Source organism: Lentzea kristufekii (assembly GCF_033949925.1).
GTDB lineage: Bacteria > Actinomycetota > Actinomycetes > Mycobacteriales > Pseudonocardiaceae > Lentzea > Lentzea kristufekii.
Map to the genome: position 1 here is coordinate 1 of NZ_JAXAVV010000002.1, position 54929 is coordinate 54929.

Consider the following 54929-nt stretch of genomic DNA (forward strand, 5'->3'; position numbering starts at 1 on the left):
TGTCCTGGCAGCGGTCTACCCGGCCGTGTGGGGTCTGGGGCAGCTGGTCACTGGTCCGCTGTCGGATCGCTGGGGCCGCAAACATCTGATCACTGCGGGCATGCTCCTTCAGGCCGCTGCGCTCGCACTCGTGGCGGTCGCGGACACCTTCACGGTGTGGCTGGTCGCGGCCGTGCTGCTGGGCGCGGGCACCGCGATGGTCTACCCGACCCTGCTCGCGACGATCGGCGACGTCGCACATCCGGCGTGGCGCGCAAGGGCCGTCGGCGTCTACCGGCTCTGGCGCGACGGCGGCTTCGCCGTGGGCGCCCTGCTCGGCGGCATCGTCGCCGACCTCTGGGGCCTGCGCGCAGCGGTGTGGGTGGTCGCCGTACTCACCGCGCTGTCCGGAATCGTGGTCGCCGTACGCATGTACGAAACCCACTCCAACAGGAAGGTCGGCGCGTGACCGTCCCCCGTGGACTTCTCGACGGACCGATTTACCTCGACTACAACGCCACCACGCCGATCGACCCGGCCGTGACCGAGTCGATGCTGCCGTATCTGACCGCGGAGTTCGGCAACCCGTCCAGCACCCACCATTACGGCCGCGAGTCCCGCATCGCGCTGGACCACGCCCGCGATCAGGTCGCTGCGCTGCTCGGCACATCAGCTGAACGGATCGTGTTCACCGGGTCCGGCTCCGAGGCCGACAACCTCGCCATCCGCGGCACCGTGCTCGCCTCCGGCGTGGGCCGGCCGCACGTGATCACGCAACCCACCGAGCATCCCGCCGTGCTGCAGGCCTGCGAGGCGTTGCGCCGCTGGCACAACGCGGAGGTGACGTTCCTGCCCGTCGACAGCGACGGCCTGGTCGACCCGGCCGATCTCACCGCGGCGATCAGCCCGCGCACCGTGCTGGTGTCCGTCATGGCGGCGAACAACGAAACCGGTGCCCTGCAACCGATCGACGATCTGGCCCGCGTCTCCCGCGAGTACGGCGTGGTCTTCCACACCGATGCAGCGCAGGCGATCGGCAAGATCCCGTTCGACGCGACCGAGCTCGATCTCGTGACGGTGGTGGGGCACAAGATATACGCCCCCAAGGGAATCGGCGCCCTGTGCATCTGGCCCGGTGTACCGCTGGAACCACTGGTGTACGGCGGAGGCCAGGAACACGGCCTGCGCGCGGGCACCGAGAACGTCGCCCTCGCCGTCGCACTCGGCACCGCCGCCGAACTCACCGCGAAAGACCTCGCCTCGGGCGGCCACGATCGCATCCGCGAGCTGCGCGACCGCCTGCACCACCAGCTCACCACCGCACTGCCCGGCCGAGTCCACCTCAACGGCCCCGACACGGCCCGGCTGCCCAACACCCTCAACATCAGCATCGACGGCATCGCCGGACACGAACTACTCGACGCCACAACGGCAATCGCCGCCTCCACCGGCTCGGCCTGCCACAGCGGCAACCACCAGCCCTCACCCGTGCTCACCGCCATGGGCATGCCCGGCGAACGCGGCCTGAGCGCGCTGAGGTTGTCGCTGGGCCGCTGGAGCACCGCCGAACAGATCGACCAAGCCGCACACCACATCGTCGCCGCAGCCAACTGACACCACAGAAAGCAGGAGCCGTAAAGACTGTGCGTCGATCGCTCAATCTTCCTGAAAGAATCCGATCATGATGTTGACTGTTTCCGGCCGTGCTCTTCGGTGCTGAGGCGGTCTGGGCGGCCTCCAGTCATGACGATCATCTCGCGGCTCGGCGAACCGGTCGACACGTCCATCGTCCTTCCGTGCGGAACCGTTTCGCCAAGCCGCTCTGTCACCAGCAACCGGCAATGGTCGGAGCACGAGCGACAGTGCGGTCAGCCGTGCGTCCGAGCTGTGCTCGGCTCCTCGAAGTACGCCTCATCGACTTGCTCGCCCACGACGGCGCCCTGACGCTCATCGCCAACCGTCGTCAGGCGGGTGACGCGGCCGAGTACACAGAAAAGGACGCCGAGCAAAGGGGAGCGAACCCCGTACCCGGAACGGCCGACGTGCTCTTCCTGGAGATCGACGTGGTTGACCCCTCAGACTTCAGCGAGATTCTGCAGGTACGAGGGGTGGGGGTCGACGGCATCGCGTGTTGCGGGCAGCCAGCACGTCGGCGCCCAAGGCCATTGCCGCCATCCTGCGCGCGCTGCGTGATGCCACCGCAGTGCGGCCGCACTGAGACTTCGCCTGGAGCGAGGGCAACCCGCTGGGCCGCCTCTTCCGCTGTCTGCTCCTCGGCGGCGGCGACACCGCCCCGGTCGTGCGGGAGATCATCCGCACCAGCGAGCCCGATCCGGCCCGGCGTGTCGGCATCCACATCGGCGGCTGAACGGGCATCGCTCACCACCACGACAGCCCGTCGGCATCTCGCGCGCCGGTGGGCAGGCCGTGTGAGCGTCACGTTGCTCGGTTTGCGAGGCTGTCGCAATGCGCCGATTGCTGTTCGATTCCGATGGTGTGCTCCGCCCGGTGATTCTGGTTGGGCTGTTGGTGCTCGTTCCGCTGGTTGTGCTGGCCTTGGCTTCCTGGGGCAGTTGGGTCGGGCTGGCGCTGATCGCCGTGATCCTGACAGCGGGCCTCGTTCTCATGATGCGCGTTAAAGCCTGACCGGAGCCTGGTTCAGCGGTCGTGCACAAGGGCTTCGCTGCGTGGTGATGGTCCGCTGTGGAGCGCCCTGCTCGGTCACGTTCAAGCGGGTCAAGGCGTCACCCGTCACCGGGGACATCGACGTGGGTACCTCGCACCTGACAAGGACGAGCTGCACACCCTGCTCGGCACGCGCCCAGGCCGATTAGTTGCTCGACCTCACCGCGGTGACCTTCTTGGGGTCCTCAGGGATCCACGCCCTCCTCGACAGCCATCACGAAGCCGCGAAGTGCGGGAGCAGAATCGCTGTTGTCGCCGATCAGAACGTGGTTCTGCGATCACTCGGGATCACGGCGGTCGATCGCGTCTGCGGCCTGAATCCGAACCTGTCCGCTGCCTTGAACGCAGGGTGCGGTTCCGGACAGTCCGGAACCGCACGCGACGCAACTCGGCTACGTGCAACGCTTCCAGGAGAAGCGGTAGGTGGTTTCGATGGCGCCGTCGGTGGAGTCCATCGACATGAAGCTGGTGGTCTTCTTGGGATCCGAGGATCCGGCGGCGACCCGCAGTTCGGTGTTGATGTTGAAGTTTCGCCTCTCACCGCAAGGGTGGTAGACGATCGCGGCGACCTCGACCTTGTCCGTGGCCTGCCAGTCGTCGCTCAACGGGCCTTTGTAGGTGTGAGTCTTGCGCCTGGTGTCCGACATGCCTTGGAAGTAGTAACTGGCCCGCTGCACACCGCTCGCTCCGCGTTCTAGGTGACCGAACCCGCGGTAGTCGGTCTGAGCGATGCCGTAGGTGAAGCCCTGTGGAACGTTCACTCTTAGGTTGAGCTGGCAATTCTTGCGGAAGTCTGTCGGCTTGGCGCCGACTCCGACCTGAGCCATGTACTCGCTGTAGGTCACGGTGAACGCCTTGTTGTCCGGCGACACAGCCACCGCCGCGGTGCCCGCGGGGCAGCCGGATCCGTTGACGGTGACCACGTCGATGGTGATGTGGTCGGGCGGGGGAGTGTCGCCGGGGGCACCGCCGGGCGGGATGATGATCGTGGACATGGTCATGGCCGCTGCGGCCAGGATGTTGAGCACGGGGGGACCACCTTCGGTTCGTCGACCAGAGAGATGGCGGCGGAGTGTGTTGGTGTGGCTAACACTTCTTCCAGGAGAAGTGGTACTTGGTGCTGAAGCTCGCGTCGGTGGAGTCCATGGTCATGAAGCTCGCGCCTCCCTGGACCCGCAGTTGCGTGTTGACGTTGAGCATCCGCTGCTCACCGCACGGGGCGTAGACGATCGCGCCGACCTCGGTGCGGTCGGTGGCCTGCCAGTTGTCGCTCATCGGGCCGGTGAACGTGTGGGTGCGGGGCGTGGACTGCGACATGCCCTGGAAGTAGTAGTTCGCGCGTTCCACGCCGCGGGCACCGGCGGCGAGGTGTGCGAAGCCGCGGTAGTCGGCCTGGGCGATGCCGAACGTGAAGCCCTGCGGGTAGTACACCCGCAGCACGAGCTGGCAGTTCTTGCGGAAGTCCGTCGGCTTGGCACCGGCACCGGTCTGAGCCAGGTAGTCGCTGTAGGTCACGGTGAACGCCGTGTTGTCGGCGGCGGACGCGACCGCGGCGGTGCCGGCCGGGCAGCCGGAGCCGTTGACGGTCATCACATCGATGGTGACTCGTCCGGGAGGTGTGTCGGCGGCGTCGGTGGGTGTGGGTAGGAGCGCGGCCAGCGCGAGAGCCGCTGCCGTCATCGCGGTCAGCATGGGTCGTCCCTTCGACTTCAGCTGCGGCGGCCATCGATAAGACTATTGACGAAATGGCCGTCCTTCCTTGCGAACGCCTGACGATCGAGGCTGGTCACCGGCGGTCTGAGGCCGTTGACTACCGTGGCCGGCATGACCAGTGCGGTGAGCGGGATGCTCGCGACGATCCCCAGCCCGGACCAAGGGGTGTGGCACCTCGGCCCGCTGCCCATCCGCGCCTACGCCCTGTGCATCATCGCGGGCATCCTGGTGGCGATCTGGTGGGGCGATCGCCGGCTCGTCGCGCGCGGTGGCACGAAGGGCACCGTGTCCGACGTCGCGGTGTTCGCGGTGCCGTTCGGCCTGGTCGGTGGCCGCCTGTACCACGTGGCGACCGACTACTACCGGTACTTCGGCGAGGGCAAGAACCCGCTGGACGCGTTGAAGATCTGGGACGGCGGCCTCGGCATCTGGGGCGCGATCGCACTCGGAGCGGTCGGCGCGTGGATCGGCTGCCGCCGTCGAGGTGTCCCGCTGCCGGTGTTCGCCGACGCGGTCGCGCCCGGCATCGTCGTGGCGCAGGCGATCGGCAGGCTCGGCAACTACTTCAACCAGGAGATCTACGGCGCGCCGACGGACCTGCCGTGGGGCCTGGAGATCTACCGAAGGGAGACCGAGAACGGCGTCGCGGACATGCTCACCGGCGTGGCGGTCGACCACACGCCGATCATGGTCGTGCACCCGACCTTCCTGTACGAGCTGATCTGGAACCTGCTGATCGCGGCGGTCGTGGTGCTGCTGGACCGCAAGCTGCGCCTGGGCCATGGCAGGGCGTTCGCGGTGTACGTGGCCGGATACACCTTGGGCCGGTGCTGGATCGAGTTGATGCGCTCCGACGACGCCACGCACGTGTTCGGGGTCCGGATCAACGTGTGGGTGTCGATCTTGGTGTTCCTCGGAGCGGTCGCGTACTTCGTGCTCGCCCGGCGTCGAGGGGATCGCGAGGTGCTGGTGTCAGCTCCCGTTGCCGAGGACGAGGGGGACGGCGGACACGCACGCGCCGGTGACCAGGACGGCGAGAAGGAGCAGGACTCGCGGCCGGGCGATGAGCTGTCCGCGGCGGCCGAGCAGAACCAGCGTCACTGACACCCCGGCGGTGCACACGGCGGGCAGGGTCGCCATGCCCCAGCCGTGTCGCGCCGCCACGTTCACGAGCAGCAGCGAGCACGCGGCGGCTGCCAGTGCGGTGCGCTGCCAGGCCAGGCTGGTGCGTTCCGGTTGCAGACCGGCGTCACGGTTCATCCGAGGAGCACCAGCACCGCGGCGAGTAGCGCCAGGAGCAGCACTCCGGCCGCGAGCACGGCGACCATGAGGCTGCGCGGCAACGCGGCGCCTGCACGCATGGCCTGCTGTGCGCGCCGCCACCGGGGAAAGCTGGTCGCCGCGACGATCGCGGCCAGAGTGATGCAGGCGAGCGCGAGCACGGTCGTAGCGCCTGGGGCGGCGAACGGTGGTACGAACTGGCGTACCGCGACTCCGGCGGCGAGCAGCCCCAGTGCCGTGCGGATCCAGGCCAGGAAGGTGCGCTCGTTGGCGAGCGTGAACCGGTAGTCCGGCTCGCGGTCCGGTGGTTCGGCCGTCATCACCTCTCCTGGCTGTCGCGCGTTGCAGTTGTCGCTGGTGTTGGGGAGCTCGATGTGGTGGTCGGCGCCACGGTGGGCTTGATCGTGATGGTAGGGGTGGATTCGGCAGGATTCGTGGAGGTGATCAGAACCGGTTCGTCCTGCGCCGACACGCCACATCCCGTGGTGAGGCACACGAGCAACAACGCCGACAATGTGCGGATCATCGTGTCGTGGCCTCCGGGATTTCGACGACGAACCGTGCCCCGCCGCCGGGCCGGTCCTGTACCCATGCGCGGCCACCGTGCCGACGGACATGCTCCGCGACGAGAGCGAGCCCCAGCCCGCTGCCGGAGTCGGTGCCCCTGCTGCCCGCCTGAGTGCCGCGCGCGAACCGCTCGAAGATCTGCTCGCGCAACTCGGCCGGGACGCCGGGACCGCGGTCGTCGATCTCGAGGCGGACCTGGTGGTCACTGCGAAGAACCGCCACGCGAACCGGGCCACCGGCGTGGCGCTCGGCGTTGTCGAGCAGGTTGTTGACCACCCGGTCCAGACGGCGCCGGTCGGCGATCACCAGTGGCGCGCAGGGATCCACCTCGACCTCCGGGGCGGCCGCGTCAGATCGCGTGGCGAGCACATGGCGAACAAGCCCGCCGAGATCGACCGGTTCCAGAGAACGGTCATCCACCTGCTGATCGGATCGGGAGATCTCCAGCAGATCCACGACCATCCGAGCGAATCTGTCCACTTCGGACGTCAGCAGGTCGGTTGCTCGTCCCGCCGTGCCGGGGATCTCCTCACGCCGACGCCGCAACATCGCGGCTGCGTTCATCATCGTCGTGAGCGGGGAACGGAGCTCATGGCTGACGTCGCTGGCGAACCTGGCGTCGCGCAAGGCCCGCTGTTCGAGCTGATCAGCCGTCGCGTTGAAAGTTCTGGCCAGCGGCGCGAGATCCGGGTCCGCGCGTTCGGGCAGTCGGGACCGCAGATCGCCTCCCGCGATGCGATGGGCCACGGCCGTGAGCTCGGTCAGCGGCCGCAGTGCCCGTCTGCCCGCCCACGCGCCCAACGCGACGCCGAGCAGTCCGCTGACCACCGTGCCGGCAATGAGCACGGCACTCAGGAACCGGAACGTGCGATCGAGTTGCAGAGTGGGAGACAACTCCACGTAGTAGACGTCACCAGAGGTGACCGGCAGCGTGACGGCGACGACCGGGATGCCGTCGACCACGAGCCGCTGCCTCGCGGGGATGCCATCGCGCGCGAGCTCGAGCAGCCGCGACGGCAGGACGGAGGGGTCGACCTGGCGGCCGCTGGAGCGCAGCTCGCCAGGGCGGTACAGCAAGATCGTCGAGTCCGGTCCGGTGGTCAAGCCCGTGAGCAGCTTGTCAAGGCCTTCGCCGCCGCGACGCAACTCCTCGTCGATGACCCTGGCGTTGACCTCGGCCTGCCGCACCGCGCTCTGCTCTCGCTGCCGCAGCAGGTAACCGGAGGACAGGTTCCACGTCGCGATGGCCAGCACGCTGGACAGCAGGAACGAGCCGAGACCGAACGCGGCCGCGAGCCGCCAGCGCAGCGACAGCTGCAGGCGTCTGCGGTCGGTCACGGGCTGCGTTCCACGCGGTAGCCGGTGCCGCGGACGGTGATCACCACTTCGGGAGCGTCGGGATCACGTTCGATCTTGCAGCGCAGCCGGCGGATGTGAACGTCGAGCAGCCTGGTGTCGCCGTAGTAGTCGTATCCCCACACTCGGCGGAGCAGCTGTTCCCTGGTCACGATCCTCCCCTCCGCGGTGGTGAGCTCAGCCAGCAGGCGGAACTCCGTCTTGGTGAGACGAAGATCGGCACCAGCCCGTCGCGCGATGCCTTCGTCGGGCCTGATCTCGATGTCGCCCATGCGGTACACCGCGTGCTGCAGGTCGGTGCGCCGACGCCGCAGCAATGCCCGGATCCGGGCTGCCAACTCGCTCGCGACGAGTGGCTTGGTGACGTAGTCGTCGGCACCGGCCTCGAGCCCGGCGATCACGTCGGCGGTGTCCGTGCGGGCCGTCACGATGATGATTCGCAGGTCGGCACGGGACCGTAGCGCCTTGCAGACGACGAGGCCGTCGAGACCCGGAAGTGTCAGGTCGAGCAGCACGACGTCGAACACGTCGGTGTCGAGCCGGTGCAGCGCTTCCTCGCCGGAAGCCGACTCGACGACGTCAAAACCCTCGTCGCCCAGCGCCAGCCCGAGCGCCTGCCGGATGCGCTCGTCGTCCTCGACGAGCAGCACGCGATAGTCCATTTCGTCTCTGTCCTCGCTCCCTTGCAGGAGCAGCTTTCCACCGGCGGCCGGGCGTGGAGGCTTTGGGGGACGTCTTGACGGGGCATCGCAAGGACTTCGCAAGATCGACGTTGACGAGCGGGTGAAGCCGCCCTGCACGGCCTCACACGCCCGGTGCCCTGTCGGGCAGGTCGTCCGATCACGCGCCGGATCGCCGGGAACCGGACTGTGCCAGCGGAACCGCGAGCGGAGACCTCGGACAAAGTATCGCGTCCAACCTTGCGGAACACTTACAAATGTCGAACGTCATCAAGAAAGCGAATCAAAGCCACTCACATCTCGCGCGATTTGTAAGGAGTCCGCAAGGTCGGCGCTGCGGCTGTTCGGGCAAGCTGAGCGGCGCGGGCACGAGCTGGTGCAGCGGATGCCCGCACCAAAACTTTGCCCGCTGGGAGAATGTCGGCCGAATCCTCGGCCGGCATTCGGCTGGGCGTGGCAGTGATCTCAGCTCCAGCGCGTCCTGGACACGATCTCGCGGAGGGTGCTGAGCGCGCGGTGCTGTGCCACGCGGACCGCGCCCGGCGTGCATCCGATGATCTCCGCCGTTTCCTGCGCCGACAGCCCAAGAACGACCCTGAGCAGCAGGATCTCCCGTTTCGGCCCTGGAAGTTGCTCCATCAGCAGAGACAGCCGCTCCGCGAGCTCTTGGCGCAAGACGCGGTCCTCCGGCGCAACCTCCGCCGAGGCGCCGTCCGGTATCTGTGCGACCGGCTCGGCGTGGTGGCGAGACGAAAGCCTCATCGCGTCGGACACCTTGTGCGACGCGATCCCGTACACGAAAGCGAGGAACGGTCTTCCCTCGTCACGGTAGGTGGGGAGGGCCTTCACGACGGCGAGGCACACCTCTTGCGCGACGTCGTCGGCGGAGCCGTATGCCCGGTTGATCCACCCGAGGCGCGCCCGGCAGTAGCGGACGACCACCGGTCGCACGAACGTGAGCACGAGCTGGATCGCAGCCCGCTCTCCCCTGGTCGCCCGCTCCAGGAGTTCCGTTTCCGGCAAGGGCATCGTGGGAACAGCTGAATGCGAACTGGTGACGCGAGGCTCGCGAAGGTCGACAGCACTGTCTTCCAAGTTCTCTCTCCGCTCACCAAGCCGCCGCTCACTCGGCCGACAGTAGGTTCATCATCACGTCGTACCCGCGTTTCCCGCAAGAACGACACTGTGTTAAGTGTTGCACGATGATTGATCAGGTAGGCGACAGGAAATCGATCACTCCGCTGGGTCGAAATTGGTGTGAAACGATAGGTTCGAGTGCCTGGGATCTCCGTTCCTGGTTCCGGCAAGGAGCGGTACGTGAGTGAATCCGTGGACGTGCTCGTCGAGCGCGAACTGACTGACGGCAATCCGTCGGTCGCCGACGAGCGGCGCCTGCTTCGTGCCGCGCTCAACAGCGTCGACGAAGGCCGCGTCGAGGATGCACTGCTGATCATGACTGAGCTGGTGGAGAACGCCTACCGTCACGCTGTCGGGGCGCGCCGGCTGTGCGTGCGACTGGTGCGGGAGCGTGACGTGATCAGGATCGAGGTCGAGGACGGCAGTCCCATGCGTCTGCCGGTACTCGGGCGGCACGGCCACACGGACTCCGATGGAGCGGGCCTCGTGATCGTCAACCGGCTGTCCGCCCATTGGGGGTGCCGGCGCAGCAATGTCGTCAAGACCGTGTGGGCCGAAGTCTCAGGGCTGCCTGCGGTGGAGTCTTCGTCTCAGCGCGTGCACTGACACGCCAAGAGCGAGACAGTGGTGAGGTGAGCGCGTCGCGCGGAGCCTCGGTGCTGGTGGTCGGATTCGACGATCAAGCGGCCAGCCTGGCCGCGTTGCGCACGGCGGCGGATCTCGCGCTCCTGCTCGGTGCGGACCTGCATGTGGTGCACGGCATCGATGCGCGCGACCAGCCCGTCGACCCCGACGCAGACGTCGACACCTGGGACAACTACAGGCACAAGGCGCTGGACCATCTGCGTGCGCAGGTCGAGCAGGCCTTGGCGGCACATCCTGGTGCCTGGACCTATCACGCCGCGGACGGAAACCCTGCCAAGTTGCTGGTCAGAGTCGCCGATGAGCAAGAGGCTTTGATGATCGTGGTCGGCACGCACCGGCATCGCTCGCTCGCCAGGATGATGCGAGGCTCGGTGAGCCGTGGCGTGGCCAGAGCCGCCCATCACCCCGTCTTGCTCGTCGCCGACCCCACAGGCCGTTGACCAGCTTCAGCCGATCAGCGCCACGGTGGTCGTGAACGCGAGCAACACCGCGCCGAGTCCCGCGATGATGCTCACCGCGGCGTTCAGCACGGCATACAGGTAGGCCTTCTGCTCGACCAGGCGCAGGGTCTCGTAGCTGAAGGTGCTGTAGGTCGTCAGCGCCCCGCAGAATCCGGTGCCCACCAGCGTGAACACCTGACTCGGCAGGGCTGTGCCGGCACCGGCGAGAGCACCCAGGACCAGACAACCGGCGAGGTTGACGCTGAAGGTGCCCCACGGGAACAGGCTGTCACGACGCGACTGCACGAACCGGTCGGTCAAGTACCGCAACGGAGCGCCGACCATTGCGCCGACGAACACCAGCACCGCCGTCACGACTGCCTCCCCAACGCCGCGGCACGGGTGATCCCGACTCCCGCGAGCACGGCGAGCATGGCGGCCAGGAACGTGCCGGCGAGATACACGAACGCCAGGGCGACGGCGCCGGGATGCAGCAGATCGCGGATCTCGAGGGCATAGGTCGAGAAGGTGGTGAACCCGCCCAGGACACCCACACCGAGGAACGGGCGAACCAGCCGGTGAGCGGTCCACACTTCCGTGATCAGCACCATCAACACGCCGATCAGCAAGCAACCGAGCGTGTTGATGACGAAAGTGCCCCACGGGAACTGGCCTGGCCGGGTCGGCAGGAGCAGCGTGAGCCCGTAGCGGGCAAGCGCACCGAGACCACCGCCGAGCGCGACTGCGGCCAGTACAGGCCTGTGGCGGCGCACGAGTTCACGGCGTTGCGACGGGACGTGGAGATCGATGTCGGGGTCGATCGGATCGGTGAGTTCGATCTCGTTGGCCACGGACACACTCCTACTCAGGTGCCGGGCACGTGTGGGTACCCGGTTCGAGTAGGGACTGTTGGCAGCTGGGCGCTGCGGTTCTCCGGGACGGAGCGGCGAGCCCCACCGCCGCTGCCGCACACGCTACCGACACGAACAGCGACCCTGCAGAGCGATGTGGTCGGCTTCACGGCAGCAAGTCATCGCTGACCCGCTGCTGGTTGAGGCCGGTGCTGCTGATCGAGTGGGCCTGCCGCTGGCGGCTGAGCAGGACCAGCGTCGCTCACACCCCTGCGGTGCACACGGAGGGCAGGGTTGCGATACGCCATCAGCGCCCCTCGAGTCGCAGGCGAGTAACTGCGGCGCCGGGCGGTCACGAACCTGCGGCCTTGCAACCCGTCAGCTGTCGCGCCGCCTGTGGCAGAAACATCGATCGTCAGTGGCTGCCGCTGAGTTCGCCGCTGAGCGCGCCGTGCATCTTGGCGCTGTGCTCGTTGAGTCCGATGATCTCGACGGTCTTGCCGCGTGCGGCGTACTTGGTCGTGATGGCGTCCAGGGCCGCCACTGATGAGGCGTCCCAGACGTGCGCGGAGGCGAGGTCGATGATGACCTTGTCGGGGTCGTTCGCGTAGTCGAACTGGTAGACGAGGTCGTTGCTGGAGGCGAAGAACAGTTCGCCGTTGACGGTGTAGACGACCTGGCTGCCATCGGGATCGACGAGAGCGGTGACGGTGGCCAGGTGCGCGACGCGGCGGGCGAAGATCACCATCGCGGTGATGGAGCCGACGACGACGCCGATGGCGAGGTTGTCGGTGGCCACGACGACCGCGACGGTGGTGACCATGACGGTGATCTCGCCGGTCGGCATGCGCTTGAGGGTCGCCGGGGCGACGGAATGCCAGTCGAAGGTGCCGAAGGACACCAGGACCATCACGGCGACCAGAGCGGCCATCGGGATGTCGGAGACGACTGGGCCGAAGACGATGCACAGGATCATCAGGAACACGCCGGCCAGGAACGTCGAGAGGCGGGTGCGGGCACCGTTCTTGACGTTGATCATGGTCTGGCCGATCATCGCGCAGCCGCCCATGCCGCCGAAGAAGCCGGTGACGACGTTGGCGATGCCCTGACCGATGGACTCGCGGGTCTTGTTGGAGTGCGTGTCGGTGAGGTCGTCGACGAGCTTGGCGGTCATCAGCGATTCCATCAGGCCGACCAGCGCCAAGGCCAGCGCGTAGGGCGCGATGAGCTTGAGCGTGTCCAGGGTGAACGGCACGTCGGGAACACCAGGGACCGGAAGAGATGAGGGCAGCGCGCCCTTGTCGCCCACGGTCGGTACGGCGATGCCCGCACCGATGGTCAGCGCGGTCAACGCGATGATCGACACCAGTGGTGCGGGCACGGCCTTGGTGATCCGGGGGAAGAACACCATGAGCAGCAGGGCGCTGACGACGAGCGGATAGACCATCCACGGGACGTCGATGAGTTCGGGCACCTGGGCCATGAAGATCAGGATGGCCAGGGCGTTGACGAAGCCGACCATGACGCTGCGCGGAACGAAGCGCATCAGCTTGGCCACGCCCAGCGCTCCGAGCGCGATCTGGAACAGCCCGCCCAGGATGACCGCGGCGACGAGGTAGCTCAGCCCGTGTTCACGCGCCAGGGGAGCGACCACCAGGGCGATGGCGCCGGTGGCGGCGGAGATCATCGCGGGTCGGCCGCCTGCGATGGAGATGACCACGGCCATGGTGAAGGAGGCGAACAACCCGACGCTGGGGTCGACTCCGGCGATGATGGAGAAGGAGATCGCCTCGGGGATCAGCGCGAGTGCGACGACGAGCCCGGCGAGCACTTCGGTGCGCAGGACCTTGGGGGTCATCCGAGCGGCGCGCAGGCGGGTCAGCAGAGCAGCGGGGGAAGCTGGTGAGGTAGTCAAGAACGGCCTTGTCATGTTCAGGCGCGGCCCGTGTCGTCGGAAACGCGCGGAAGGAAGGGCGGGGCGCAATGGCCAGCGGCGCTGTACAGCCGATCGATGCCGACTGAGGGCAAGGACCAGGTATCAGTTCACGAAGGGGTGCGCCGACGGACGAGTCGGGGCGTGGGCCTCAGGCCGTAGCGACTACGGCGGGCAGGACCAGGAGCGAGGCAGCGACGAACGCATGCGGCTTCTCCTGTCCGTGAGCGGATTCGGCAGCGGGAGCACCATCGTTCCCGGCGGGCCTCGAGCATTGCTCGCGTCCCCAGAAGGTCGGGTTGCCACCTCGACCTAGAACGATCCAACTCTACCCCGAGGCCAGGTCAGGGATCGACGCGAAGCAGGTGGGATGTGGCCGACAACACCGATGAGCGATAAGGACAGGGCCGGCTACTCCGCTAGTCGTTGGCTCAGATTGCTCAGGCCACGGGGACGACGGTCGGTGCGCAGCCGTTCGCGCACCGCGGAGTACGTCTCGGCCCGAAGCAGGTCCTTGACTCTGGGCGGATCCGGAATCCGGCGCAGCATCTCGTCGGGGTCGCACACCCACACCTGAACCCCCGCGAGTTCCAACCGGCTGGCACTCGGCCGCAGTTGAGCGTAGGTCCCGGTGAGGGTCGGCGGGAGGTCGAGCATGCCCAGCCTGGTGACGAACAAGTGGTCCAGTTGCTGCTGCGTTGGAGGTTCCGGACGCCAGTCACGACACTGTTGCAGTCCCAGCCCGTCCGCCCAGTCCGGGAAGTACGCGGGGACGGCGTTCAGGTCCTCCAGCAGCGCGGCGACCCGTCGCAGGTTCGGCGGCTCGGGCGCGGCCACCACGTCGAGATCGTTCGGAGTCACCTGCGCTCCGTAGATCGCCATGACCATCGAACCGCTCAGCACCCAGTCGACGTCGTGATCACGCAGCGCCCGCAGCATCGCGGGCAGCTGCAAAGGCGGCCTTGCCAGTGGATCCCCCATTCCAGCCAGGGTGGCACAGGTGGACGCCAGGTACACCTGGGCCGAACTTTCGGCAGGTTTGGGACGAGCGCGCACGTGCGCCACCTCGTGCCGGCCGCCGGGTTCTGGCGCACACTGGAGTTGTGGACAGGCAGGCGGTTCACGAGGATTTCGAGCGAGCGAGGGCGATGTTTCGCGCGCTGCTCGACGGTGCGTCGCACAGTCAACTGCGACGCCGCTCGAACAGCACGCGTTGGAACAACCGGCAGCTGATGTTCCACATGCTGCTCGGCTTCCTGATCATGCGCGCGCTGCTGGAAGCCCGGCTTACTCCCGCTTGCGCAGTACGTGGAACGGGACCAGTTGGTCGACCAGGTACAGCTTGTCGCGGCGGCCGTCGGCATAGCTGATCTCGTAGTTCGCGACGCCGAGCCAGTCACCCTCGACGCTTGGGAAGCGTCCGTGAAGCCGACCTTGTACCTCACCGGTCAGGTCAAGTCCGGTGGGAATAACGTGCCGTGCGGCACCGGGCATGCGGGCGAACAGCTGGTCGAGCCGGACCGAGACGCCGGTGACTACGGGTCTCCGGCCGTGGACGGTGTCTTATGCAGACTCTTTGGTTATGCCGACCAACGCCCCGCGAAAACCGTTATGCTACAACGGTTTGGCGACCGATACGCATAACCGAAGAGTCTACATAAGACAACTTATGCCGAGGTCGACATAAAGTGTCGCCCTCCCAGACGGTGAACGGGCTGCTAAGCACCGCGACCGCCCGGCGAAGGAAGGGCTGCCTGCGATCGGCGCAGGATAAGCAGGATAAGAGCGAGGTAGGACTCCTCGGAGAGTTCGGCGCGATCGGGAGCGGGTGCCGTGGCCGTCAGCCGCCAGAAGTGATCAGCGCCGTCGGTCGCGCACGCCAGGCAGCTGATGCGGGCCTCACCGTCGTGCACGACCGCACGGAACTCGGAGTGGCCGAGCGTGTGCCGGCCGAGCTTGCAACGCGCCGGCAAGAGGGCGACCAATCGACCGGTGTGAGGTCGGTTCGGGGCGCCCTGCCGACGTTGCCGTTGGTGGGTTTCCCCGAACCGCCTCCCGAACCCGCCGTGCGCCTCTCGACGCAACGGGCTCTCCACAAGTCCCAGGAGCGACTGGGTTTTCTCTCATCCGGTGGCCGGCCAGGGGCAGGGGATCGCTGCCCCGCGATATGGGTAGCGTGTAGTGCTGACCTTCGCGGGGTTGAACAGCTCTCCTCGTTGGCTGGTCGGCCACCATCCGCCACGGCAGTAAATGCGCCTGATGATGGTCTTCCATGTGGCCGTGGGATGTTTGCGTCGCGCCCAGCGGATCACCCGCATCCACACGTAGTGGGACAGGTCTCGGAACGCGATGTTCAGTCTCAGCTGAGTTGACACAGTTCGTGTCACGGAGCAAGTGACACACCCTGGTCGGGTGGTGTTGCGGGATCTGTCGCTTGATCGGCGTTGTGGTTGCGGCCATGGCGCGGAAAGCGGCGATGATGCGGCTGATGGACGCGATGCATGCCGCCGGGGTGGCTATCCCGAACGTGTCGGAGTGGTGCCGGGTCAACGGTCGATAGGCGCACCTTCTATCGGCATCGGGCCCGTGCCCGCGAGGAGGGCCAGTGGCAGCCCCGGGTCCCCGGCGGCCCAGGAATCCCCGCGCGCCACCCCGGAACCGGTCGTGGCCGAGATCGTGCGGCTGCGCGGGCAGCTGGCGCCGGATAACGGCGCGGACTTCATCCGCGACGCGCTCACCACGCTCGCCGCCGAACAGAATTGGGCGTGCACGACGGGCTGGCGGGTGCCGTCACGGGCCACGATCAACCGGATCCTGTCCCGGCACGGCCTGCTGGAGTCCAACCTGCGTAAACGACCGCGCTCGTCGTGGCGGCGGTTCGGTTATGCCCGGCCACGCGACTGCTACCAGATCGACGCCACCGAAACCCGGCTCGCCGACGGCACCACCGTGGTGATCTTCGACGTACTCGATGACCACTCCCGGATGCTGGTCGCCAGCCGAGCCGCCCGCGGCGAGACCAGCGCGGCCGCGGTCGAGGCGATCACCGCCGCCTTCACCGGCCACGGCGTGCCCGGAATCGTGTTGTCCGACAACGGAGGCGCGTTCACCGCCCGACATCGTGACAACGCCGGACCCACCCGGTTCGAACTCGCCGTCACCGCCGCCGGAGCCCGGCTGATCCACTCCAGCCCCTACCACCCACAAACCTGCGGCAAAGTCGAACGCCACCACCAAACACTGAAGGAATGGCTGGCCCACCAGCCCGCACTGCCACCCTGGCCGAGCTGCAGGCCCTGCTCGACACCCACCAGACCCACTACAACACCCTGCGCGGGCACAGCGCTCTCGCCCGCCGCACACCACGGCGGCCCCCACCATCCACCCGCCCAGACAGACGCCACCGTCCACTACCTCACAGCCGACCGCCGCGGCGTCGTCCAGATCGGCCGGAAACTACGGTTCCGCGCCGGACCCGAGCACGCCGGCAACCCCATCACCGTCATCCGCGACCTCGACCGGGTCCTCAAACGGCAACCCGATCGGCTACATCCACCTAGACCACACCAAGACCTACCAAGGCACCCTCACCCCAGCCGCCTAACCTGTGTCACAACAACCGAGACAAAACCGCGGCAGATCAACCGAGACAAGACACACCCGGAAGTCGGCGTCACTTGACGCGACCCGCTGGAACGCGTGCTCGCCGCTGCCGATCCAGCTTTTCGGGTGCGTCAGCACGCCGTGGACGATGTGCCCGAAGCCGTTTGGGCCGCCAGGAAGTTCGACGCCGCCTCGACCTTGACGCTGCAGGTGAGCGGCGCGACGTCCGGCCCGATCTTCTCCCCGCCGCCGTGCAGGGCCTTCCACTGTTTGGTGCCGCGTTCGGTGAAGGGGCCGCCCGCGGGCAGTTCGGCGGTGCCCATCGCGTCGAGGAACGGCTTCCCGCCCTAGGGGTTCACTGCTTTGACTGGAGGCTGTGCGCTGGTAGGTGATGTGGGCGCGGCCAGGGAAGGACCGCTTCGGGTGACGTCATGGACCGTGTATGCGGTCAGCGCCACCATCGCGGCCGAAGCCCAGTACTGCCATCGGCCTGCCTTGCCCACACAACCTCCTTCCCGCACCTGCAGGGTGGCACAACGCTCGTGCCACCCTGCGGGCGCGTCATGCCTTGCGACGAACCAGCCACACCGCCACGCCGGCGGCCACGATCAGCAGCGCCGCACCGCCGAGGATCCAGCCGAGTGACGAGGAGCCACCGGAGTCCGTGGACTGCGCCCCGGCCGGTGCGACCGATGACGACAGCGGTGCCGTGGTCGTCGGCGGCACGGTCGTGGTCGTTGTCGGCACCGGGGCGTTGAGCGTGAACTTCACCGCGCCGATCACCTCGTGCCCGTCGACGGACAGCACCTTGAAGTTCAGGGTGAGTGTGCCGTTGGGCAGTGCGGGCAGCGGCTGGGTGACCACGCGTCCGGCCGCGGTCGGCGCTGCCAGCGTGACCGGGCTCGCGTCCGGGCCGGCGAGGGTGATCGAGGCCGAACCGAGGTCGACCTCCTCGCTGAAGGTCAGCGTCGCCGCGGCGGGCGCGGCGACGAGCGTGGTGCCCTCGGCGGGGTCGCTGCTCTCCAACCTGGTGGTGGCGTTAGCGGGGGCGGTGCCGAGCAGGGCGAGAGCGAGCGCGGAGAGCACCGCGGGGATGAGGCGGACGGTCATGACTGCGTCTCCTTGCCGGTACGGCGGCCGCGCAGCAGGGCGCCGACGCCGATTCCGAGTGCGAGGGCGGCGACGACCAGGGCGCTGCCCCCGAGCAGGCGGGCGGAGTCGTCCTGTCCTGCGGCCGCGGTGGTCTGAGAAGAGGCGGCGGTGGTGGGCTGGCCGGCACCGGCTGCGGCGAGCTTGAGCACGGGGGCCGGGTCCTGCGGTTCCTTGCCGTCCGACGTGGGCGGGTTGGCCCAGTTGGCGACCTTGCCGTCCTCGTAGGTCTGGGCGGCCGCGATGACCAGCTTGTCGGTGTTGTCGGGCAGGCCGGAGACGTAAAGGCCGAAGTCCGCGTACTGGTCCGGCCCGATGCGCGCACCGGCCTCCGCGGTCCAGGTGACCGTGCGGACTGCTTCGCTGACCTCCCTGGTGCCGATCTTCACCGGCGGTTCCAGCTTGGCCCTGGTGACCTGCAACGCCCAGCCCTGCTTGGGTTCGGCGCGCACCGAGGTGATCGGGTACTCGGCGGGCAGCGTGAGCTCCACCTTGATGGTGCCCGCGGTGGCCGACTCGTTCGGCACGCGGAACGTGACCTGGCTCGAGCCCGTCTTGCCGATCTCGGCCGGTGTGACGCTGACGTGTGCGGCGGCGGTGCCGGTGAGGGCGAACAGGGTGACTCCGCAGACCGCGGCGACGATGGTGAAACGAGACATGATCAGTCCTCTCACTCGATCGGCTTCGAGCGCGGGTCGGCGAACCAGCCGTCGACGAAGGTCTTCAGGCCGGCCGCGTCGATCTCGCCGCAGGTGAGCGTGTCGAAGGCGTTGAACGCCTTGAGCTGTTCGATCTGCCCGGCGGCCGGTCCGGCAACGACCTTGTTGCCGTCCGGTCCGGTTACGAACTCCCGCAGCTGCGTGACCTTGTCGGTGGGCAGCATGCTGGAGTACTGCACGACGACGTAGCCGTCGCCCAGTACATGGCCGAAGTCCACCAACGGGGAGGACTCGGCGGGCTCGAAGAAGTCCTTGGCCGGATGACCGCCGCCCGCACCGATCGGAAAGCCCTGGGTGCTGGGTGCCGCGGTGCAGCTGCCGACGGCTTCGGCCGCGGGCTGCGGGGCGGTGAAGAAGCTCAGCACAACAGCCGCGACCACACCGGCGGCGGCAAGGCCACCGTGGGCCACTCGTTCGGCCTTGGGCCAGGTGACCAGCTTCGCCACGAGCTTGCCCAGCCCGACCAGGACGGCGATGGCGAACAGCTGGCCGATCTCGACGCCGACGTTGAACGCGATTACGCGTGCCAGCAGGCCGTTCTCCGGAAGCCCGAGGGCTTGCAACCGGGTGGACAGGCCCAGGCCGTGCACGAGCCCGAAGGCGAGCACGGAAAGGCCGAACCACAGCCACTTCTTGGGCCGGCCGATGACGCCGACCACGCCGACGAACAGCAGGCTCAGCGCGATCACGACGTCGACCGCGATGGCGTTGACCTGCCATCCCGCCAGCGTCGCGACGATCAACGTGGTGCTGTGGCCGAGGACGAAGACGCTGATGAGCTTCGCGGCTCGCCGTAGTTCGCCCGCGAGCAGTACGACGCCCGCGATGAACGCCAGGTGGTCCCAGCCGAGCAGCATGTGCTCGATGCCGAGCGGCACGAACTCCCACACGCTTTTGCCGGCGGCTGTACCGCTGATCCCGTGTGCGAGCACCGACGACGCGGTGGTGAACAAATCAGGTGAGGACATGGTTGATGACGGCTCCTGAACAGGTGTGAAGAAACCCGCCACCCATCAGGGCGGCGTGTACGGGAAGGTCCTGTCAGAACCGAGTGGGAGGGCCGCGTCTGCCGCGCTCGCGCTGGAGCACCGCCGTGTGCACGGAGGTGACCACGGGCGTGACCGCAACCCAGAGCGGCCGCAGCGCGGGAAACGGCGCGGACCGGCGGGGGAGCAGTGACGCCAGCACCCGCGCCACGGCGAAGATCATCGCGTCGGCGTGCGCGAGCAGGAGGCCGATGAGCACCGCGGCGCCCACGTGGCCGGCGATCATCGTCCAGCCCGGCCACATCGAGGCCTGGTGGTGCCCGAAGCTGGACAGTCCGGTGAGCATCAGGTGCAGTGCGACCTGGACGACGCCGAGCGTGGTGACGATGAGCGCGACGCTGCGCTGCCGGTCCGCGAGCGCCGTACCGGCCGCCGCGATGAGCGCGGTGAGCAGCAACGCGCTGCCCGCGTCCGGCAGCTCGCCTCCGCCGCCGACGTGAGCGGCGTAGGTGAGGGCCGTGGACGTCACCGCGAACACGCCACCGCGAACAGCGCGCATCGCGCCTCGCGTGACCGTTGCGGTGGAGTCCACGAGCGGCAGCCTAAATGGAACCCTCTACTGAAGTCAGTAGAGGTACGGGTCCTCCTGACGAGGAGGCAGCCCGTGTGGACGGACACACGTTCGGGTCAAAGTAGATCCGTGGTCCCGGGATGCTGATCTTCCGCAGGTAGCGTCAATCACTGTGGGCAGCCGAATGACTACTGAACGGCGTCGCCGTTCGTGGTGGCTGCTCCTTCTCGTCGTGTTCGCCTACCTGGCCATGCACGCGGAACATGTCGGGCTCGCCGGGCGCACCGAGGCCTCCTCCGTCGTCACCGTCGCGCCCGGCGAGCCCGGTTACCAGTGCGCCGGTGTTCATCATCCGACCGAGAACCCGCGCGACCTGGCGGACGACCCGTGGTTGCGTCCTGCCGCCAGCTCGCCCGGTGGCATCGGGATCGCGTCGAACTGCGCCACCGTCGTGCTCGCCTGCCCGGCCACCTGCCTGGCCAACGCTCCGCCCGCCGGTCTGTCGGCGGAGCGGCCGGCTGTCTCAGCCGGTCGTGATCTTCTGCTGCGGATGTGCGTGTCGCGGACCTGACGGCGCATCCCGCGCGCCCCCTGCTGCCCGCCGGACGGTGGACAGCACGCGTTGGCGCGCGGTCGATGCCCTCATCTTCCGCACAGTCGCAGAAAGACCATCGCCATGGAGACGTTGTCAGGTATCCCGTCCACGCCCGCCCCTTCCGCGCCACGATCGCGCACCGCGGCCGACCTGGTCGGCAACACGCCGGTGTTGTGGGTTGACGCGTTCAGCACGGGCAGCCGCGGGTTCTGGGCCAAGCTGGAAGGACACAACCCCGGCGGGATGAAGGACCGCCCCGCCCTGCACATGATCGCTCGCGCCCGTGAGCGCGGGGACCTCCTTCCCGGAGGCCGGATCGTCGAGTCGACCAGCGGCACCCTCGGCCTGGGGCTCGCGCTGGCGGGCATCGTCCACGGCCACCCGGTGACCCTGGTGACCGATCCTGGGCTGGAGCCGATGATGCAACGGCTGCTGACCGCGTACGGCGCCGAAGTCGACACCGTGAGCACCCCGCATCCCGTCGGCGGGTGGCAGCAGGCGCGCCGTGATCGCGTCGCCGAACTGCTCGCCGCCCATCCCGGCGCGTACTGCCCGGACCAGTACAACAACCCGGACAACGTGGCCGGTTACCGCTCGCTGGCGGTGGAGCTGCTGGCGCAACTGGGCCACATCGACGTGCTGGTCTGTTCCGTGGGCACCGGAGGGCACTCCGCCGGAGTGTCGCGCGTATTGCGGGAGCACCTGCCGCAACTGCGCCTCGTCGGCGTGGACACGACCGGATCGACCATCTTCGGCCAGCCCGCCCGACCCCGGCTGATGCGCGGACTCGGCTCCAGCATCCATCCCCGCAACGTCGACCACGCAGGCTTCACCGAGGTCCACTGGACCGCACCCGCCGAAGCGGTGTGGGCGGCACGCAGGCTGGCGGCCACCGGCTACGCCACCGGCGGCTGGAGCGTCGGCGCGGTCGCGCTGGTCGCGGGCTGGCTCGCCCGCACCGAACCGGCGGGCACACGGATCGCCGCTGTCTTCCCGGACGGCCCGAACCGCTACACCACCACCGTGTTCGACGACACCTACTGCCACGAACACGGACTGCTCGGCACACCTCCGCCCCAGCAACCACAGGAGATCAGCCACCCCGGCGAACGCGAGGTCACCAGCTGGACCCGCTGCCGCACCATCGCCGCCCCCACCGCGCTGCCGAGGCAGGTGCGGGCGTGATCGGCCAGTTCCGCTCGTTCGAGCGGCCCGTGCAGCTGCTGCTGGTCAACCAGCTCACCATCAACATCGGCTTCTACATGCTCATGCCCTACCTCGCCGACCACCTCTCCGTGACGCTCGGCCTCGCGACCTGGCTGGTCGGGCTGGTGCTCGGCGTGCGCAACCTGTCGCAGCAGGGCATGTTCCTGCTCGGCGGCAGCCTGGCGGACCGGTGGGGCTACAAGCCGGTCATCGTCGCCGGCTGCGCTCTGCGCACCGGCGGCTTCGCGTTGCTGGCGTTGGTGGACTCGCTGCCGGCGTTGCTGATCGCCTCCGCCGCGACGGGCTTCGCGGGCGCCCTGTTCAACCCCGCCGTGCGCGCCTACCTCGCCCACGACGCCGGAGCACGGCGCGTCGAGGCGTTCGCTCTGTTCAACGTCTTCTACCAGGCCGGAATCCTCGCTGGGCCACTGATCGGGCTGGCGCTGACCGGAGTCTCCTTCCGGCTGACCTGTCTCGTCGCCGCCGCGTTGTTCGCGGTGCTGACCGTCCTGCAGATCCGCGCCCTGCCCCCGCGCAACGCACCGCGTCCCGATCAGCCCCGGCACGTGCTGGCCGGGTGGCGCGACGTGCTGGCGAACCGGTCCTTCCTGTTGTTCTCCACGGCGATGGTCGGCACGTCCGTGCTGTCGTTCCAGACCTATCTCGCGTTGCCGCTGGAGATCAACCGCCTGGCCGCCACCAGCGAGGCTGCCACCATCGGCGTCGCCGCGATGTTCGCGCTCTCCGGGCTTGTGGCCATCACCTGCCAGGTGCGCGTCACCCGCTGGTGCACCGCGCGATGGGGTGCGGGCCGATCTCTGCCGGCCGGGCTGGTCATGCTGGGCGCGGCGTTCGTGCTGCCGGCAACCGTTGCCGCACAACCGAAAGCGACCACCATGGCAGGTACGGTGCTCGCATTGACGCCCGTGCTGATCGCCGCCGTGCTGCTGACCCTGGGCACGCTGGTGATCTATCCGTTCGAAATGGACACGATCGTCACGCTCGCCCGCGGACACCTCGTCGCCACCCACTACGGCCTCTACAACACCATCGCCGGACTCGGCATCGCGCTCGGCAACCTCGCCACCGGCGGCCTGCTCGACCTGTCAGGCGCCATCGGCCACCCACGCCTGCCTTGGCTGGCCCTCGCCCTGATCGGCCTGGCCTGCGCGGCGGCCGTGCACACCCTGTCCCGACGCGGTCACCTCGTTCCTGTCGCCGCCGAGGCGACGGCAGGCGCGCGGTGACCGACCGGCGCCCGTCCCGCTGCTGACGTCCGTCCTCACCGGTCGTCCCACCGATCACCGTGGAGACGGCCGGTGAGTACCATCGGCAACGGACTCACTCAATCGAGTGACTATCCGTGCGACGGAAGGTGCGACCAATGGGTCAGCCCGCCAACTCTGACCGGGCCTCAGCCCGGCTGGGAGCGGCAGGCTTCGCGACCCGTTCGTCGGCGAGTTTCGCCGCGCTGACCACGGTCGGCGTGGCGGTGGGCATGGACGTCGCCGCCGGCGAGCACCTGCTGCACACCGCCACCATCGGTGCGATCGCTGTCGTGCTCGCCGTGCTGAGGGTGCGGCTCGGCGGGAAGTACGAAGGCAGCTTCGCGTTGCTCAGCGGCGCGATCGTGGTGCAGCCCGCACTGCACGCCATGACCAAGCTGGTGCCGGGCGACACCGGTCACGCCGCCGAGACCTCGATGTCACTGCTGCCCGTGCTGCTGACCGCCGTCGTCGTGGCGGTCGTCGTCGGCGCGCAGCGGCTGTTCTCGCTCTTCGCGCGACGGCCGCTGTCGGCGTTGCTGCGCCTGCTGATCAGCGTGCCCGTGCCGTCCGGGGTGTTCGCGCCGCACGTGTGGCCGGACTGCGCCGCGATCATTCCGGCGCGCCACTTCACCACCACCGCTTCCCGGCGGGGACCGCCGTTCTCACCTACCGCGGCCGCCTGACCTGACCCTGCCCGTTCCGCTCCGGCGCGACGGTGTGAGCGGCGTACCCAGGCAGGCCGCGGACTCCGCGTCCCCGACCCAACGGCCCGATCAGGGCCAGAGGCACCTGGAGCATGCTCGTGGGAGCGTCATCCACCCCCGACGACATCGTGCGTCGGACCCCAGCGACCGGCCGGACCACCGGCACCGTTCACGCCGTCGACCATCATCAACCGGCGTTCCTGATCAGGACCGCCACCACGCGGGATCTGCCAGCCATGGCAGCACTGCACGTACGGGCGTTGCCGATGGGGCTGTTCCCCCGTCTCGGCGAGCAGTTCGTGGCCCGCTGGCACCGCGCCTACCTGGACAGTCCGCACGCGGTGGCCCTCGTCGCGGTTCGACGGACCGGCGCAGAGGAGGACGTGGTCGGTTTCCTCGTCGGAGCCACCGACCGGCTGTCGTTCCACCGTGAACTGCTCAGAAACCACCGCACGGCGCTCGCGGTACGAGGTGGCCTGGCACTGGTCACCCGCCCGGCGGTGTTGAGCGACTTCACCCGCACCAGGCTGCGTCCCTACCTGCGCCGCATCAGCGGATCGAGTGAGCCGCCGGTGCCCAAGTGGTCGGCACCCCGGGCACCGGTCGCTGACCTGACCGCCGTCGCCGTCGCCACGGTGGCACGGCGGGGAGGCGCCGGGCGCAGGCTGGTCGAGACCTTCCTGACCCGCTGCGCCGCGTCCGGCACCAGGTGGGCCGAACTGGTCACCGCGCTGGAACCCGGCGGTGCCCAGGACTTCTACGCCAGTACCGGGTGGAGCGTGCTGCACGACGTCGTCACCCGCGACGGCGTGTCAGTGCGCCACTTCGCCCGCAGGCTCGACCTTCCGGAAGGCAGCTGACCCTTGTCCGTGAGACCACTGTTCCTCCTCGCCGTGCTCGGTCTCGTCACGGCGACCGGTTGCGACACCATCGTCAGCGGTGACGGGACGAGCTCCAGTCAGGCTTCGTCCACCAGCAGCACCACGACGAGCAGCTCGCCCGTTCCCGCGCCGCCACCGCTGTGGAAGGCGGGGCCACGGGAGGTGCGCGGCGAGCTCAAAGAGATCGCCGCGCGGTTCGTCCAGGAGGTCGGCACCTGGTCGGCGGACGACGACCGGGACGCGGTGGCCAGGATCGTGGCCGCGGGCTATCCGGCCGATCTGCTCGAGACGGCCAAGCCATTGTTCGGCATCGAGGCCGACGACGTGCGCACGACGATCGTCTACCCGCAGTACGGCGGGCTGACCGACACGTCCGCGAGCGTCATCGTGCTGGCACGGCAGGAGTGGCGCGACCAGGGAAACAAACGGTCTCGCGAGGTGGAGATCGACGTGCGGCTGCGGTCGGCGGCGACGGGCTGGGCAGTCACCTCGGTGGTCGACCCGGCCCGTCCACCCGGCCCGCCACAGGTGCCGGGCGGACCAACGGCACAGGGCCAGGCCGTACTCGGCAACCCCAGAATCGCGTTGCCCGACCCGGTACGCGAGGACATCGCCGGCAGGCGGCTCGGTGATCCGATCATGGCCGTGATGACCGCGCTGGCCGCCGAGTACATGATCGAGGCGCAGGTCGTGATCACCGGGCATCCCGGCACGGTCTACCCGACCACCCGCCTGTCCAACCACGTGGTCGGCCGCGCCGTGGACGTCCGGTCGATCAACGGTGTCCGCGTCGTCGACATCGACCGCGCGGACCCGGTGCTGACCGCGTTCATGGCCGCTGCGGGCCGGGCGGGCGCGACTGAGGTCGGCGGCCCTATCCGGGTGGCGGGCACCGGGTTCTTCACCGACGACGTCCACCAGGACCACATCCACCTCGGGATCACCCCGACCAAGCCGCCGGCGGTAGCAGCGTGACCTCGACCTCGACCTCGACCTCGGACGGGCTGGTACGCCGCAGCTCGGCACTGGCGGTCGCCACCGCGCTGTCGCGCGCGACCGGGTTCGTGCGGACGTCCGTGTGGGCCACCGCGCTCGGCCTCTACCTCGTCGGCAGCGCGTTCACGGTGGCCAACACCTTGCCGGCCATCCTGTTCACGTTGCTCGCGGGCGGCGCGATCAGCGCCGTCTTCGTGCCGCAACTCGTGCGCGCGACGGCGGAGAGCCCCGAGGCCGGTGCCGCCTACGCCGACCGGCTGCTGACGGTCACCGTCGTCGTCCTTGCACCGCTCACCGTTCTCGCGGTTCTGGCCGCGCCCGCACTCGCCCGGCTGTACGCGGGTGACGGGTGGACCACGCAGGATCTCGCGCTGGCAGCTGCGTTCACCGCGTGGTGCGTGCCGCAGGTGCTGTTCCACGGCCTGTTCGCGATCCTGAGCCAGGTGCTGCACGCACGCGGCCGGCCGGGACCGATGATGTGGGCGCCGGTGGCCAACAACGTCGTGTCCATCGCGGTCGGCGCCGCCTTCCTGCTCGTGGGCGGCATCGAGACCGGTGCCGTTCCGGACGCGGCGGCGTCGGTCTCCGCCGCGGAGATCGCAGTGCTCGGCGGCGGCGCCACGCTCGGCGTGATCGTGCAGGTCGTCGTGCTGCTGCCAGCCCTGCGCGCGATCGGCTTCCGCTACCGGCCACGGCTGGACCTGCGCGGCTCCGGACTGGGACGGTCGGCGCGTCTCGCCGGGTGGACGCTGGTGTTCGTGGCCGCCGGACAGGTCGCCTTCGCGGTGAGTGCGCGGGTGGCGAACACCGCGGGCAAGGCCGCCGAGTCCGGGTTCTCCTGGGCGGCGGGCCTGCCTTCGTACACCAACGCCTACATGATCATGCTGGTGCCGCACGCGGTCGTCGCCGTTTCGCTGGCGGCGGCGCAGTTTCCCGCCATGAGCCGGGCGGCCGTCGACGGCCGCCCGGCGGAGGTGGGCGCGTCGGTCGAGCGGTCCTTGCTGCTCAGCGCACGGGTCCTCGTGCCGGCGGCGTTCGCGACTGCCACCCTCGGTCCTCTGGTGACCGGGGTGGTGTTCTTCGGGAACCCGCCCGCCGACACCTGGTACATGGGGTTGGTGCTCGCGGCTTTCGCTCCGGCGATCGTGCTGTACTCCGCCCAGTTCCTCGTGGCGCGCGGCCTATACGCGGTGGAGGACACCCGCACGCCCGCGCTGATCCAGCTGTTCATGACGGTCGTGCAGATCTCGGGCGCGTTGCTCGCCGGGGCGTTGCTGCCGCCGGGCTGGGTGGTCGTGGGACTGGCTCTCGGTTTCTCGCTGTCCTACGGGTTCGGTCTGGTCATGAGTGTCGTGGCGGTGCGACGGCGAACTGGGGGACTGCGGTCACGCGTGGTCGTGGTGGGTTCGCTTCGCCCGGCGATGGCGGCGTTGCCGGCCGCCATCGCCGCGTTCGCCGCGATGCGCCTGCTGGCTCCTCACCCGGCCTCGTCCGACCCGAAGACGACCCTGGTCGCGCTCGCGGTGTCGGCCACGCTGTTCGCAGCGGTCCACCTCGCACTCAGCCGCGTCGAGCCCCGGCGGCGCTGAGCCGGACCAGTTGCTCGAGCGGGCCGGCTCCGAAAGCGGTTCGCCACACCGTGGCGAACACCGCCGCTCCGAACATTATGCCCAGCAAAGGCAACGGAGACAACGGGTTCCGCACGACATCGTCGCCCAGCGCGGCGATCGCGATGATGTGTCCTGTGTAGATGGTCAACGGCATGGATCCGATCGCCGCCACGGGTGCGAGCGGCCCGGCCCTGTGCCCAGGCAGCAGCAACATCGACGATGCGAGCACCGCTGCGGCGACTCCCGCGTTGCCGAGCATCTCCAGCGGTGAGGTCGAGTGGGGGACCGGGGAGAGCAGCACTCCCGGCCACGACTCCACGTCGAACGCCCACAACGTCCCGGCCAGCGCGCTGGCACCGTAGCTCGCGACCGCGACGGCGACTCCGGACAGCAGCATCACGCGGGCCGTGCCGCCTGGCCGGTCTCGCAGCAAGGCACCCAGCGCCATGCCGGTCAGGACATAGCCCACCCACGCCAGCGCGGGGTACTTCCAGGCGAACAGCAGGGCCTCCGCGGTCGCCGGCCAGGTGGCCCCGGCCTCACCGGTGACCCACTGCCGCAGAGCGAGCACCAGCAGTGATCCTGCAGTCAACGCGATGGCGCCCGCCGCGAGCAGCTTCGGCGCGGGCATGCCGACGAGAGGCAGCACCAGAACGAACATCACGCCGTAGGACGGCAGGATCACCGCGACCGGTGTGCCGAGGTACAACAAAAGCAGGCCGATCACCGCGACGACCATGCCACGCACGGCCAGCCGGAACCTCAGCCCTCCCAAGGACATCGCCATGCCTGGCGGGCCGGGCCGGCTCGCCAGAAGCCCGATTCCCACACCGGCGAGTGACGCGAACAACGCCGACGAACGGCCGTCGAAGACCCACAGCCAGCTCCCAGCGGAGCCCTTGTCCGGACCCACGTGGGAAACGAACATGCCCAGCATCGCCACACCACGTGCCACGTCGACACCGGCCAGCCGGTCCGTGTCGCCTGCCATCAACCCGTGCTCCAGGTACCTCTGGCCCTTGCCAGGCCGCGCCATCGGGGTAGGTGAACTCCGCAGCCCGGAGCGCGCGGCACCCTGAGGAGCGGTCGCGTCAGAAGGCCACGGCAGCAAGGAGCGGCGGACCGCGCCTGGTAGCGACGGCGCCGAGGTGCGGCTTCGGTGCCTGCGGGACGCTGCGCGGCATCGGGCGCGGAGAACCAGTCCCGGCAGGTGATGGAACTCGGAAGAGCAGATGCAGCAACGCGATCAGCGGCCGCAGCGCGAGGAGCGTGAACAGCCGCTGCGCGCCGATCACGACGGCGACGACAAGCGAGGACAGCAGGATGGGCAGCACGGACATCGACGTCTCGGCCACATGGCCGACCGGGTCACCGGTGCCGCTCACCGTCAGTTCGGTCATGGCGTGCAACGCGGGCTGGGCGACGATCGCGCCGCTGAGCGCCGAGAACGTGCCCCCGTACCTTCCGTCGAGCCGGACGCGCAACACCGCCAGCGCGAGGGCGAACAGCCCGATCGTGGCGGTGTGCAGCCAATGTCCGTCCGCCCCGATGTCCATGCCGACCGCGGTACCGACCGTGACGGCCGCCGCGAAACCCGCTGCCCCGCGCCGGGCAGTGACCCGGAGTGGACGCACAGCTGGGCGCGTATACGTGTCCGCTATGTACGTTCGCTCAGCCATGGATTCTCACCGTCCAGTGCTCAGTGGTGATGAGACAGTTCGTCGTGTGCGGCTTCTGCTCCCTGCGCGGGTTCGGTGTGCACGACGGCGGCGGTCAGCCGTTTGACCGAGTGGACCAGCCGGTGCTCGACCTGGTGAGCGATCCGGTGCGCCTGCTCGACCGTGAGCGAGGCGTCCACGGCGATGGCGACCTCGGCACGCAGGCTGTGGCCGATCCACCGCAGCCGGACGTCGTCGGCCTTGTGCACACCGTCCACTTCGGACGCCACCTGCTCGACCTGTGTGACGGTGTCCGGGTCGACCGCGTCCATCAACCGGCGGAAGACCTCGCGGATCGCGTCGCGCAGCACGAAGAGGATCGCGATCGTGATGCCGATGCCGACGATGGGGTCGGCGGCGGGGAAGCCGAGGGCGACACCGATCGCGCCGAGCACGACCGCCAGCGAGGTGAAGCCGTCGGTGCGGGCGTGCAGCCCGTCGGCTACGAGCGCGGCGGAGCCGATCTCGCGGCCCACGTTGATGCGCCACCGCGCGACGAGCTCGTTGCCGATGAAGCCGACGACACCGGCCGCGGCCACGATCCACAGGTGCTCGACGGGTTGCGGCACGATCAATCGCTTGACCGCCTCGTAGCCCGCGAGGGCGGCGGACAGCGTGATGATCAGGACCACCACTACACCGGCGAGGTCTTCGGCTCGCCCGAGGCCGTAGGTGTACCGGCGGGTCGCCGCGCGTCGCCCGAGGATGAACGCGATCCCGACAGGCAGCGCGGTCAGCGCGTCGGCAAAGTTGTGGATCGTGTCGCTCAACAGCGCGACGGACCCCGTGAGAACGACCAGGACCAGCTGGACGATCGCGGTGACGAACAGGACGACGAACGACCAGACCAGGGTCCTCATGCCACGACGGCTGGTCTCCAGCGCACTGTCCAGCCTGTCCGCGCTGTCGTGGCTGTGCGGGGTCACGACATGCTTGAGCGAACTCCAGAACCGGCTCGCCGCCGATCGATCGGTCCCTTTGTGCCCATGCCCATGCCCATGCCCATGCCCATGCCCATGCCCATGCCCATGCCCATGTCCGTGACCGGCGCCGGCCTCGTCTTGCCGTGGTTCACTCATGATCGCCTCTGAGTTCTCCTAGCTGACGGTTGACTTGCCATTATTAGCAGGTCAGGGGCATCATGCAACCATGCGCGCGCACAATGAACTGGCAACAGCACATCACGTGCAACAGGACGAGCCGGACGGTCGGCGGCTGGCGGCCGCGGTCGAAGTGCTCGGCCACTTGGCCGACGCCACGAGGTTGCACCTGCTCCAGCTGCTCGCCGTCGAACAGGACGTCAGCACGCTGGCCGCACAGGTGAAGGCCTCGCGCTCCTCGGTGTCCCAGCACCTGAGCCGGTTGCGGCTGGCCGGACTCGTGCAGGCGCGCCGCGAGGGCAGGCGCATGATCTATCGCATCACCAGCGACCACCTGACCGCGCTGGTCGCCGACGTTCTCGACTATGCCGACCACACGGTGCGCGACATTCCGCACCACCAGGCGACGCCGTGACGTCTCCGGATCAGACCGGAGGGGGAAGGGGAGTGCTGCCCCGTTTGGTGAGCATCGAGGTCATCAGCTCGATGTCACCGGTCTGAGTGACGAGCATGTTGGCCGCGAACGTGCGCACCATGTCGGTGGACGCGTACCGCTCGCCCGCGCGCATCATCGGCGCTCCGCCCTGGTGGTGCCGCGTCATCAGGCGCAGGAAGTAGATGTCGAGCTCCTGTCCGCGCAATGACTTCAGAGTGGTGAGTTCCTCCTCGGTCGCCATTCCCGGCATCGCCGGGCCGTCCGGAGCAGGACCCGCCGCGTGGCCGCTGTGGCCCGAGTCCGCTGGTACCCAGGTCATGTGCGGTCCCTGGGTGGTGGCGGGCTTGCCCCACACGGTGAGCCAGCCCTGCATGCGGCCGATCTGCTCCAGTTGGCCGTTGCCGATGTCGAACGCGAGCAGCTTCACGTCCGGGTCCGTGCCGAAGTCACGGACGGTGTTGGCCATCACGACCGCTTGACGGTGATGCACCGTCATGTCCTGCGAGAAGCCGACGTCGACCGCGCCGGGTTCGGGGCTGGACGGGAAGAACTCCGCCCTGACCAGCGATCCGCCCGCCACGCCGAGCGCGGCGACCACCACGACCGCGACCACCACGACCGCGACCACCGGCACGAGCACACGTCGAAGCATTGAGTTCCTCATCAGAAGTTCGCCACCGCCGCGTACAGCAGTGCCAGGATCATCACCGCGACGGCCACCGCCGCCACGATCCGGGAGATTGTGCGCCATCGTGGATCCACAGGTGTCAACTCCTCGTCAGTCGTGGTCGGGTTCACCGGTGAGGTGATGGTCGGCGGTGTTGACCGCCTCCAGCAGCAACCGGCGCACATGGCCTCCGCGAGCGCTGTAGACCGCGCGCCGTCCATCTCGCCGCACGGTCACAAGTGCCGTCAGTCTCAATTTGGTCAGATGCTGTGACACCGCCGGGCGTGCGATGCCCACCTTCTCGGCCAGTGTCGTCACGTCGTACTCGTCCCCGCACAGCAGCCACAACATGCGGAAACGGGTTGGGTCGGCGAGCATCCGGAACGCGTCCACGGCGGCGTCGACGTGGCCGCCAGTAGGTAGCTGTTGCCAGTCGTTCGTTGTTGCAACGTCGTCGCGTGCGTACATGAGCACATATAGTGCCAGACATGCTCGCAGTGCTGCGCAACCGCACCTACCGCCACCTCTTCGGGGCGCAGGTCATCGCCCTGACAGGTACTGGTCTCGCGACGGTCGCGCTCGGTCTGCTGGCCTACCGGATCGCGGGCGCGGACGCGGGTGCGGTGCTCGGTACCGCGCTGGCGATCAAGATGGTCGCGTACGTGACCGTCGCCCCGGTCGCGACCGCGGTGCTCGGCGCACTACCTCGTCGCGCGGTGCTGGTGGCGCTGGACCTCGTGCGTGCCGGGGTCGCGGTGACGCTGCCGTTCGTCGACCAGGTGTGGCAGGTCTTCGTCCTGATTTTCGTGCTGCAGTCGGCTTCCGCGGCGTTCACCCCGATCTTCCAGGCGGCGATCCCGGACGTGCTGCCCGACGAACGGGAGTACACGCGGGCTGTGACGCTGTCGCGGATGGCCTACGACCTCGAGGGTCTGCTGAGCCCGTCGCTGGCCGCCGGGTTGCTACTGCTGATGAGCTCCAACAACTTGTTCCTCGGCACCTCGATCGGCTTCGTCGCGTCCGCGCTGCTCGTGGTCTCCGTGGTGGTTCCGCACCCGAAACCCGTGAGTCGCAAGGGAAGCTTGTACACCGCGACCACGCGAGGCATCCGGATCTACTTCGCGACACCTCGCCTGCGCGGCCTGCTCGCGGTACACCTCGCGGCTGCGGCGGCGGGCTCGATGGTGATCGTGAACACCGTGGCCTACGTGCGCGACGTGCTCGGCCGCGGCGAGTCATCGGTCGGCGTCGCGCTCGCCTTCAACGGCGTGGGCTCGCTCGTGGCCGCGTTGCTGCTGCCCAGGCTGCTCGACCGCGTCAGCGACCGGGCGGTGGTGGTCCGTGCGGCCGTGGCGCTGGCAGCCGTGCTGTTCGCCGGTGCCACGTTCGCGACGCTGCTGGGCGGCTGGCACTGGCAGGGGCTGCTGGTGCTGTGGGTGCTGATCGGTGCGGGCTGCTCCCTGGCCCTGACGCCCGGTGCGCGGCTGATCCGCCGATCCTCGCGCCCGGACGACCGGCCGGCGTTGTTCGCTGCCGACTTCGCGTTGTCGCACGCCTGCTGGCTGCTCTGCTACCCGGTGGCGGGATGGATCGCCAGCGTGGCGAACATGCCCACCGCGTTCCTCGTGCTGGGCACCGTGACCGCGATGGCGGCGTACGCGGCGTTCCGGCTGTGGCCCGACCACGACCCCGAGGAGGTCGAGCACGAGCACCACGATCTCGAAGCCGACCACGACCACCTGCACGACGCCGAACTCGTGGGCAGCGGATGGCGGCACGCCCACGAATTCCACATCGACGACCACCACGAACGCTGGCCGCGCTAGGGACGCGCCTTGTCTCCGTTCGGCGCGACCGCGAACCACTGACCGTCCACACCATTGCCGACCGCGTCACCGGCTTGCTCGTCGTCGACGTAGCGGTACAGCGGACGGCCGGCCAGCGTGACCTGCTCCAGCCCGTCCGGGCGCTTCATCGTGCTCAGCAGAGACTGGTCCACGCCCTCAGCGAGGAACTGGCCACCCCTGGCCAACAACGGCACCCACACCAGCGTGCACTCGGGCTCCAGGCAAGTGGAACTCGGCGGGTTGGTGCCGTCCTTCTCGTTGCGGTACAAGGTGTACTGCTCCCGATCCGCCACCACCGCACCCACCTCGGGCGACTGCACCACCTGCAGCCTCGCCACGTCACCGGGCAGGACGCGCTGGACGGTGGGCCCGGCAGGATCCACCACAGCCGCCTCGACCTCTTCTGGCGCCACCGGCTCTTCCCCGCCCGCGCAGGCGCCTGTCAGCAAGAGCAGTCCCAACAACGTGACCAGTCGCACGTGTCCTCCATCGGTAAGGAAAAGCTTCCCTGCCAAGGAATACGGCCCAGCGTCCCGTGCCGTTCACCTGAACCGGTCAGTGCGCGAGCGTGGCCGTCGCGGGATGTTCACGCCCGATTTCCGTTGTTGCACATGGTTTGCGGCCGACCTGCCACGGTGGGCCGACCGGTTGTCGGCAGCAACGGGGATGGTCATGGCCCCACGACGGAACATCCGCTTACTCGGTCTAGTGACCGCACTCGCGTGATCACACCGAACAGCTACTTCCGCCTGATGGAGTTCGACCCCGCAGCCCGCACGGCCGACATGAAGACCTACATGCCCTACCTCAACAAGTACGTGAACGCCAAGAACCAGTTCAAGCTCACGAACGTGGCGTTCCTCCCGACCCGCGGCTGACGAACAGCCTGCGCGCCACCACACCCAGCAGCAGATGACCCGCGATGGCGGCTCCGGCGACGACCAGTCCTAGCCGCCATCCCAGTCCGATGTGGACGGCCAAGCCGACGAACACGACCAAGACCAGCAGAACCCGCTTCACTCGACGCCACCGGTCTTGTCAGCGCGCACGCAGTGCAGGAACCAGCTGACCTTCGTCGTGGCTGCGACGTCGAAACCGGCGTCGCCCAGCATGGGCGCGATCCTCTCGACCGGGTTGTCCCGCATCGCCTCTCCCGCTGCCGCGCCGACCAAGTGCGTGGCCAGATGTCCTTTCGGCGGCCGGAAATCGGCGATCAGCACCCGCCCGCCCGGTCGCAGCACGCGGAACATCTCCGCGAACGCCGTTGCGCGGGACTGCTCGGGAATGTGGTGCAACGCGAGGCTGGACACCACCACGTCGAACGAAGCGTCCGGCAGATCCAACGCTTCCGCCCTGCCGACCTGGAAAGAGCAGTTGCCGCCCGCCCGCCTGCGCCGGGCCTCCGCGATCATCGGCTCCGACACGTCGACTCCCACCGCGCGGCCACCGGCCCGCGCGGCGAGCGCAGTCAGATAGCCGGGGCCGCACCCTACGTCGAGCACCTCGTCGCCGGCGCCGATGTCCGCGAGGTCGACGAGACGGCCGAAGATACGGCGCCGGGTGCCGGTGAAGACCACCTTGGAGAAGAACTCGTATGAGCGTGCGTGACTGATGGCGCCGGATGGCGCGTTGCCGTGAAGACGTGCCTTGTGCATGAGAACCCCTAACTTAGTGGCGACTAAGTTCCGATGCTGCCGAGCTTAGTCACGACTAAGTAGAGTTGTCTAGGATGTCTCCGTGACCGGACAACGCCGAACGCGGATGACCGCCGACGAGCGCCGCGAGTCGATCCTCGCGGCCGCCACAGAGGTGTTCGCCGAAACCGGTTACCTGCGCGGCAAGACCTCCGCAGTCGCTCGCAAGATCGGTGTGAGTGAGCCTGTGGTGTTCCAGAACTTCGGCAACAAAGCCACCTTGTTCGCCGCCGTCGTCGACCGCGCCGCCGAGCACATCTGCCGCATGGTCGATCGCGTCACCACCACGGACATCCCGATCACCGGCCTGCTGAAGCTGATGCTCGACCCCGAGCACCTGCAGCACGTCCACAGCGCGGGCACCGTCGGCGCGATCTTCGCCGACGCCGCCACCATCACCGGCGAACCTGACATCGAAGCCGCCACCCGCCGCGCTGTCCAGCGCTTCGCTATAGCGATCACCACACTTCTCGACCGCGGCCGGGCCGACGGCGAACTCCGCCCCGACCTCGACACCGAGGCCGCCGCCTGGTGGCTGCTCTCCCTGGTCTCCTCACAGCGATTCCGCCGCGCCACCGCACTGGACCCGGATGCGGTTGAGGCGCGGCTCGCCGACACCACACTGGCCTACCTCACCGACATGCGCGCCGACTCACCTGAGTGAGCCCTTGGGGGCAGGGACGGGAGATCGTTGAACCGTGTGCCGCTCGAGCGCGAGTACCACGACCTCGGCGGGAGCCGTGGTCACCTGCACGACGGCGTGCCCTCGCCATTGCCGGTAGCGTCCTCGTCGGACTGGCGTCGATCAAGGTGGGCAGCATGGCGAACGAAGTCGACCTGACACGACCGAGTGCGGCCAGGGTGTACGACTACTACCTGGGTGGCGCGCACAACTTCGCGGTCGATCGGGAAATGGCCGAGCAGGCTATGGGGATGTGGCCGGACCTACCGTTGATCATGCAGGCGAACAGGGCGTTCCTGCGCCGTGCCGTGCGGTTCTGCGTCGACGCCGGTATCCGCCAGTTCCTCGATCTCGGCTCGGGCATCCCGACTGTGGGCAACGTGCACGAGGTCGCGCAGGCCGCCGCGCCCGACGCGCGGGTCGTTTACGTGGACAGCGATCCCATCGCCGTCGCGTACAGCCGCACCATCCTCGATGGGGACCAGCGGACCGTCGCCGTTCAGGCGGACCTGCGCAAGCCGGATGAGGTCTTGGGCAACCCCGAGGTTCGCTCACTGCTGAACTTCGAGGAGCCGATCGCGGTCATGATGGTCGCGGTACTGCACTTCGTGTCCGACAGCGACGATCCGGCGGCCATCATCGCCGGGTATCGCGAAGTCATGGCACCAGGCAGTTTCCTCGCCATCTCACACGCCAGTCAGGACGGCCAGCCGCACCAGGCCGGTTCCCACCAGGACCTGTACCGTCGCACCCCGACCCCGATGACCATGCGCTCCAAGGCGCAGGTCACCGATCTGTTCGAGGAATTCAACGTCGTCGAGCCCGGAGTGGTGTTCCTGCCACTGTGGCGGCCTTCCTCGCTCGACGACGTGGACGAGCACCCGGAGCGGTTCAGCGGACTCGCGGCCGTCGGCCGAAAGCCAGCAACCGCATCCCGTTGAGCGCCACTACGACCGTGGAGCCTTCATGGCCTGCGACACCGAGGGGGAGTGGCAGTGTCCCGAACAGGTCCCACGCCGACAGCACCACGATGAACGTCCCGGCGATCACGAGGTTGGCGATCACGACCCGCCGTGCGCGGCGGGCCAGCGCAACGACCGCCGGGACCACTCTGAGGTCATCGCCGACCACCACGGCGTCGGCGGTGTCCACGGTGAGCGCGGATCCCTTGTGCCCCAGCGCGATACCCGCATGTGCGGTCGCGAGTGCAGGTGCGTCGTTGACCCCGTCGCCGACGAACAGCACGTTGCCGCTCATCTTCCGCACTGCCTGTACCTTGTCCTGTGGCAGCAACCCAGCGCGTACTTCGCTGATGCCCACGGCGGCCGCAATCCGTTGTGCCGCAGCGTGATTGTCGCCTGTCAGCAGGACTGGGCTCTGTCCGGTGAGGACGGTGAGCTCGTGGACCGCGGCCTGGCTTGACGGCCGGACCTCGTCCGCGAGCTCGATGACGGCGACCTGGCGGCCATCCACTACGACCTCGACCGCGGTGTTGTGCTGGGAGTCGTGTCGGCGCACGAAAACCGAATGTCCAGAGACCCGTGCGGTCACACCCACGCCCGGTGTCGCCTGGAAGTCGCCGGCCGCAGGAAGCCGAAGCTCTCGCCGCCGAGCCTCGGCCACGATGGCCCGTCCGATCGGGTGCTCGCTGAATTGCTCGGCCGCTGCGGCCAGTGCGAGCATCTCGTTCTCGTCCTGCTCAGTGATGATGCCTACGATCTGAGGTGTGCCTTCGGTGAGCGTGCCGGTCTTGTCGAACGCGACTACATCGACCGTGCCGAGCTGTTCCATGGCCACGGCGGACTTCACCAGCACGCCGCGTTTGCCCGCGTTCGCGATCGCTGCCAGCAACGGGGGCATGGTCGCGAGCACTAGCGCGCACGGTGAGGCCACGATCATGAACGTCATCGCCCGCAACAGCGTGGGCTCCAGCACGGCGCCGAACAGCAGTGGCACGGCGAACAACGCCAGCGTCGCGACCACCACGCCGACCGAGTAGCGCTGCTCGACCTTCTCGATGAACAGCTGTGTCTTCGCCTTCGTGGCCGACGCCTGCTCGACCATCTCCACGATCCGGGCGATCACGGAGTCCTTCGGTTCACGTGTGACTCGCACCCGCAGCACGCCGGTGCCGTTGAGTGAGCCCGCGAAGACCTCGTTTCCGCGTTGCTTCGGCACCGGGAGCGGCTCACCGGTGATCGAGGCCTCGTCGACCTCACTGCTTCCGTCGACCACCTCGCCGTCCCCGCCGATCCGCTCGCCGGGCCGCACGAGGATCTCGTCGCCGATCCGCAGCGTCTCCGCGTCCACCTCTCGCTCCCGGCTGTCCGGCAGGAGCAGCCACGCACGCTGCGGTGCGAGATCGAGCAGGCCGCGCACCGAATCAGCGGTCCGCTGGGTCAGTACGGCTTCGAGCGCACCCGACGTCGCGAAGATGACGATCAGCAGGCCACCGTCGACCACCTGTCCGATGGAGGCGGCACCGATCGCCGCGACGATCATCAGCAGGTCGACGTCGAGTGTGCGTTCACGTAGCGCCTTGAGCCCTGCCAGGGCTGGTTCCCAGCCGCCGGCGACGTAACAGGCGAGCAGCAGTGTCCACCATGTCCACGGCGCCGAGTCCGCGAGCTTCGCGGCGACGCCGAGCAGGAACAGGGCGGTAGCCGCGATCGCCCAGCGGACTTCGGTGATTGCGAACAGGGAGCGCTTGGGAGTCGGCGTTCGGTGCGGGCTGTCGATGAAGAGCGTCGAAGTCACGACGAACACCATACAGGAACATCTGAAGACCTCTTCATGTGTTCACTGAGTAGGATACTGCCATGGGTCATGGAGTCGAGGGCAGGACCACACCGCCGGCGCAGCTGGACGCCGAGTCGGCGGCGACGGTGGCGGCCACTCTCCAAGCGCTCGCGACGCCGAGCCGCCTGCGGATCCTGACCCGGCTCCGCCACGGCGCCTGCCCGGTCAACGAGCTCGCGGAAGCCGTGGAGATGGAGCAGTCCGCTGTCTCGCACCAGCTTCGGTTGTTGCGGGCGCTCGGCTTGGTCACGGGCACGCGTCAGGGCCGCAGTGTGGTCTACAGCCTGTACGACAGCCACGTGGCGATGTTGCTTGACGAGGCGGTCTATCACATCGAGCACCTCGGTCTTGGTGTCGCCGACATCGAGACCACTGCCTGAGAATCCACCATCGACCGTCGCGATCGCGGTGTAACCACGGTTACAGTGCGAGCGGCGGACGGAGGTGGTCATGAACTACGGCAACAAGACGGTGCTGTTCGTGTGCCCGCACGGGGCGGGAAAGAGCCGCATGGCGGCGGCCTGGTTCAACGGCGCCGGTCTGCCGAACTGGAGCGCGACCACGGCGGGGATCGAGCCTCAGACCGAGGTCAGCGCACATGCGGGGCGGCTGCTGGCCGGGACGCCGGTGGAGGCATTGCTGGATCAGGCGTTGCCACGGCCGATCTCCGCTGTGCCGCAGGCCGATCTTGTCGTCGCGATCGACTGTGAGAACCCGCTCGAGGGCGCGGTGGCGTGGCGGCTCGTCCACTCGGAGTTCGACGACGCGATGTGCGCGGAGATCCGCGACCGCGTTACGGAACTGGTGGCAACGCTGCGATGACGTCGAGCGAGTCCCGGAAGGCTGCGCGTAGAGACGTGGTGCCGTTCCGGCAGGCCGTGAAGGCCTGGTTCACCATCTCTCTGCAGACCTTCGGCGGTCCGGCTGGGCAGATCGCGGTGATGCAGCGGCATCTCGTGGACGAGCGGCGCTGGATCGGGCAGAAGCGGTACATGCACGCGCTGAACTTCTGCATGCTCCTGCCCGGCCCGGAGGCTCAGCAACTGGCCATCTACGTCGGATGGCTGCTCAACGGCATGCGCGGCGGACTCGTCGCGGGCACGTTGTTCGTGCTGCCAGGTCTGGTGGCGTTGCTGGGGCTGTCGGCGGTCTACGTCGGCTTCGGCGACACGACGATGGTCACATCGATCTTCGCCGGTCTGGCACCGGCCGTGGTGGCGATCGTGGCTCAAGCCGTATGGCGGGTGGGTTCCCGTGCGTTGACCAGCTCGATGCTGGTCGGCTTCGCGGTCGTGTCGTTCCTGGCGTTGGCCGTGTTCGGCGTGCCGTTCCCCGTGGTCATTCTCGCGGCGGCCGTGGCGGGATGGCTGCTGCACCGTTGGCGGCCTGCGCTCGTCGTAGCCGGAGGTCATGGGGGAGAAGTCGATGGCCCCGCGCCACTGATCTCGGACGACGAGCTGCACCACGACCAGCCGTCGAGGCGTCGCGCCGCGGTCATTTTGGGTGTGGGGCTGGCGGTATGGTTCGTGCCGGTCGCGCTGGTGGTAGCGGTGACCGGGATCGGCAGTGTGTTCACGCAGCAGGCGCTGTTCTTCTCCGGGACCGCGGTGGTCACGTTCGGCGGCGCCTACGCGGTTCTCGCCTACGTCGCCCAGCGCGCGGTGGAGCACTACGCCTGGCTCTCCGCCGGAGACATGGTGCGCGGGCTGGCCCTGGCGGAGACCACACCCGGACCGCTGATCATGGTGGTCCAGTTCGTCGCGTTCCTAGGCGCGTACCACCACCCCGGCAGCGTGAATCCGTGGCTGGCCGGAGTGATCGCCTCGCTTCTGACGACCTGGGTGACGTTCGTGCCGTGCTTCCTGTTCGTCCTCCTCGGCGCGCCGTACATCGAGCGGCTGCGCGGCAACCACGCCCTGTCCGCCGCGCTGACCGGCATCACTGCCGCAGTGGTCGGCGTCATCGCCAACCTCGCCCTCTACTTCGCGCTGCACACGCTGTTCGCGGAGACTCACACCGGTTGGCTGCACGTGCAGGTGCCCGACTTGGCCACCTTCCGGCCAAGTTCGTTGGTCATCGCGCTGGTGGCTGCGGTGCTCGTCTTCCGGTTCAAGTGGTCGGTGCTGCGGGTGCTCGGGGTGGCGGCGGTCTTGGGTCTGGTGGCTGGTCTGCTCGGCTGGTAGTCAGGGCAACGCGGTGCGGTCGACCTTTCCGTTGTGTGTCAGGGGGAACTGCGGAAGCGCGGTGAACCGCTCCGGCACTAGGTAGGCCGGAAGCTTGGCCTCCAGGAGCTTGCCCGCTCTGCTCGGACCGATGACGCTGGTGCAGCGGCCCGACAGGATGACAGTGCTGACCCGGTCAAGCACAGGCGCCGGACCGCGTCGAATCGTGACGTGGTCGAGGACGAAGGTGCCGGTCGTGGACACGAAGTGGCTCAGGCAGGCTCGCGGCCGAGGGAACCGGCTCGGCTGTGGTACTCGTAGAGCCCGTCGAAGATCGGCTTGCTGACGGTGAGCGTGTGCTCGTCGTCGCCGATCATGGACAGGCCGCGCAGGATCACGTCGAGGCCGGGAGCCTCCGGCGCGTCGTAGCGTTCGTCGTCGACGTCGGCTTCGTGGACGATCTCGGCGATGCGCCACAGCACCGGGTCGGTGAGCTCATAGCGGCGCAGGATGGTCTCGAAGCTGCAGTCCCCGCCATGGTGGCCGAGCTCGACCCCGCGCATGTCGAACGGAGTGGCATCCGGCGGCACCTCGGCGGAGTCGGTGACGAACACGAACTCGGCCCCGTCGTCGACAGCACGGCGGATCAGCCAGGCACAGGCGGCGCGGTCGATGTGAATGCCGGCGCGGGTGGCCCACTTCATGCGGTCTCCTCCTCGGTGGCGCGATGTTCGGGGTGCAGGCGCGCGACGGCGCGATCCGCAGCCTGTCGTTGCGGCGGTGGGAAGTAGTCGCGGCGGTGGATGCGGCGCAGCTCGTCGCGCAGCCGCCGCATGACACGCATCCGCTCCGGCTCGGGCAGTGCTGAGGCCTGTTCGGCGTCGGCGAGCACAGCGTCGTACTCGGCTGCACGAGCGTCGGCCATCCCTTGTGCGATCTGACGCTCCTGGCCGAGGCTGGCCGGCTGGGCCAGCCACACCATGGCGGAGCCGTCGGCCTCGAGAACTTCCTCGGCGATCCAGTCGAGGTGTTCGCGGGTGCGGGCGTCGGCGGGCAACGCGACCAGCCCGTCACCGAGCTGCGCGACGCCGATCCGCTTGAGCTTGCGCCACACCGTGATGCGGGGCGTGGAGGGCTCGCGGGGCATGCGGTAGGAGAGCAGCACCCACTGGCCGACTGTGCCTGATGACATCGAGTTGATCACCTGAGCGTTCAGTAGAGGTAGACGTCCACGACCAAGGCCGCGATCGCCGCGAGCAGGGCGGCCAGCGCCACCTTGCGCCCTGGTTCGGAGCCCTGTGGGCCGAACCCGAGCAAGAGGGCGGACGCCGCCAGCGCGAACACGCCGCTGCCGGTGTCCTGCCAGCTCACCGGGAAGACCGCGATCAGGACGGCGGCGAGCACTGCGGACAGCGCGGCCCCGTAGGCGACGGTCGACCAGCTCAGCATCTGAGGATCCTTCCGTCGGGTGGTGCAACCACGGTTACGTTACCGAGTCCCTGTCCGTGGATGAAGTGAACTCGGTGCCGGGAACGCGAGCCGGAAGGCCATCCTGCTGCACACTGCGATCAGAGTCGTTCTACGAGCGACTGCAGCGTGCGATGGAGACTGATCGTGCGGCCCAGGCGTCAAGCCTGGCCTGCACCGTCTTCAAGCCACCGATCCTGCCCTGATGACCGACTCCCAGCGCAGGTCGGGGAAATGGTCCACGCCGCCGCCGAAGGCAGCGCGACCAGCGCCCTGTACACGCCGCTATATCTTGCGACCGCGAGTGAAAGACGTGTTCCCGACCTGGCTCGGCGGAGTGCGGACCGACCTCGTCAGCCGCTACGCCGAGGTCTGCTCGAAGGGGTCCGAGTCGTCGCGGCGATACCAGATTTGGCTGAGCGACCGGATTCTGCCGATCATCGCCGAGCACGGTCTGCCCACGTCCGACGAGGCCGTCGAAGACAAGTTCACGCTCAACGGGCAGACCACTCTGACGAGTCGGAATCTGACCAGTAGATGCTGTTCTGAGCACACGACCCAGTCACCTGTCGGTGCTCTCCCGCAGGTTGCCTAGTCGAGGCGCGCATGCCGCTCTTGTCCAAGTCGGGTGTGCTCGTGGCGCGGACGGACGGCAGGTCAGCTGACTCTCACACTGCAGGGCGGACCACGCTGACCATGTAATTGGAATCAGATGGGGAAGTGCTGCTCACTGGAGGTACGCAGGCACCAGGTTGCGTAGCTGGGCGGGGTCGTCGTCGGAGACGAACCTGTAGCTCTGGGGAGGTTGGAACTTGGCGGTGTCCCGCAGTGCGGACAATGGCCAAGGGGTGGCCAGTCTTCGCGGGTCTCTTACATAAACGGCAGTGGCCAGTTCGGAACCGTCGAAGTACTCGTCGTACTCGGGTCGCAACAGCCCGACGTGCTTGCGGTGGCGCCGCCAGATCCGTGCCGGTGTGTCCGTGTCCCGGCCTACGATCACCGCGGTGCCGACGACGGCCATCACCGGTGAGCTGGCGTAGAGGATCAGGTGTGTTCCGTCGGGCGCGGACAGTCGGGTGCGCCGGAGTTCGACGGTCTTGGTGCCGTCCAGGATGGCTTCCGCGAATCGCGGACGCAGCGACATCAGCAAAGGGCGCACAGCAGGTGTCCACGCGCTCGATTCCACCGCTGTTGCAGTCACAGGGGGTGACCTTAGCGGTCGACGGGGTCGAAGTGATGTTGCACCACGATGATCGTGGATCACGTCACCGCTTCGTCGTGTTCGCCATGTCGTAGATCGCGGCGAACGTCGCGGTCGGCATCCGAACTGGTCCCTGGATCCGTTTCGGACCGTCCATCGATTGGATCAGTTCGAGGTACTCGGACCAGCGGATGTGACGCGGGAACAGCTCGGTGTAGGACACCCGGAGCGCTTGCGCGCTACCTCGTTGCCCTGCGGCGCCGTCGATGTCGGCAAGGGCGAAGACCCCGTAATGGGCGAACTGTTCGTGCAGTTCCATCGGCGCTCCGATGTCGATCGCGTCGAGAAGCGACGTGCCGATGAACCGTCCGCCACCGGTGGTGGCGTCCTGCGTCAGGTACCAGAGCACTCGACCAGGGGCCTTGAGCACGCTGGGGTGGTTGCCGCGGTAGTAGACGTGCTCCCGTCCCAGGGCCAGCGTGGTCGGCCGGTGGGTGAGGGTCTGCGGCTCACCGAGGAGCTCAGCGCTCCAGCGCGGCTGGATCGCGACGGCGAAGTGGGGTAGGTCGCTGTCGGTGATCTTGGCGGGCCACCAGGTCCGTTCGTACTGCGCGGCTGATTCGGGGGCGAGACGAGGCGGAAGCAGGGCGGCAGGCCCGAGACCGACCTGGGCCTGCGCCGCGGAGACAGCGGAGCTGACCTGGGCGCCGGTTCCAGCGGCCTCAACCACCCAGCTGTGCCATGTGTCGTTGACGCGCTGGTAGCTCTCGTGGCTCGCCGCACGTTCGATGGCGGGGGAGAGATAGGGGTCCTCGATGCGCACCACGTGGGCGCCGTGGCTCCGTGCTTCCAGTCGCAACGTCCAAAGCAGGTAGCGAGCCATGGTGTCGGCGTCCGGGTGATCCGGGACGCGTAGCAGCGGTGCTTTGAGGACGTGGTCGTCGACGATCGACGCGTAGCAGCCGACGGTCGTCCCGTCGCTTGCACGCACGATGGAGTGAGATCGCGGTGCGCGAGCTAGTGCGTTCAGGCGGGACTTGAGTTCCTGCTTTGTCTCGCCGCCGCGCCGGTCCAGGAAGGTCAGGAGTACCGCCTCGGACTGGGCGTTCGCCAGCTCGGTGCTGAACGAACTGCCGGCGAGCGTCCGGGGTTGGTAAGCCACCGAATGGGCCAGCTCATCGAGATGAACGACCAGGTGGTGCGGGTCGATCACACGCAATGCCATGAGTTCGGGAAACGCGACGAGCCGCGGGAGCAACGGGGCCACCTGAGACCGCAGTCGTTCGTCCCAGGTCAGGAACACCTGGATGCCTGCCCCGGCGGTCTCGGCGAGATGCCACAGGTCTCCCTTGTCCTGCGGGGTCAGCGCACGGTCAGGTTCGGCCGTTCGAACCGCGTCGAGTAGCACCTCGTGCAGCTCTTCGGCTCGCTTCGGCGGCCCGCTCGGGCGCCGGTAACGCGCGGCGACATCGGCCAACCTGCTGCGCGACTCGGCCGAGTGCCGGTCGAGGTCACGTTCGAGTCCGTGCGGCACCACCATCTCGATCCGGTCCGCTACATCGGGTGCGAGCAACACCTGGGACCGTTCCGCCTGGGGATGGTCCTTGCGGGTGTGCAGGTCCATCAGGATGTTGACGTCGATCGCCACGGCCAGCTCGGTTGGCTCGTCCACCGGAGTGAACAGGTTGGCGTGCTCGTGGTCGAGCCACCACACAGTCATCGGAGCCTTGTCTTCACCACGCCCACGCGCACGTCCGAGGTGTTTGAAGCCGAGCCCACGCCACACCCGCTGGATGTCGGCGTAGCTGTCGCGGCACTTCGCGCGAACGCCCAACCTCGCCCGGTGCCGACGGCTCACCTCGTCGACGAGCAGCTGAGCCACGCCCTTCTCCCGGAAAGGCTTGTCGACGCAGAGGTGCACCAGGGTGACCTCGTTGCGTGGCAAGCGGAACAGCGCGTACCCGACCAGTTCGCCGTCTCTCATCGCGCCGAGCAAGCAGTGTTTGGCCGCGTACTCGAAATACGCTTCGCGCGGGAAGAGACCGAGCGTCTTCTTTGCCGTGTTGCCGAGTTCAACCGCACGCTCGATCGTTGCGGCGTCGGTACCGGCCACGACCTCGATGACCACGTTCGCGGACTTCGTCGACATCACCGCAGTGTGACTCACCTGCGCCGACCTCGGCCCGTATGCGCTGATCAGTCACCTGACAGGCCTATTTGCAGGCGCACAAGTGTTCGGTTCGAGCTGAATCGCGGCGTCAGTCGCACATCTGTTCGTTTGCTTTCACCCGAAGCGACCGTCACGATTTCTGAACCGCAATCTGACATTTTCAGGACATCCACTCTCTAGCTTCGCTACACATGCGACTTTCTATCGCGTTGGCGAATGTCGTGGTGGTGGCCGGTTCGAGCGGCGCCGCCGCCGACGTCCCGGCGGTCATCTACCAGGACATCGTTCCCCGCGTTCGGAAGTTTCAGTCGATCGCTGATCAGAACGGCGGCAACAGGGCACACGAAACGTGCCCAGGGTTCGCGGCGTCGATCGACCACGTGAAGTCCACGCGGGACGCCGAGGGTTTCGTGACTCGCGTCGACGTGTTCGAACAGAGCGGCGCGGTCGGATGCAACCTTGTCTCGGACTGGCTGGGTGAGGACGAGAACCACGTGCTGAGGCTCGGCGCCCACCTCGACGGCGGCTCCAGACGGGCCGGGTATGAACGCCTCGGGATACACAGGCGTGCTGCACCACTCTGCCTCGCTAGAGATCATCGACAGGGCGGAGATCGTGCTTGGACAAGATAAGTAGCCGCAAGCCTGCCGCATTTGCCAGCTCTTGGCTCGTACGCTTGACTTCGCTGGGGACCCCATCGACTGCGGCGAGCAGGTGAGTCTCCGCGCCCAGGCGTGAGCTGACGGAGAGGTCTCGTTTGAGCTGGGCCGGGGTGAAGTCGCTAGCCTTGGTCTTGACCTCGCCGGCGATGAACTGCTGGGCGTGAACACCGAGGACATCTATCTCGTTGACCGTGCCGTTCTGCAAGGTGGCGAGCACGCCACCTAGCAGGTGGGTGTGCGGCTCGCGCTTGTGCAGCGCGGCGATAACCAGCAGATGCGGGATCACTCCTTGATCACTTGCCAAGTCGATGAAGGAGTTCAGCCTGTACTGCAAGGTGAGGCCGGCATCGGTGGACGTGTAGTAGGTGGCGGCTCTGCAACCAGGACAGCGAGCCACTGAGCTCACGTCGGAGATCGGTACGAAGCTGCTCAGCCCGCAGCGCGCGCAGACAGTCTCGAATCCTCTTTCCGCCCAGTTCATCGCGCACAGCGACTCCAGGGCTTCGACAGGCTGGACCGCGGACTTGCCCAGCCTGTTCGTCAACCCTTCAGCGCTGTCGTATCGCCGTACACCGCGACCACCCCAGCGCGCACCAAACGCCTGCACCTCGTCCTCGGACGTGCCGCTCTTGCGCATCTTCTCCATCTGGCGCAGGTACGAGGTGGAACGAGGCGAGGTCAAATGAGAGATCGCTTCGTGCACGCTGGGCCGTAGCAGGATCGAGAGATCCGAGTCGGCGTTGAGTGCGTCGGCGATCTTGCCTTTCTCCGAGAGGTGCCACTCGGAGGTGTGCTCACCGATGAGGAGGGTTGTCGCCTCGTGCAGCGACGGGAAGCGCAGCTCCAGTTGGTAGGAGTTCATCGCATTCGTTGCGATCTCAAGACGATCGCTTCGCCAGGTCGCTCCGTTCGTGATCCGTTTCGCGAGGATGTCCTTGCGGGGAAACGGATCGAACAGCGGGCTGGACATGCGGAGCAGTGTCTTGCCTGAGCAGGAGAACTCGATCGGAGAGGTGAACCGCAGTCGTGCTCGACCGGCGGTGGCATAGGTCTCTACCTCACGTGACTCTCCGAACCTTCGTTCGAAGAGCAGGAAGTCGCGCAGTTCGAGGTTGGTCAGGTAGGTGTGTGGCGGCACGCGAGCATCGGCGGGAAACCTGATGCGTGACGTCAGCTTCTGCTCTGACAAGTGCAGACCGAGGAACTCCTGTGCGAGCGAGTGCAGTCTCTCTTCCGAGACAGAGAAGCTGTTGACGACCACGTCAGGGTCGAACTCGTCCGGCCGATCCAGCTGATGGGCGAGATTTCGGTCGAAGCCAATCCAATGAGGAAGTTCGGCGGCCGAGACGATGATCATTGGAGCAGGGTTGTGTCCTCGGTCCTTCAAGACGCGGAAGTTCCAGAACCACAAGCAGTCGCGGTACGTATCCCTGGTCGTCATCCAGATCACCGCCGGTATGCACGAGGCGCCAGCGGTGTAGTTCTCGGCGAAGTTGCTGACGGTCTGGTCGAGACAGGTCTGACCGTGCAGTGCCGCGCGAGCAACTTGATCGGCAGTCGGGGCCCTGCGGTAGCCAACGCTTCCGTCGAGAGCTTGCTCGTGTTCGGCCGTGAAGTCACCGGCCAAGACGACCTGCCACAAGGGGCTTCCGCCCGCAGGGATCACCCGAGCCTGCGTTGGGTCGCCGTAGTCAGGCAGACCTGCAGGATGCGTTGAGAACCGGGTAACTCCACTCCGGTCTATGTGCTTCAGCTCAGTCACTGGCAGTGTGAACGACTTGGCCACGTCGGCGGCCACAGAGGTACCGACGTCGACGTCGACAAGTCCTTCGACGCCGGCGAACTCCACAACTTGCCGCCACCATCCGTCGACTGACCCGTCGCGCCGGACGGGGATGATCGGTTCGGCCATGCCGCCCCAGCGTGTGGTGGCTTCTTGGACTGCGCGTCGCAGGCCGCGCCGACTGCCGGCGCGTATCAGGTATGCGGCCCGCGCGGGTAGGAGTTCGGCCCTCACCGCGACTGGGCCGGAGTGCTCTCCAGGAGTCATAGAGCGAAGACTTCACCACATGGGGCGGTGCTCGACACGGCGCCACGCTGAACGGAAGCTACCACTTCCGAATCTCCTTGTTGAAGTGTCTCCAACGGTCTCCAATCTCGGACTTCAAGGTCGTCAACCCGCTTGCCATGGCAGCGCATCCAGTCGCCGGTTGGAGACGGATTCGAAGCGAATCTTGGCCAGCTCGCCGGCGCTCTCTGCCTTGATCTTTCGGTAGATCGTCCCGAATCCCTCAAGCGTCTTCTTGAGGCTCGAGACGGGGACTCATCCGCTGCGTGACGAGCCGAGTGCTTGAGCTGGCGGTATATAACCCGGTGCGCTTCCTGAGGAGTTGTTCCTCCGTAGTAGTCGGGGAGATCGATTACCTCCTCGCCGTCACCGAGGTCGGAGTCTCCGATTGCGCCACTCTCCGCGTGGATAGTCGTCAAGTCTGGGCTCGGGCGTAGGAGTCGAAGTGACTGGCGTGAAACTGGTCGTCATCCCTGCCCAGGCGATGTGTGGAATAGCCCGCTCTGGGAGAAATTGCCGAATATGTAGCCCGAACCAGTGCGCGATCTGACCGAGTTTTGGCTCGTAGTTCCGCTAACCGGTTGCGCTCGTGGTTTGGACCGGACATGGGTACGTCTTGTGCTAAGGCCGTGGTCCGCCGGGTATCTGGTCATGTCCGGGTGCCGGTTCAGATGAAATCACTGACAGCGCCGGGCTCGGTTCGACAAGCGGGGGAGTCAGGTTGTCCCGCCCCCTCGCCGAAAGTGCGACGTCTAGGAGGGACTGCGCGAGCTTGCCTGGAAGCTGCGCTACAGCCGCCAGCGAGCTCACGATCAGCTCTCGGAGCGCGTGGACTACGAGCTGCCGGTCTTTCGGGTCATTAACACCCCGAAGAACAATAACGAGCGGTGGGCACAGTCCGATCAGGACTGTCAGAACGACGGCGCAGACGCCGATGATGATTGAGAGCACGCACGCAGTCTTGTAGACACACGTCATCCATTGAAAGAAGGAAGGTAGCAGCTACCCGCTTCAAGCACGCGTATTTTCGCTGAAGTGGCCTAGTGTTCGCGTTACAAGCTTCACCTGGATGACGTAGCGTCGATAGCGATGAACTGCGCTTTCTATTTGTCCGAATTTGGCGACGTGTTCTCGGTCACAAGGGCCGCTCGTCTGCGGTTGGTGACCCGTGAGTCATCGGCCGGAATCGCGGTGAGGGAGCCAGGGATAGTCCGGTGCGCGAGGGAGCAGTGGCTGGCTTCGCCGTGGGCGCGATCTTCCATCGCAGGAGAAAGCCCCCTGTCTGATGGCAGACGTGCGAGTCGCCGCGCACTAGACCATTCGCTGGCTGACAGTGTCCACTGTGTACCTGAAGAAGTGTCCACTGTGGACTTCTGGGGCCCCTTCTGGGCCCCTTCTTGTCGAGACCCAATGAGTCGCGATGGGTCTGAACAGGCAAAACATGCCGATGGGGCCGCCTCCGGGAGTTGTCCCGAAAACGGCCCCATCGTGGCCCGTCAGGCCTGGTCGGTCCACCACTTCTGGCCGGCCGCACCGAGGGTGGAGATCGGGTCGTAGTAGGGGTAGCGGCGGTCGAGTGCCTCGGGGTCTTCGAGTTCGATCCCGGTGCGGTAGTTCTTGGTCCAGTAGGAAACGCCCAGCTCACGGTCGTATTCGGCGAGCTGGTGGACCCACCGCTTGCCCACATACGGGACGTCGCAGACGATCCGCGGAGTCGCGTAGCCCGGCAAGTAGCCCATGATCGCGTGCTGAAGTTCTTGTGCTTCCCAGACGGACACCCTCCAATGTTCTGCGTTGGGGATCATGTCGCACATGTAGAAGTCGAGGATCGGCGAGTGGAGATCGTCCACCCAAACCAGGCGTGATCATCTAGTCGGCGCTGTCGCATTCTGTGCGCTCAGTGGGACATGGGGTCCCAGCTCGCAGTCCAGGAACCTTGCGCCCTCCGGCACGAGTTAGGTCGCCAGCGGGTGTGGCTCGCCGGTGAGGGCCACGAGGGCAGTGGCGACCTGGTTGATGCCAGCAGGTCAGGGACTTTGGCTTCAATCGCTGCAAGCTGCATCTCTGCTGATCAACCGCATCGTCACGGCTACGGCTATCGCGGCCGTTGTCGGGAGGGGGCTGGTCACTTGATTTGCGCATAGGCGTTCGGCGCCAATAGCGGTCGACACAGGCCGTGGTGGGAGGAAATTGGGAGAAGTCAAGGTAGGGTAACAGGATCGAGCTGCACTCAAGTGCACCCAACTGCACCGCCGTGACCTGCTGCGGGGACGTTTCCGCAGGTCAAGCGATGATCCGATCCACCCTGGGGGTCAAGGGGTCGCAGGTTCAAATCCTGTCGTCCCGACGGCCGTGAAAGGCCCTCTGATCGTGGCATAACGCCTGATCAGAGGGCCTTTTGCATGTCGCCGATTCGATCACGTTAGTGATCTTGCCGGGGACCATTTGGGGACCTGAGTGACTAAATGAGTGACAACGATCTAACTGGCCAGCGGGAAAATGTCGTTCATCGTGATGGCCGCGTGCTGCATCACGGGCACGATCTGGTGGCGGTAGACCGTCTCCGTGACCGTCGTGCTGCTGTGGCCGACCAGTCGAGCGATGTCCTCGATCTTCACCCCGGACGCGGACAGCACCGACACGAAGCTGTGCCGCATCTCCCGCGGCGTCCACTCCTTGGCGTCCAGCCCGGCGGCCTTGACGACCCTGCGGAACGCACGGCGGACGTTGTGGGAGTCCAGCTCCGTGCCGACCAGTGACGCGAACACGAGGCCGTGTTCCTGCCACCTCTTGCCCGCGAGCGTGCGCTTGGCGTCCTGGTAGTCGCGGTGCACCTTCAACGCTTCCACGCACCGCGTTGGCATGGCGAGCGTCCGGCGCGACTTCCTGGTCTTGGTGTCTCCGCCCTCCCGCACAGACCGCCACACCGAGATCGAGGGCAGGGCGACCGGTACGGCATCCGGCTTGCCGACCAGGTCGACGTGGTCCCACGTCAACGCGCGCAGTTCCTCAGTGCGCGCGCCGATCAGCAGAGACAGCACAATGTAGGCGTACATCGGCGTGTTCTCCGCAGCCTTCAACACCGCTTCCACTTGCTCCAAGGTGAGCGACTTTGAAGGACGTCCGTCCTGACCGATCGGTGCTTCGCACAACTGCACGACGTTGCGCTTCACCTTGTCGCGCTTCTGTGCCATGCGCACCGAGCGGTTGAGAATCGAGTGCACCAACCGCAGAGTGCGCGTGGACAGCGTAAGCGAGAGTTCTTCCAACCAGTCGTCCACCTCATCGGCGGACAATTCGCGGAGGTTGCGCTCACCCAAGCACGAGATGATGTGGCCCTCGGCAAGGTAGGTGTAGTTCTTCACCGTCTCCTTGCCGCACTTGCGCAAGCCGTACTTCAGAAACGCTTGGACCGCTTCCTTGACCTTGTACGTGTGAGGCGTGGCAGGCAGCCCGTCGTCCAGGTCGCGCTGGATCTCCTTGAGCTTTTCCTTGGCCTCCGTGTACGTCTTGCCGCTGGCCTTCTTGGTCTTGCGCTTCCCGCGGGCGTCGAAACCGAGGTCCACCGTGGCGATGTACCGCTGACGCGCCTCGTCCCAGTGAATGCCACCGTCACCGCGGCTACGCCGCTTCGGGCTGTCGTCACTGCTACGCGGTTTGGCCATAGTGCACCTCCGCTTCCCGCTCCAACAGCGCCACGTAGTCCCGAATAGCCGACGCTGGAACGAGCGTCGCCCTGCCCTGCTTCACGAACCGCAGCCGTCCGGCGCGAATCTGCTCGTAGATGACCGAGCGGCTAAGGGAGAGCAGCGCCATGGCCTCAGGGATCTTGTAGAGGTACTTCGTCAGTTCGATGACGTCGTCTGCGGTGCTCATTTCTCCCCCTCGGTTGCCAGCGCGGGCAGGTAGCGCGCCCACGCGTCAGCCAGACCGACCTGGTGGTCGTTGGCGAAGGTGACGTAGCCCTTTGCATTGGTGTCGTTGCACTTCACCGTGATGGGCGCGACGTGGTACCGGCGCAGCTCTTTCGACAGCCGGCGCGCGTCGAGCGGTCGGCCGTTGAGGTCGGTCCACGGCGAGTCGTCCAGCGTGAGCAGGCACCTCAGGATTTCCGTGGTGTGGAGCCGATCGGTGCCCATCGTCTTGAACAGAGTCCAGAGGTCAGTGAGCAGCTGCACCCCGAGTGACGGCGTGACACCGGTCTTGTCGTGCACGAAGTAGCTGCAGGCGGTGCGGGCCGTGGTTGGCCAGTGCCCGCCGGCGGCGTCGGCGATGGCGATGAGCGGTTCCCAGATTTCCGCGGCGCGGTCGGCGACTCCGTGCGGCATGGTCGGTTCGGCTTCTTCGAGGCTTTCGCCGATGCTCGTGACCCAGCTTTCGAGCGCTTCGCGGATGGGCGTTGCTTCTCGGTCGACGCGGCGTTCCATGTAGCTCTGGACGTGTTCGTCGTTGCGTCGCTTGCGGAGGTGGATGGTGATGGCGCGGGTATTGATGGTGTCGGGCAGGCTGCCTGCCAGTCCGGCCAATGCCGCCGGGGCGAAGATGGGCAGGCGGTCGACGGTGATTCCGGTGGCGGCGTCGCCGCGGCATTTGGGAATGGTGGCGGTGCGCTTGTAGCCGCCGTTGAGCATTCCGCGGACTTCCTCGTTGCCGCCGCCACCGCCGGCGAAAATGGTGTCCACTTCGTCCAGCAGGATCGTGATGGGTCCAGCGGCGACCATGCGCACGAGTGCCGCGGCGCTGCCGGACATCGTCATCTCCGCGGCCTTGGTGAAGTGCTTGGCCACTTCGAGAACGCGCGTCTTGCCCGACCCCGGTTCGGCGGAGGAAAGCACGAGCCGCGGCGTGGTGTAGAGGTGGTCGGCGACCCAGGTGTGGGCGTACCAGAGCGCGAGCATGGGCGCGCAGTGCTCGTGTGGGAACACGGAATACCGGGCGACGAAGTCACGGACCTGGTCGAGGATCTCGTGGGCGGGTTCCGCCGGCGGGGCGGGCAGTACTCGCAGTGCGACAGTCATCGGTGTGCCTCCTGGCAGTGCGTGCACTGGTGGGTGTTCATGCCGCGCCCCGATCGGTGAACAGTTCCTCCGTGGTGGCTGGCGCGTGTTCGGCGGGTGCCTTGCGGGGACGTGACCCGCCGGCGCGCAGGCCGTTCGCGATGGTGCGCAACACTTCCGCTTCGGTGCACCCACACCGGTCGGTGATCATGTGCAGTGCCGCGTTGAACAACTCCGCTTCGGCTGTAGCCGAGGGAAGCAATCCACCGCCCACGAGCTGCCCGAGCGCGACGGAGGCCACGAACAACGTCCGCGTGTGTGCCCCTGACTGCGCCCCTGCGACCCTGTCGCGCTCACCTCGGACAGCAGCCGCCACGTAGCCGGGCAACCGCTCAGAACGGCTCACGATCGGCGCTGTACGGGCCGCTGGTGGCCTGGGAGTGAGGCAGTGGACCAACCAGGTGGGCAGATCGATCGGCATGGCGTCGTCCTCCGCCCAGTACTCACCCGCTGGAGTGCTCGACCACGGGCCGACGACGTAGCCGCCGTGCGCGCGGGTGTCGACCTTCCACCCGAGCCCGTTGCCGGCGTCGCCCGTGGTGTTGCGCAACTCCACAGTGGACGGCGCTTTGTAGTAGTAGTGCGTGCCGCCACTCGGGGTGTGGGCGGTGAAGGTTTCCCACGGCACGGGTTCCCCGGCTTCCTCGCAGATGGCGGCGAACACGTCGTGGCCGTCCACGATCCCCTCCCGGTTCCAGCGCTGTGGGGGCACGTCGTCGGGTGACTTGCGGGTGTCCAGGTCGATCACCAAGAGGTTGCTGGGTCCGGTGGCGATGCCGATGTTGAACGGCGCCGCGGACCAGCAGGCGGTGATCCGGTCAGGGTCGGTCGTGGCGCGCTGCTCCCATCCGAGGTGCCCGTTGCGGCACACACCGGTACGCGGGCACGGACGGCGGGGGGAGTCACCGTGCAGAGCGGGCACCTTGGTGCCGACTCGCAGCGGGAAGACACACATCCCGAGCCGGGCGTAGTGGAGCGCGTGGAACAGCAGCATGTTGGTCTCAGACATGACCTTGGCTCCTGAGTGGAAGACGGGTGTTCACGTCGGGGCGCGCGTGTCACGTCCCCGACGTGAACAGCGGGACTGCCTGATGTGGGGCTAGCTGCGGTCCTCACGCGGCTTGTCGACCCTCAAACCGCCCGGTCCAAAGTGGATGGAACCGTTGACGTCGCCCATCTGCACGCCGTTGTTCTGGCCGTAGACGACGTTCATGACGGTTCCGCCGTTGCTGGTGTGGAAGGCGGACTGGGTGGGAGTCACGTCCCCGTCCTGATGTGCCGTCTCTTGCTTGCGGCGTGCCCGGTCGCGCTTCCTAGCGGCGGCTTCCTGCTGGACCTGGCTGGCCTGTTCGCGCACTTTGGCGGCGTCCCACGATGCACCACCTTGAACACCGGACGCGGTCACGTCCCCCTGCTGACCAGGATTTCCGGGCGAGACGCGGCGGCCATTGACCCGGACCTGACCATGAACGATCCCGGCCTGAACACCGACGAAGCTGCCGCTCTCCGCGACGTTGGTGACGGTCCAGCGGTGCTCGTCGTCGGGGCGGGGTGCACGGGGTTCGGTGTGGCTGGTGGGCGGTTGGGGCGTCACGTCCCTGCCGTGAGCAGGGCCGCGGACGTTGAAGGTGACGTCGTCGGTGT

General features: G+C 67.5%; 61 protein-coding genes and 4 pseudogenes (1 of these 65 running past the window's edge). 26 read left to right on the forward strand and 39 right to left on the reverse strand.

Going from position 1 to position 54929, the window contains the following annotated elements:
* The 5 genes and pseudogenes from SK571_RS03540 to SK571_RS46300 form a co-directional block, all read left to right on the forward strand.
* The coding region (locus SK571_RS03540) for an MFS transporter (RefSeq protein WP_319982566.1) at positions 1 to 448 on the forward strand (448 nt) is incomplete at its 5' end.
* Positions 445 to 1593, forward strand: a complete 1149-nt coding sequence (locus SK571_RS03545; protein WP_319982567.1) for a cysteine desulfurase family protein — start codon at positions 445 to 447, stop codon at positions 1591 to 1593. The genes SK571_RS03540 and SK571_RS03545, both read left to right, overlap by 4 nt.
* 296 nt (positions 1594 to 1889) lie before the next feature.
* A pseudogene (locus tag SK571_RS03550) lies at positions 1890 to 2347 on the forward strand (amino acid transporter); the annotation flags it as partial.
* A gap of 98 nt (positions 2348 to 2445) precedes the next feature.
* Entirely contained in the window at positions 2446 to 2625 is a 180-nt protein-coding gene (locus SK571_RS03555; RefSeq protein ID WP_319982568.1) for a hypothetical protein, read from the forward strand.
* Positions 2626 to 2813: 188 nt separating this feature from the next.
* Positions 2814 to 2987: pseudogene (locus SK571_RS46300) on the forward strand (STAS domain-containing protein); the annotation flags it as partial.
* A gap of 69 nt (positions 2988 to 3056) precedes the next feature.
* Here SK571_RS46300 and SK571_RS03560 read toward each other — a convergent pair.
* Together SK571_RS03560 and SK571_RS03565 are read right to left on the reverse strand one after the other, a co-directional pair.
* The gene (locus SK571_RS03560) at positions 3057 to 3692 is read right to left on the reverse strand and encodes a DUF4360 domain-containing protein (RefSeq protein WP_319982569.1); all 636 of its coding nucleotides are present in this window, start codon (positions 3690 to 3692) and stop codon (positions 3057 to 3059) included.
* Between the two features lie 58 nt (positions 3693 to 3750).
* Positions 3751 to 4356 carry a DUF4360 domain-containing protein gene (locus tag SK571_RS03565; RefSeq protein WP_319982570.1) on the reverse strand — a complete coding sequence of 202 codons (606 nt, stop codon included), beginning with the start codon at positions 4354 to 4356 and terminating at the stop codon, positions 3751 to 3753.
* Positions 4357 to 4488: 132 nt separating this feature from the next.
* On the opposite strand from SK571_RS03565, the gene lgt reads away from it, so the two are divergent.
* Positions 4489 to 5481 (forward strand): prolipoprotein diacylglyceryl transferase, encoded by a 993-nt coding sequence (lgt, locus tag SK571_RS03570; RefSeq protein ID WP_319982571.1) that lies wholly within the window; start codon positions 4489 to 4491, stop codon positions 5479 to 5481.
* Positions 5482 to 5514: 33 nt separating this feature from the next.
* Here the strand turns inward: lgt and SK571_RS03575 are convergent.
* The 5 genes and pseudogenes from SK571_RS03575 to shbA form a co-directional block, all read right to left on the reverse strand.
* Positions 5515 to 5637, reverse strand: a pseudogene (locus SK571_RS03575) (DUF202 domain-containing protein); the annotation flags it as partial.
* Complete coding sequence (locus SK571_RS03580) at positions 5634 to 5978, reverse strand: YidH family protein (RefSeq protein WP_319982572.1); 345 nt, start codon at positions 5976 to 5978, stop codon at positions 5634 to 5636. The gene SK571_RS03580 and the pseudogene SK571_RS03575, both read right to left, overlap by 4 nt.
* A 202-nt stretch (positions 5979 to 6180) precedes the next feature.
* A complete protein-coding gene (locus tag SK571_RS03585; protein WP_319982573.1) occupies positions 6181 to 7563 on the reverse strand; it encodes a HAMP domain-containing sensor histidine kinase in 1383 nt (460 codons plus the stop codon).
* The gene (locus SK571_RS03590) at positions 7560 to 8243 is read right to left on the reverse strand and encodes a response regulator transcription factor (protein ID WP_319982574.1); all 684 of its coding nucleotides are present in this window, start codon (positions 8241 to 8243) and stop codon (positions 7560 to 7562) included. Before SK571_RS03590 ends, SK571_RS03585 begins: the two co-directional genes overlap by 4 nt.
* Positions 8244 to 8726: 483 nt before the next feature.
* The gene (shbA, locus tag SK571_RS03595; RefSeq protein WP_319982575.1) at positions 8727 to 9290 is read right to left on the reverse strand and encodes an RNA polymerase sigma factor ShbA; all 564 of its coding nucleotides are present in this window, start codon (positions 9288 to 9290) and stop codon (positions 8727 to 8729) included.
* A 288-nt stretch (positions 9291 to 9578) separates the two neighbouring features.
* On the opposite strand from shbA, the gene SK571_RS03600 reads away from it, so the two are divergent.
* Together SK571_RS03600 and SK571_RS03605 are read left to right on the forward strand one after the other, a co-directional pair.
* The gene (locus SK571_RS03600; RefSeq protein ID WP_319982576.1) at positions 9579 to 10004 is read left to right on the forward strand and encodes an ATP-binding protein; all 426 of its coding nucleotides are present in this window, start codon (positions 9579 to 9581) and stop codon (positions 10002 to 10004) included.
* A 26-nt stretch (positions 10005 to 10030) separates the two neighbouring features.
* Entirely contained in the window at positions 10031 to 10483 is a 453-nt protein-coding gene (locus SK571_RS03605) for a universal stress protein (RefSeq protein ID WP_319982577.1), read from the forward strand.
* Between the two features lie 6 nt (positions 10484 to 10489).
* Here the strand turns inward: SK571_RS03605 and crcB (SK571_RS03610) are convergent, their stop codons facing one another.
* From crcB (SK571_RS03610) to SK571_RS03630, 5 genes are all read right to left on the reverse strand, one after another.
* Positions 10490 to 10858: a fluoride efflux transporter CrcB gene (gene crcB, locus SK571_RS03610; protein ID WP_319982578.1), complete on the reverse strand. Its 369-nt coding sequence runs from the start codon at positions 10856 to 10858 to the stop codon at positions 10490 to 10492.
* A complete protein-coding gene (crcB, locus tag SK571_RS03615; protein WP_319982579.1) occupies positions 10855 to 11334 on the reverse strand; it encodes a fluoride efflux transporter CrcB in 480 nt (159 codons plus the stop codon). Before crcB (SK571_RS03615) ends, crcB (SK571_RS03610) begins: the two co-directional genes overlap by 4 nt.
* Before the next feature lie 415 nt (positions 11335 to 11749).
* Positions 11750 to 13192, reverse strand: coding sequence for a SulP family inorganic anion transporter (locus SK571_RS03620; protein ID WP_319983151.1), 1443 nt, complete (start codon positions 13190 to 13192; stop codon positions 11750 to 11752).
* Positions 13193 to 13678: 486 nt separating this feature from the next.
* Positions 13679 to 14248 (reverse strand): nucleotidyltransferase family protein, encoded by a 570-nt coding sequence (locus SK571_RS03625; RefSeq protein ID WP_319982580.1) that lies wholly within the window; start codon positions 14246 to 14248, stop codon positions 13679 to 13681.
* A 306-nt stretch (positions 14249 to 14554) separates the two neighbouring features.
* Positions 14555 to 14761, reverse strand: a complete 207-nt coding sequence (locus SK571_RS03630; RefSeq protein ID WP_319982581.1) for a hypothetical protein — start codon at positions 14759 to 14761, stop codon at positions 14555 to 14557.
* A gap of 1170 nt (positions 14762 to 15931) precedes the next feature.
* On the opposite strand from SK571_RS03630, the gene SK571_RS46540 reads away from it, so the two are divergent.
* The gene (locus SK571_RS46540) at positions 15932 to 16948 is read left to right on the forward strand and encodes a DDE-type integrase/transposase/recombinase (protein ID WP_319982582.1); all 1017 of its coding nucleotides are present in this window, start codon (positions 15932 to 15934) and stop codon (positions 16946 to 16948) included.
* Here SK571_RS46540 and SK571_RS46315 read toward each other — a convergent pair.
* The 6 genes from SK571_RS46315 to SK571_RS03660 form a co-directional block, all read right to left on the reverse strand.
* Entirely contained in the window at positions 16868 to 17080 is a 213-nt protein-coding gene (locus SK571_RS46315) for a DUF3152 domain-containing protein (protein WP_454780179.1), read from the reverse strand. The genes SK571_RS46540 and SK571_RS46315 overlap by 81 nt on opposite strands.
* Complete coding sequence (locus SK571_RS03640) at positions 17002 to 17193, reverse strand: hypothetical protein (protein ID WP_319982583.1); 192 nt, start codon at positions 17191 to 17193, stop codon at positions 17002 to 17004. Before SK571_RS03640 ends, SK571_RS46315 begins: the two co-directional genes overlap by 79 nt.
* A gap of 238 nt (positions 17194 to 17431) precedes the next feature.
* Complete coding sequence (locus SK571_RS03645) at positions 17432 to 17980, reverse strand: copper resistance CopC family protein (protein ID WP_319982584.1); 549 nt, start codon at positions 17978 to 17980, stop codon at positions 17432 to 17434.
* Entirely contained in the window at positions 17977 to 18678 is a 702-nt protein-coding gene (locus SK571_RS03650; protein WP_319982585.1) for a YcnI family copper-binding membrane protein, read from the reverse strand. The genes SK571_RS03645 and SK571_RS03650 overlap by 4 nt, the downstream gene beginning before the upstream one ends.
* A gap of 11 nt (positions 18679 to 18689) precedes the next feature.
* Positions 18690 to 19706, reverse strand: coding sequence for a HupE/UreJ family protein (locus SK571_RS03655; RefSeq protein WP_319982586.1), 1017 nt, complete (start codon positions 19704 to 19706; stop codon positions 18690 to 18692).
* A gap of 73 nt (positions 19707 to 19779) precedes the next feature.
* Positions 19780 to 20316, reverse strand: a complete 537-nt coding sequence (locus SK571_RS03660) for a hypothetical protein (protein WP_319982587.1) — start codon at positions 20314 to 20316, stop codon at positions 19780 to 19782.
* A 163-nt stretch (positions 20317 to 20479) separates the two neighbouring features.
* Between SK571_RS03660 and SK571_RS03665 the strand changes: the two genes are divergently transcribed.
* From SK571_RS03665 to murJ, 7 genes are all read left to right on the forward strand, one after another.
* Positions 20480 to 20866, forward strand: coding sequence for a hypothetical protein (locus tag SK571_RS03665; RefSeq protein ID WP_319982588.1), 387 nt, complete (start codon positions 20480 to 20482; stop codon positions 20864 to 20866).
* Positions 20867 to 20971: 105 nt separating this feature from the next.
* Entirely contained in the window at positions 20972 to 22075 is a 1104-nt protein-coding gene (locus SK571_RS03670; RefSeq protein WP_319982589.1) for a PLP-dependent cysteine synthase family protein, read from the forward strand.
* Positions 22072 to 23343, forward strand: coding sequence for an MDR family MFS transporter (locus SK571_RS03675; protein WP_319982590.1), 1272 nt, complete (start codon positions 22072 to 22074; stop codon positions 23341 to 23343). The genes SK571_RS03670 and SK571_RS03675 overlap by 4 nt, the downstream gene beginning before the upstream one ends.
* A 137-nt stretch (positions 23344 to 23480) precedes the next feature.
* Positions 23481 to 24047 carry a hypothetical protein gene (locus tag SK571_RS03680; protein WP_319982591.1) on the forward strand — a complete coding sequence of 189 codons (567 nt, stop codon included), beginning with the start codon at positions 23481 to 23483 and terminating at the stop codon, positions 24045 to 24047.
* A 257-nt stretch (positions 24048 to 24304) separates the two neighbouring features.
* Entirely contained in the window at positions 24305 to 24928 is a 624-nt protein-coding gene (locus tag SK571_RS03685; RefSeq protein WP_319982592.1) for a GNAT family N-acetyltransferase, read from the forward strand.
* Positions 24929 to 24937: 9 nt separating this feature from the next.
* A complete protein-coding gene (locus SK571_RS03690) occupies positions 24938 to 25924 on the forward strand; it encodes a hypothetical protein (protein ID WP_319982593.1) in 987 nt (328 codons plus the stop codon).
* Entirely contained in the window at positions 25921 to 27534 is a 1614-nt protein-coding gene (murJ, locus tag SK571_RS03695; RefSeq protein WP_319982594.1) for a murein biosynthesis integral membrane protein MurJ, read from the forward strand. Before SK571_RS03690 ends, murJ begins: the two co-directional genes overlap by 4 nt.
* On the opposite strand, the gene SK571_RS03700 is transcribed toward murJ, so the two are convergent.
* From SK571_RS03700 to SK571_RS03715, 4 genes are all read right to left on the reverse strand, one after another.
* Positions 27506 to 28591, reverse strand: a complete 1086-nt coding sequence (locus tag SK571_RS03700) for a heparan-alpha-glucosaminide N-acetyltransferase domain-containing protein (RefSeq protein WP_319982595.1) — start codon at positions 28589 to 28591, stop codon at positions 27506 to 27508. The genes murJ and SK571_RS03700 overlap by 29 nt on opposite strands.
* A 55-nt stretch (positions 28592 to 28646) precedes the next feature.
* Entirely contained in the window at positions 28647 to 29111 is a 465-nt protein-coding gene (locus SK571_RS03705) for a hypothetical protein (protein WP_319982596.1), read from the reverse strand.
* A gap of 143 nt (positions 29112 to 29254) precedes the next feature.
* Entirely contained in the window at positions 29255 to 30199 is a 945-nt protein-coding gene (locus tag SK571_RS03710) for a cation diffusion facilitator family transporter (RefSeq protein ID WP_319982597.1), read from the reverse strand.
* Positions 30196 to 30348 (reverse strand): hypothetical protein, encoded by a 153-nt coding sequence (locus SK571_RS03715; RefSeq protein ID WP_319982598.1) that lies wholly within the window; start codon positions 30346 to 30348, stop codon positions 30196 to 30198. The genes SK571_RS03710 and SK571_RS03715 overlap by 4 nt, the downstream gene beginning before the upstream one ends.
* A gap of 74 nt (positions 30349 to 30422) precedes the next feature.
* On the opposite strand from SK571_RS03715, the gene SK571_RS03720 reads away from it, so the two are divergent.
* Positions 30423 to 30788 (forward strand): ArsR/SmtB family transcription factor, encoded by a 366-nt coding sequence (locus tag SK571_RS03720; protein WP_319982599.1) that lies wholly within the window; start codon positions 30423 to 30425, stop codon positions 30786 to 30788.
* A gap of 10 nt (positions 30789 to 30798) precedes the next feature.
* On the opposite strand, the gene SK571_RS03725 is transcribed toward SK571_RS03720, so the two are convergent.
* Together SK571_RS03725 and SK571_RS03730 are read right to left on the reverse strand one after the other, a co-directional pair.
* Complete coding sequence (locus SK571_RS03725) at positions 30799 to 31461, reverse strand: DUF305 domain-containing protein (RefSeq protein ID WP_319982600.1); 663 nt, start codon at positions 31459 to 31461, stop codon at positions 30799 to 30801.
* Between the two features lie 126 nt (positions 31462 to 31587).
* The gene (locus SK571_RS03730; protein WP_319982601.1) at positions 31588 to 31944 is read right to left on the reverse strand and encodes an ArsR/SmtB family transcription factor; all 357 of its coding nucleotides are present in this window, start codon (positions 31942 to 31944) and stop codon (positions 31588 to 31590) included.
* A 20-nt stretch (positions 31945 to 31964) separates the two neighbouring features.
* Here SK571_RS03730 and SK571_RS03735 point away from each other — a divergent pair, with 20 nt between their 5' ends.
* A complete protein-coding gene (locus SK571_RS03735; protein ID WP_319982602.1) occupies positions 31965 to 33302 on the forward strand; it encodes an MFS transporter in 1338 nt (445 codons plus the stop codon).
* On the opposite strand, the gene SK571_RS03740 is transcribed toward SK571_RS03735, so the two are convergent.
* Positions 33299 to 33802 carry a COG4315 family predicted lipoprotein gene (locus SK571_RS03740; protein ID WP_319982603.1) on the reverse strand — a complete coding sequence of 168 codons (504 nt, stop codon included), beginning with the start codon at positions 33800 to 33802 and terminating at the stop codon, positions 33299 to 33301. The two genes, SK571_RS03735 and SK571_RS03740, sit on opposite strands and share 4 nt — an antisense overlap.
* A 243-nt stretch (positions 33803 to 34045) precedes the next feature.
* Between SK571_RS03740 and SK571_RS03745 the strand changes: the two genes are divergently transcribed.
* Positions 34046 to 34201 (forward strand): hypothetical protein, encoded by a 156-nt coding sequence (locus SK571_RS03745; protein WP_319982604.1) that lies wholly within the window; start codon positions 34046 to 34048, stop codon positions 34199 to 34201.
* A gap of 138 nt (positions 34202 to 34339) precedes the next feature.
* Here SK571_RS03745 and SK571_RS03750 read toward each other — a convergent pair whose 3' ends face one another.
* Positions 34340 to 34978 (reverse strand): class I SAM-dependent methyltransferase, encoded by a 639-nt coding sequence (locus tag SK571_RS03750; protein ID WP_319982605.1) that lies wholly within the window; start codon positions 34976 to 34978, stop codon positions 34340 to 34342.
* Between the two features lie 82 nt (positions 34979 to 35060).
* Between SK571_RS03750 and SK571_RS03755 the strand changes: the two genes are divergently transcribed.
* Together SK571_RS03755 and SK571_RS03760 are read left to right on the forward strand one after the other, a co-directional pair.
* The gene (locus SK571_RS03755) at positions 35061 to 35681 is read left to right on the forward strand and encodes a TetR/AcrR family transcriptional regulator (protein WP_319982606.1); all 621 of its coding nucleotides are present in this window, start codon (positions 35061 to 35063) and stop codon (positions 35679 to 35681) included.
* 155 nt (positions 35682 to 35836) lie between these two features.
* A complete protein-coding gene (locus SK571_RS03760; protein WP_319982607.1) occupies positions 35837 to 36640 on the forward strand; it encodes an SAM-dependent methyltransferase in 804 nt (267 codons plus the stop codon).
* Here the strand turns inward: SK571_RS03760 and SK571_RS03765 are convergent.
* Positions 36591 to 38468 carry a heavy metal translocating P-type ATPase gene (locus tag SK571_RS03765; RefSeq protein ID WP_406601936.1) on the reverse strand — a complete coding sequence of 626 codons (1878 nt, stop codon included), beginning with the start codon at positions 38466 to 38468 and terminating at the stop codon, positions 36591 to 36593. The genes SK571_RS03760 and SK571_RS03765 overlap by 50 nt on opposite strands.
* 50 nt (positions 38469 to 38518) lie before the next feature.
* On the opposite strand from SK571_RS03765, the gene SK571_RS03770 reads away from it, so the two are divergent.
* From SK571_RS03770 to chrA, 3 genes are all read left to right on the forward strand, one after another.
* A complete protein-coding gene (locus tag SK571_RS03770) occupies positions 38519 to 38878 on the forward strand; it encodes an ArsR/SmtB family transcription factor (protein WP_319982609.1) in 360 nt (119 codons plus the stop codon).
* 70 nt (positions 38879 to 38948) lie between these two features.
* Complete coding sequence (locus SK571_RS03775) at positions 38949 to 39320, forward strand: arsenate-mycothiol transferase ArsC (protein ID WP_319982610.1); 372 nt, start codon at positions 38949 to 38951, stop codon at positions 39318 to 39320.
* Positions 39321 to 39358: 38 nt separating this feature from the next.
* Positions 39359 to 40681, forward strand: coding sequence for a chromate efflux transporter (gene chrA / locus SK571_RS03780; RefSeq protein ID WP_319982611.1), 1323 nt, complete (start codon positions 39359 to 39361; stop codon positions 40679 to 40681).
* 251 nt (positions 40682 to 40932) lie between these two features.
* Here chrA and SK571_RS03785 read toward each other — a convergent pair whose 3' ends face one another.
* The 3 genes from SK571_RS03785 to SK571_RS03795 are packed head-to-tail and all read right to left on the reverse strand — an operon-like array spanning position 40933 to position 42109.
* Positions 40933 to 41364: a chromate resistance protein ChrB domain-containing protein gene (locus SK571_RS03785; protein ID WP_319982612.1), complete on the reverse strand. Its 432-nt coding sequence runs from the start codon at positions 41362 to 41364 to the stop codon at positions 40933 to 40935.
* The gene (locus tag SK571_RS03790) at positions 41361 to 41852 is read right to left on the reverse strand and encodes a Chromate resistance protein ChrB (protein ID WP_319982613.1); all 492 of its coding nucleotides are present in this window, start codon (positions 41850 to 41852) and stop codon (positions 41361 to 41363) included. Before SK571_RS03790 ends, SK571_RS03785 begins: the two co-directional genes overlap by 4 nt.
* 20 nt (positions 41853 to 41872) lie before the next feature.
* Entirely contained in the window at positions 41873 to 42109 is a 237-nt protein-coding gene (locus SK571_RS03795; protein WP_319982614.1) for a hypothetical protein, read from the reverse strand.
* Positions 42110 to 42332: 223 nt separating this feature from the next.
* Here SK571_RS03795 and SK571_RS03800 point away from each other — a divergent pair, with 223 nt between their 5' ends.
* Positions 42333 to 42722, forward strand: a complete 390-nt coding sequence (locus SK571_RS03800; RefSeq protein ID WP_319982615.1) for a hypothetical protein — start codon at positions 42333 to 42335, stop codon at positions 42720 to 42722.
* Between the two features lie 132 nt (positions 42723 to 42854).
* Here SK571_RS03800 and SK571_RS03805 read toward each other — a convergent pair whose 3' ends face one another.
* Positions 42855 to 43286, reverse strand: a complete 432-nt coding sequence (locus tag SK571_RS03805) for an ASCH domain-containing protein (RefSeq protein WP_319982616.1) — start codon at positions 43284 to 43286, stop codon at positions 42855 to 42857.
* A gap of 106 nt (positions 43287 to 43392) precedes the next feature.
* Positions 43393 to 45477 carry a GNAT family N-acetyltransferase gene (locus SK571_RS03810; protein WP_319982617.1) on the reverse strand — a complete coding sequence of 695 codons (2085 nt, stop codon included), beginning with the start codon at positions 45475 to 45477 and terminating at the stop codon, positions 43393 to 43395.
* 212 nt (positions 45478 to 45689) lie between these two features.
* Between SK571_RS03810 and SK571_RS03815 the strand changes: the two genes are divergently transcribed.
* Positions 45690 to 46130, forward strand: coding sequence for a zinc-binding metallopeptidase family protein (locus SK571_RS03815; protein ID WP_319982618.1), 441 nt, complete (start codon positions 45690 to 45692; stop codon positions 46128 to 46130).
* On the opposite strand, the gene SK571_RS03820 is transcribed toward SK571_RS03815, so the two are convergent.
* The 7 genes and pseudogenes from SK571_RS03820 to SK571_RS03850 all read right to left on the reverse strand — a co-directional run.
* Positions 46087 to 48072 (reverse strand): hypothetical protein, encoded by a 1986-nt coding sequence (locus SK571_RS03820; protein WP_319982619.1) that lies wholly within the window; start codon positions 48070 to 48072, stop codon positions 46087 to 46089. The genes SK571_RS03815 and SK571_RS03820 overlap by 44 nt on opposite strands.
* Positions 48073 to 49724: 1652 nt before the next feature.
* Positions 49725 to 50048, reverse strand: a pseudogene (locus SK571_RS03825) (lysine 2,3-aminomutase); the annotation flags it as partial.
* A gap of 660 nt (positions 50049 to 50708) precedes the next feature.
* Positions 50709 to 51893, reverse strand: coding sequence for a site-specific integrase (locus SK571_RS03830; RefSeq protein ID WP_319982620.1), 1185 nt, complete (start codon positions 51891 to 51893; stop codon positions 50709 to 50711).
* Complete coding sequence (locus SK571_RS03835) at positions 51877 to 52104, reverse strand: helix-turn-helix domain-containing protein (protein ID WP_319982621.1); 228 nt, start codon at positions 52102 to 52104, stop codon at positions 51877 to 51879. The genes SK571_RS03830 and SK571_RS03835 overlap by 17 nt, the downstream gene beginning before the upstream one ends.
* Positions 52101 to 53126, reverse strand: a complete 1026-nt coding sequence (locus SK571_RS03840; RefSeq protein WP_319982622.1) for a DUF3631 domain-containing protein — start codon at positions 53124 to 53126, stop codon at positions 52101 to 52103. Before SK571_RS03840 ends, SK571_RS03835 begins: the two co-directional genes overlap by 4 nt.
* A 157-nt stretch (positions 53127 to 53283) precedes the next feature.
* A complete protein-coding gene (locus SK571_RS03845) occupies positions 53284 to 54294 on the reverse strand; it encodes a bifunctional DNA primase/polymerase (protein ID WP_319982623.1) in 1011 nt (336 codons plus the stop codon).
* Between the two features lie 90 nt (positions 54295 to 54384).
* Positions 54385 to 54929, reverse strand: the 3' portion of a protein-coding gene (locus SK571_RS03850) for a hypothetical protein (RefSeq protein ID WP_319982624.1). Its footprint extends 943 nt past the window's final position; 545 of the gene's 1488 nt are visible here — the last part of the coding sequence; its start codon lies off the right edge, out of view — the gene reads right to left on this strand; its stop codon occupies positions 54385 to 54387.

Excerpts from the sequence above, each read along its gene's own strand:
- SK571_RS03555 (WP_319982568.1), top strand. The coding sequence starts at position 2,446 with ATGCGCCGATTGCTGTTCGATTCCGATGGTGTGCTCCGCCCGGTGATT.
- SK571_RS03565 (WP_319982570.1), bottom strand. The coding sequence starts at position 4,356 with ATGCTGACCGCGATGACGGCAGCGGCTCTCGCGCTGGCCGCGCTCCTA.
- lgt (WP_319982571.1), top strand. The coding sequence starts at position 4,489 with ATGACCAGTGCGGTGAGCGGGATGCTCGCGACGATCCCCAGCCCGGAC.
- SK571_RS03580 (WP_319982572.1), bottom strand. The coding sequence starts at position 5,978 with ATGACGGCCGAACCACCGGACCGCGAGCCGGACTACCGGTTCACGCTC.
- SK571_RS03590 (WP_319982574.1), bottom strand. The coding sequence starts at position 8,243 with ATGGACTATCGCGTGCTGCTCGTCGAGGACGACGAGCGCATCCGGCAG.
- shbA (WP_319982575.1), bottom strand. The coding sequence starts at position 9,290 with ATGCCCTTGCCGGAAACGGAACTCCTGGAGCGGGCGACCAGGGGAGAG.
- SK571_RS03620 (WP_319983151.1), bottom strand. The coding sequence starts at position 13,192 with ATGACCCCCAAGGTCCTGCGCACCGAAGTGCTCGCCGGGCTCGTCGTC.
- SK571_RS03625 (WP_319982580.1), bottom strand. The coding sequence starts at position 14,248 with ATGGGGGATCCACTGGCAAGGCCGCCTTTGCAGCTGCCCGCGATGCTG.
- SK571_RS03630 (WP_319982581.1), bottom strand. The coding sequence starts at position 14,761 with ATGCCCGGTGCCGCACGGCACGTTATTCCCACCGGACTTGACCTGACC.
- SK571_RS03640 (WP_319982583.1), bottom strand. The coding sequence starts at position 17,193 with ATGGGCACCGCCGAACTGCCCGCGGGCGGCCCCTTCACCGAACGCGGC.
- SK571_RS03645 (WP_319982584.1), bottom strand. The coding sequence starts at position 17,980 with ATGACCGTCCGCCTCATCCCCGCGGTGCTCTCCGCGCTCGCTCTCGCC.
- SK571_RS03650 (WP_319982585.1), bottom strand. The coding sequence starts at position 18,678 with ATGTCTCGTTTCACCATCGTCGCCGCGGTCTGCGGAGTCACCCTGTTC.
- SK571_RS03655 (WP_319982586.1), bottom strand. The coding sequence starts at position 19,706 with ATGTCCTCACCTGATTTGTTCACCACCGCGTCGTCGGTGCTCGCACAC.
- SK571_RS03665 (WP_319982588.1), top strand. The coding sequence starts at position 20,480 with ATGACTACTGAACGGCGTCGCCGTTCGTGGTGGCTGCTCCTTCTCGTC.
- SK571_RS03670 (WP_319982589.1), top strand. The coding sequence starts at position 20,972 with ATGGAGACGTTGTCAGGTATCCCGTCCACGCCCGCCCCTTCCGCGCCA.
- SK571_RS03680 (WP_319982591.1), top strand. The coding sequence starts at position 23,481 with ATGGGTCAGCCCGCCAACTCTGACCGGGCCTCAGCCCGGCTGGGAGCG.
- SK571_RS03685 (WP_319982592.1), top strand. The coding sequence starts at position 24,305 with ATGGCAGCACTGCACGTACGGGCGTTGCCGATGGGGCTGTTCCCCCGT.
- SK571_RS03700 (WP_319982595.1), bottom strand. The coding sequence starts at position 28,591 with ATGGCGCGGCCTGGCAAGGGCCAGAGGTACCTGGAGCACGGGTTGATG.
- SK571_RS03705 (WP_319982596.1), bottom strand. The coding sequence starts at position 29,111 with ATGGACATCGGGGCGGACGGACATTGGCTGCACACCGCCACGATCGGG.
- SK571_RS03720 (WP_319982599.1), top strand. The coding sequence starts at position 30,423 with ATGCGCGCGCACAATGAACTGGCAACAGCACATCACGTGCAACAGGAC.
- SK571_RS03725 (WP_319982600.1), bottom strand. The coding sequence starts at position 31,461 with ATGCTTCGACGTGTGCTCGTGCCGGTGGTCGCGGTCGTGGTGGTCGCG.
- SK571_RS03730 (WP_319982601.1), bottom strand. The coding sequence starts at position 31,944 with ATGTACGCACGCGACGACGTTGCAACAACGAACGACTGGCAACAGCTA.
- SK571_RS03735 (WP_319982602.1), top strand. The coding sequence starts at position 31,965 with ATGCTCGCAGTGCTGCGCAACCGCACCTACCGCCACCTCTTCGGGGCG.
- SK571_RS03750 (WP_319982605.1), bottom strand. The coding sequence starts at position 34,978 with ATGCACAAGGCACGTCTTCACGGCAACGCGCCATCCGGCGCCATCAGT.
- SK571_RS03760 (WP_319982607.1), top strand. The coding sequence starts at position 35,837 with ATGGCGAACGAAGTCGACCTGACACGACCGAGTGCGGCCAGGGTGTAC.
- SK571_RS03765 (WP_406601936.1), bottom strand. The coding sequence starts at position 38,468 with ATGGTGTTCGTCGTGACTTCGACGCTCTTCATCGACAGCCCGCACCGA.
- SK571_RS03770 (WP_319982609.1), top strand. The coding sequence starts at position 38,519 with ATGGGTCATGGAGTCGAGGGCAGGACCACACCGCCGGCGCAGCTGGAC.
- SK571_RS03775 (WP_319982610.1), top strand. The coding sequence starts at position 38,949 with ATGAACTACGGCAACAAGACGGTGCTGTTCGTGTGCCCGCACGGGGCG.
- SK571_RS03785 (WP_319982612.1), bottom strand. The coding sequence starts at position 41,364 with ATGAAGTGGGCCACCCGCGCCGGCATTCACATCGACCGCGCCGCCTGT.
- SK571_RS03790 (WP_319982613.1), bottom strand. The coding sequence starts at position 41,852 with ATGTCATCAGGCACAGTCGGCCAGTGGGTGCTGCTCTCCTACCGCATG.
- SK571_RS03795 (WP_319982614.1), bottom strand. The coding sequence starts at position 42,109 with ATGCTGAGCTGGTCGACCGTCGCCTACGGGGCCGCGCTGTCCGCAGTG.
- SK571_RS03800 (WP_319982615.1), top strand. The coding sequence starts at position 42,333 with ATGACCGACTCCCAGCGCAGGTCGGGGAAATGGTCCACGCCGCCGCCG.
- SK571_RS03810 (WP_319982617.1), bottom strand. The coding sequence starts at position 45,477 with ATGTCGACGAAGTCCGCGAACGTGGTCATCGAGGTCGTGGCCGGTACC.
- SK571_RS03815 (WP_319982618.1), top strand. The coding sequence starts at position 45,690 with ATGCGACTTTCTATCGCGTTGGCGAATGTCGTGGTGGTGGCCGGTTCG.
- SK571_RS03820 (WP_319982619.1), bottom strand. The coding sequence starts at position 48,072 with ATGGCCGAACCGATCATCCCCGTCCGGCGCGACGGGTCAGTCGACGGA.
- SK571_RS03830 (WP_319982620.1), bottom strand. The coding sequence starts at position 51,893 with ATGGCCAAACCGCGTAGCAGTGACGACAGCCCGAAGCGGCGTAGCCGC.
- SK571_RS03835 (WP_319982621.1), bottom strand. The coding sequence starts at position 52,104 with ATGAGCACCGCAGACGACGTCATCGAACTGACGAAGTACCTCTACAAG.
- SK571_RS03840 (WP_319982622.1), bottom strand. The coding sequence starts at position 53,126 with ATGCTCGCGCTCTGGTACGCCCACACCTGGGTCGCCGACCACCTCTAC.
- SK571_RS03845 (WP_319982623.1), bottom strand. The coding sequence starts at position 54,294 with ATGTCTGAGACCAACATGCTGCTGTTCCACGCGCTCCACTACGCCCGG.